The sequence below is a fragment of the Bacillota bacterium genome (assembly GCA_040754315.1).
Taxonomy (GTDB): Bacteria; Bacillota; Sulfobacillia; order DUSP01; family JBFMCS01; genus JBFMCS01.
This window is the reverse complement of record JBFMCS010000056.1, coordinates 1-49,551: the sequence shown is the minus strand read 5'-3', so window position 1 is coordinate 49,551 and position 49,551 is coordinate 1. Positions and strand designations below refer to the sequence as shown.

Sequence of the window (49,551 nt, the reverse complement as noted above, 5' to 3'; positions counted from 1 at the left end):
TTAAGGACCTGGTGGTAGCGGACGGGACCTTGATCAGACTTCATAAGAACCTGGCACAGCAGTTTCCAGGCACCCGTGGGGCCCAGTTGAAAATCCACAGTGTTATCAGCGTGACCGCCAATGGGCCGCGTTCGTAACCTTGTGCGGGCGTGAAACTTTTACCGTGTTTATTGGGCTGTTACGGTTTGTTAATTCTGCACAAGAATGCGGTTTCTGGCACACTAAGGCACCAATCGGGCACCAATGCAGGCGACTCTCGTGTACACTGGCGGTGACATCTTCACCGTCAATGTGCGTTCCTGGTACGCCCGGCATGGGCGATTATCTGCAAGGCGTAACCAGCCTTCCGTCAATACTCCCGATATTCCTCTGCCGCCCTCGCCTGAGCTTCCGTCCGGCTGGCATTAATCTTAGCAAAGTTAATTTTCAGCAAATACACAATATCGTGATCCAAGGCTTGCTTGTCTGCCATCCGATGCAAAACCTGCATCGCCTTTTCCTCAGGCATCCCTTTTCTGTACGGACGGTCCTCTGTTATAGCGGTGAAAACATCCGCCACCGCCATGATGCGAGAGCCCAAGGGCAAATCTCGACCTTTATGATGGAAAGGATAGCCGCTGCCGTCCAGGCGTTCGTGGTGGAATGACGCCCAGTTGTTTATGTCATAAAGCTCTTCGATTGGGGCCAGGATGCGATAAGTGTAGTAGGTATGCCCGCGGATTACGTTGAATTCCGTTCCTGTCAACTCTGACGGTTTTTCCAAAATCTCCGCCGGCACAGCCAGCTTCCCCAAGTCGTGAAGGTAGCCGGCAACCTTCATCATCCCGCATTCTCTTTCGGAAAACCCGACAAACCTGGCGATCTGTTCCGCACTGGTGGCCACGCCACTGGAATGGGTGGCAGTAAACCGGCTTCTGAAATCAATGATACGCGAAAAAAGTCTGGCTAAGCCAAGCAATTCGTTAATGTCCGCCTCGATGGCCAAAGCTCCCGGTAAAGCCAGGTCCGGCGGAGAAGCGGCATCAAGCCAAAAGCTCTCCTTTTCGGCCAGGCTTCCGAAGGCTTCTACCAGATCCGGCACAAACATTTTCCCGGACTGTTCTCGGATCTTTTCAGAGATTTCCCTGGCTTCTCCCAGCACTTCCCGCTGTTCGCCCACCAGCACTGCCACCCGATCCGCCAGATGTACTATATGACTGCCGAGGGCCACTTTATTGCCGTTGAACCAGTCCCCGTGGGAGCTAGGGACATGATGAAAACGCACGATGTCAGCCGCCTGGGAAAAAGGGCTGTAACTCTTAAGCAGCCGATATCCTGTTTCCGCGTGCTGATGAGGGTTTTCCAGTTCAAACTGCAAAGCGGCCGTTTTTTCTGCTAGGGAGAAGGCGCCTACATCGTGCAATGCCGCCGCCAGCACTGTATCGTTAATCTGCGCCGCCGACAGGTTCAGCTCTCTCCCTATACTGTAAGCGATGACGGCCACCCGCAGATGGTGGCTGGCCAGCGCCGGGCTGACCAGATCCGCCGCCCTGGACAGCGATACGATTAAATCAGAAGTCTGGATTACTGGCTCCTTTATTGAACTGTTCATAATCCCCCTCATAATTCAGGATTGCTCCTTCAGAAACGCTCCCAGTGTCTGTATTGCTTGTGTGTGTCACAAGTCAATCGACCACCGTCCTGTTGGTTAGAACTACGTTCTGGAGGCTCGGCCTTTCGGATTCGAAACGGTCTTTCAGTTGTCCGAAGGTAACTATTCAGCCGTCTTTTTGACTTTACAAAAAATGCAATTCGCCCCCCCCTCGATTCCTCCTCCTTCCTCCAGAGATTCTTGTTGGTGACAACCCACGAAATCGGGTCAAAGAGGGCTTCGATTCAGATACGGCAATCTAGGTTCGGATGGCGCCAGGGTCGGTGAGGAGGCTGAAGGGGTTGCCGGAAGCGGTGTGGGCTTGATGGCGGTATGGGCTTCAAGCCGTCACGCTTGGGTTTACAGGACCTCACGAGGTTAGCATATGTTGGAGGCTTTGCAGCAAGCGCCTTCGAGTAGGCGATAGAACAGTAGGCCGCGGCTTCGTGATGTGCGCCGGTTGAAGCGAAAGGTGAACTCATCCAGGTAGGCTTGGAGGTGTTCCGGAGCGACTGAGCCCTGGTGAGTTCCGAGCAGCCAACGCTTCAACAGTGCGGCAACCCGGTGGACGGCAGGGAGTTCCTCGTGAGCCTTCCGTTTGGACCTCGAGATGTTGATCGATTTGTGCTTGTACTCGCGGTTTTCACCAAGACCATGTATCTTGGCCAGCCGTCGGTGATAATCACCGACCCTCGCTCCACGTTGGCACGTACGAATCCTTGCAGCAATGCAGCACTGGCATCCGCCACGGTCGCGAGCCGACGACGCCCGTAACTATGGGGTGCTTTGAGCTCGACCGCGACCAGGGTCTTGCCCAGTGCTCGACGACCCCCAGGCCCCTCCTCATCACCCCTCGGGGAAGTGCCCTCGCGGATCGCCTGGCGCCAGTAGAGGATGCGACCAGGGAGCAGATCCGCCAGGCCCCCGTGGTCCACTGCGACGAGACCGGTATCCGTATCGGCGACCGGCTCTATCGGCTGCATGCCGCCAGCACTGCTACAGAGACCATCTACACCCCGCATCCCAGACGCGGCCGCCCCGCCCTGGATGAGATGGGCATCCTATCCGGTTCCATCGGCACAGCTGTCCACGATGCCTGGTCCCCTTACTTCTCCTACCCCAAAGTCCACCACGCCCTCTCGGGCGCCCACCACCTCAGGGAACTCACCGCCCTCGCCGAACAGGGCCAGAGCTGGGCCCAGGAGATGATCCATCTCCTCATTGAGATCAAGTCAATGGTGGAGCAAACCCGTAACCGTACCAGTCACCTGGAACCCGCACAATGCCAGGTGCTCAGCCGCGGATGGGCCCAGAACCCTTCAACGCCTGACCGCCAGAAAGGTCAGCGCGGGCGACCCAAGAAGACCAAGGCCCAAAACCTCCTTGAGCGACTGGAAAAACACCGCCCTGCGGTTTTGGCCTTCATGTACGACTTCCGCATCCCCTTCGACAACAAATGGTGGAACGCGACCTGCGCATGGTTAAGGTGCAGCAGAAGATCCCCGGTACCTTCCGGAGCCTGGCTGGTGCGCGGCATTCTGCCGCATTCGCGGTTACATCTCGACCGTGCGCAAGCGGGGCTACCCACTCCTGGCGGCGCGGGAAGCCGGGTTCCGGGGCCAGCCGTTCCTCCAACCCCGCGGCACCCGAACCAGCGGGACGCGAGCGCCGCAAGTCTCCACCCACCGCACCAGGGGATACCTCCCTGCGGGCCGCCGTCAAACACTGGACCCGCCCGCTCACCCCGTCCCCGAAATGAGGAAATCTGCATGCCCCCCTGGTTCTTGCCCGGATGGGCTGAATAGTTACCAGAATTGTACGAAGTCGGTCAAGACAACGGCCAGGTACCCTCCCACCGATGTATAGACTATGACTACGATGGCTGCTACCCAGAAGCTGGTGATCACGTCCCAGCCCATTATACCGCTATGATTGTTCCCGCGGCGGCCATCTAGCCCGTGGTGTAAGCGATGTAGGCAAGGAAAGTAGTAATGGCGGCAACCACTCGCGACCGTGTGTCGTAGCGATCCTCCACTACGTCCGGGAAGGCCATTTGCTTCAGGCGGTCACCTACCCGGAACACGTGCCGGGAGACGTGAAACCAAAGAGGGGAAACGGCAATGGCAAGAGGATACAAGAAGGCGGAAAGCCCGATGTTGTAGGCGTTGTTGACGGTGGCCAGGGTGGATCCGCCACCCACCCAGGAGGCAAGCCAGCTGGTCATCACTACGAACCAGCCCACATTCCTTCCTCCGATGAGATAGTCCTCCAGGTTCTTCTGGCGCCGGGTCGCAACGAACCCTATTGCCATGAGTATTGCAGGATAAGCGAGGACAAAAAGCAGGTCAATGGTGTCCCTCACAGTATCAGCCCCATTGGTCAGGCAGTAAGTTGAGGTGGCAGGCAATCCGGCCGGACCGTTGCCCTTCACTACCTCACCCTAGTCATTATTCCCTCCCTTGTGTTGAACCTCCCCGGATGGCGAGGGCACTCTGCAAAAGCCATGCAGTTGCACTACTATTCCACCAACATCAAGTCCATGCCCGTGCGCACCCTTCTGGCGATGCGTCTTTGCATTCAACCCTGGGGTGCGAATGCAGTGAGGCATCCTTTGCGAGGGTTGCCTGGTATCTCTTGATCCCAGGAGGACCCTGGTCCCGGGGCAACCCGGCCTCACTTCGCTGGGAAGGATCGGCGTCGAGGCTGGAGAAGTATGAGGGGCAGGCGCCGGGCGCAGGCGCGATACCTCACGCGGGAGCTGGCCACCGGATCCACAGGGACTTGCCTAGAAGGCCTGGGGTATGATCGTTGCAGCGCGGCTTGGGCGCTGTGGGCCTCATCATTAGGGGAAAATAAGGCAGTAAGGAGTGACACTCGTGGACAAGGCAGCGTTGCTTAAGAAGATCCAGGAGGGCGTTATCGAAGGCGAGGCTTCCGAGGTAACCCAATGGGTGGAAGAGGGACTGAAGTCCGGCATCGATCCCCTGGAGATAATCGACTGGGGCCTGACCCCAGGCGTCGAGGCAGTGGGTGCCAAGTTCGAGAAGGGCGAGTACTTCCTTCCTGACATGATCCTTGGCGCGGAGGCCATGGAGGCGGGGATCCAGATCCTTGAGCCGCTCCTCCTGGAGAAGAAGCAGAAGCGTGAACCCCTGGGCACGATTATCCTGGGAACAGTGGCCGGCGACATTCACGAAATAGGCAAGAATATAGTTAGGATGATGCTGAAGGCTGCGGGCTTCGACGTCATAGATCTGGGAGTAGACGTGAAGACGGAAAGGTTCATAGACGCCATCAAGGGATCCGGTGCCGGCATAGTTGGTATGTCGGCATTGCTTACCACCACTGTGGGCCGCCAGAAGGAGGTCATGGACACCCTGGAGGAGGAAGGATTGAGAAAGGGCATTAAGGTGATGGTTGGTGGCGCCCCCATTACTCAAGGCTGGGCAGACAAGATCGGGGCCGACTCCTACGCGCCCGATGCGACGGCGGCGGTGAGAGAGGCCAGGAGACTGGTTGGCAAGGCATAGGGCTCTAGAGCAGATCATCCGGGGAGCTAAAGTCCCTGGCACGGTTACCGCCGGAGGCGAGGCCCCAGGCCTGCCTCCATATCACAGGGGGCTTGATATGTGAATCTAGGCTTGGGGATTGACACTGGGGGCACCTATACCGATGGTGTGCTCTTTGACTTTGCCGGTAAGACCATTCTGTCCAAGGCCAAATCCTTCACCACTCATGGCAACCTGCTCAACGGCATACTCGACTGCATCCGCTGCCTTCAGATTCCTGCCCCATCTTCGGTGCGGATGGTATCTCTGTCCACCACCCTGGCCACAAACAGTGTGGTGGAGGGGAAGGGTGGCAAGGTTGGCCTTCTTCTCCTGGGTAAGCCACTTCGAAACGATCTCCCCACTGACGTTGTCAGGGTCATCCCTGGTGCCCATGATGTCCACGGGGAAGAGGTCGAGCCCCTTGACCGCGATGCCGCCGCCAGCGAGGTGCTAGAGATGGCAAGCGTGGTTGAGGCCTTCGCGGTGTCCGGGTACATGAGTGTGAGAAACCCCTCTCACGAAAAAGAGATCAAGTCCATAATTGCCTCTATCTGCCCCCGTCCAGTGGTGTGCGGGTGTGACCTCACCATACGGCTGGGCTTCCAGGACGGTCCATCACCGCTTGCTTGAACGCAGCGCTGATTCCCGTGCTAGACCGGCTAGTCCAGGCCGTTGAGGCTGCTCTTGGGGAGATGGGGATCCGCGCGCCCTTGATGATAGTACGTGGGGACGGAAGCCCCATGAACGCGGCAACGGCCAGGGAGAAACCCATCGAGACAGTACTCTCGGGGCCTGCCGCCAGCATGGTGGGGGGCGTACACCTTACCGGTCAGGGGGATGCCATTGTAGTAGACATAGGCGGTACTACCTCAGACCTGGGTGTGGTCAAGAAGGGAAAGCCTAAGGTAAACCCAGATGGAGCTGTCATAGGCGGCTGGCGCACCCGGGTGAGGGCAGCTGATATCCATACCATAGGTCTTGGCGGGGACAGCGAGATCTGGCTTAGCAGGAAGGGAGCCCTGGAGATAGGGCCTCGCAGGGCGATGCCGCTTTCCTTTATGGGCTGCCAGGACTCCGGGGTAGAGGAGGAACTCAGGATTATAGCCCAGGACCCTGGCTAAAGCCCCGCCCTGCACCAGCCCACCGAGTTCCTGTGGAAACTGGCAAAGCCCGGTATTGCGCTTACCCCCGAAGAGGAGGAACTCCTGTCTGTCCTGGGTGAAGGGCCCAAGTCAATGTACAGGCTCAGCCGGGCCTTTTTCAAGGATGCTGATCTTTTGCCCTTTGACCGGCTGGTGCGCCTGGGCTACCTTGCCAGGGCATCGCTAACCCCCACGGATGTGCTCCACGTGACAAACAAATACTGCCCATGGTCAGTAGAGGCGGCCCGGCTCGGGGTATCCCTGCAGGCCAAGCGGTTCCGTGTCAGCCCGGAGGACCTGTGCGAAGTAATCCTGGATGAGGTTGCCCGGAAGATGGCGTCCCACCACTGCTATAAGCTGCTTTCCGATGAGCTTGGCCAGGAGGCTTCCGACCTCCAGGCGTGTCCTTCCACGGCACTGCTACTGTCCAGGGCTCTCAAGGATGATGGCAGGGGGGATCTGGCCTTCGAGATAGCCCCCAGGTTACCCCTTGTGGCCATAGGGGCCCCAGTATCCGCCTACTTCCCCCGGATTGCCCAGAAACTCCACGCCCACTTGGAAATCCCCAGTGACGCTTCAGTGGCAGGGGCAGCTGGCGCAGTCTTTGCCAACGTAATCGAGAGGGTCCAGGTCTTGGTGCAGCAGGGGACATGGGAGGGGGACTTCTGGGTGCACGGTCCCTGGGGTAGGAATGCTGTGCAGGGACTGGCAGAGGCCAAGGCCTACGCCCATCGAGCAGGGACGCCGCTACGTGAAGGACCTGGCCATCGCCGCGGGGGCCCCAGAACCCGCCGTGGAGATGGAAGATGAGGACGAGTGCGTGTTCAGGACAGGCACTGGGGGCAGCGTATTCGTGCAGTGGTCCATTACCTTGACGGCCATGGGAAGACCCCCCTTCTGAAGCGCTCCGCTCAGTGTCTTATGGCCAGAGGCTTGATATACTTGTGCATCTTCCTGACGATGGTAGACTGGTTCACCCCGAGGACTTCCGCCATCTTGTAGGTGTTCCCAAACCGCGAGTAGGCCTTCTCGATGAGCTGGCACTCCACCTCTTCAATGGCCTCCTTCAGGGGCATCATAGCAGATACAGTTACCGGCCGCCCTCTGGCGGAACCCTTCAGGATGCCTTTAGGCACGTGGCCAGGGGTTATGATGGATGCCTCCACCGTGACCACCAGTCTCTCCACCATGTTCTCCAGCTCCCGGACATTGCCGTGCCAATCATATTCTACCAGCAAGTTCAGGGTATCAGGCGATATGCGCTTGTCCAAACCGTACCTCTCGTTATAGCGGGAGAGGAAGTGAGACACCAGTATGGGTATGTCCTCCCTCCTGTCACGAAGGGGGGGAATGGTGATTGGCACAACGTTCAGGCGGTAGTAGAGGTCCTCCCGGAACTCTCTCTTATCCACCATTGACCGCAGGTCCAGGTTGGTGGCGGCCAGGACGCGTGTGTCCACATTGCGGGTCTTGGTGCCCCCGACCCTGACGATCTGCTTGTTCTGGAGGAAGTGCAGGATTTTGACTTGGAGGCTGAGGGGCAGGTCCCCTATCTCATCCAGGAACAGCGTGCCGCCGTGGGATACCTCAATTGTCCCAGGTTTTCCCTCGCGTAATGCCCCGGTGAATGCACCCGCCTCGTACCCGAAGAGCTCCGATTCCAGAAGGTTCTCAGGGATGGCGCCGCAGCAAACCGTTACAAACGGGCCCTCGCTTCGCTTGCTCATCCGGTGGATTGTCTCCGCTACCACTTGCTTCCCTACGCCTGACTCCCCGGTCACTAGCACCGTGGAGTCCACCTGAGCGACCCTGGCTGCCAGCTGGTACACCCTCTCCATGGCGCTGCTCCTAAACACCAGGTGGCGTGACATCCGCTCCATTCTCAGCGCCTCTATCTCCGTGGCGTAACGGCGCATCTGTTCCTCTCGTTCCTCCAGGAGCGTCTTGAGCCGGTTGAGCTCGGTTATGTCCTGGGAGTTGCACACCACCCGGAATATCTTGCCCTCAGGGTCCAGAACGGGAGTGGACGTGGCCAGTACCTTCTTTCCCCCCTTGACTGTCTGGAGGACTGTCACGGGACGTTTCTCCTTGATAGCCAGCATCACGCTGCTAGGGTGGAATATGCCGCTCCTCTCCAGGTCGGTGACTCTCTTGCCCACCAGGTCCTCCGGGTTTACACCGCACATCGTTGCCGAGGCGGAGTTCGCCCTCAGGCACACACCGTCTCCATCGGTGACGAAGATCTCATCTCTCACCGACTCGAAAATGGCTTCCATCTCACGGTTCATTTCCCTTGCGGTCCGGATTTCCTCTGAGAGCGCCTCGGTATCAACCTCCTGGAGCACAGCCACGGCGCCCTCCTTCCTTCCCAGCGGCTGGCTACTCGCCATAATGGTCTTCGGCCCTATGCTCAGTTTACGGTTGCGCTGTGGTGCCCCTGTCTTCGCCACCACCTGGATGTTGGATTCTCCCAAAATGCCATCGGGAGGGCAGCCAAGGAGGCATCTCTTCCGGCCTGCGAGCCTTCGGGCAGCGGGATTCGCCAGGGTGATGCGCCCCTCGGCATCCACGGCCACAATGGCGGCAGGGGTTGCGTCCATGACGGAGGTCAAGTGCTCAGCGCGGGAACGCTCCTCCTGGAAAAGTGCCGTGAGCACCTCCCGGACTACCAGGTATCCGAGGGGCTGGCCACCAGCCAATACCACTGCCATGTCAGAGCCGAGAGCGGCAACGCTCGCGGGGTCTGCCTCAAGATCCACGGTGCCACACCACTCTACCTGATCGGACAATGCACCCCTAGAGACTTCCAGCGCAGACGGGAAAACCACGCCGTACACGCCGCCATGCTCTACGAGGACCGCGCTCTGTCCCTGAGAGAGGCTCCTGGCCTGTGCTGTGGGAATAGAACCCGGGAGAATGGTAGCGCTGTGAACGAAGCCCTCCAACCTGAGCATCATTATCCCCCTTGCGCCATCTGCATCACCTGAACCTTCGTCCTTGACAGGGGTTCTCCTGCCTCCCTCAGTTGGGGAATGCAAGGATGCATTCTTCCAGCAGGTGGCGCGGCCTAGCGAGGATGAGGAGGATTCCGCCCTGCGGGCTCGAAGCCAGGATCTAGGGTGCCGCACAGTGCCAATCGCCCCTGGTACGGTTCTTGCATGCGACGGTTGATAACGCTCCTTCAAGGGTCCTGTATTGACGGGCTCTATCCAGGCTACACAAACCCAGCATCGTTATAGCAGTGATCGAATAAAGAAGGGAGGTCGCGTGGGAACGGATGGGAATGATAACCATAAGGATGGGCGACGGGTACCTTGGGGAAATGACCGCAGAGGAAATTGCCAGTGATATCCGGGCAGGTACCGAGGATGCCGCCGTCAAGGGCCGGATCCCTCCGCTAACAGAGGATGACATGGCCAGGCTCTACGAGATTTGCACTATGCCGGCCAAGTTCGTTTGCGTGGAGCGGGGCAAGGAGGTTGTGCTCACCTATGACGGGGGCACCAACAAGATAATGCGCCTGGGGATTCCCTCGGGCAGGGTTTCATCCCTGCAGATCTACGAGAGACTCATGGGTGCCGATACGGGAGAACTCTCACACTTGGACTACAGCTATAAGCCTGTGAAACCGATAGTCCACGAAGAACAGCACGACATGGAGGATGCGCTGCGCTGCACAGTCCTGCCCCTGTTCTACGGAGCCATGCCCAACCTGGGCCTTTACACTCAGCCTGACGGCCCAGTGTCTAACCCGGCGGAACTCCTCCCGCAGGGTAGGATAGCCGAGGCCAGGCAATGCACGGAGGAAACCGTGGAACTGGCGATTAAGGACATGGTGTACGTGGCCTTGCGCATGTATGAGGCTGGGGCTGACGGGGTGAACTTCGATACCACGGGGGCCGCCGGGGACGGTGACTTCCTGGCAACCCTAAGGGCCGTGGAAACCCTGAAGAAGACATACCCGGGCATGTGCATCGAGGTGGGGATGGCTGGAGAGACGGTCCTGGGCATGCACGGGGAACTCTTTTACGAGGGTGTGCGCCTGGCAGGGCTCCGCCCCCACGAGCAGGTGAAGCTGGTGGAGAAGGCAGGTGGCACCATCTTCGGCCCGGCCATCAACACCAACACCTCCAAGTCCCTGGCATGGAACCTCTCCAGGGCAGTCACCTACACCAAGGCCTGTATTTCGGCGGCTAGCATCCCAGTCCACGCCAACGTGGGGATGGGTGTCGGAGGGATCCCCATGCACGAAGTTCCCTGCCCTGACGCTGTCTCCAGGGTGTCGGTGGCCCTGGCTGAAATCGGAGGCATGGATGGGCTGTAGGTAGGCATGGGGGATCCCTTGGGAATGGCGATAACTCACTCAATGGCTGCGGGTATGGGCGGAGTCCGGGCCGCTGGAGATCTGGTAGCCCGGATGCAGATGGCTCGCGGCGTGAAGCTGGGGGAGGCCAAGGAGTACGTGGCCAGCAGGCTCAAGGTGAGTATCAGGGACCTCACCGACGAGGCCGTCATGAACGACGTGAGAAGGGAACTGAACCTGGGGCTGGTGAGCTCGGTGCACGGGTACGCCAGGGGCCTGGAGGCTAAGTTCCAGATATCAAAGCTACTGGGAATTGAGATCAATTGCGTTAACCGGAGCCGTCTTCTCCTGGGCTAAGGTGGGCCCGGGCACGTTCTTCCGGTTGAGGGTTCCCTAGGAGACCCTCAACCGTTGTCTGCCCGTGGACTTGATGTCAAGGTAGGGAAATCCCCGGAACCTGTTGAATCCACCGGTTCGGGAGCATCTGCGGGAGGTGCGTTACTGTGCCCAAGTCTTGGTTCCTTGGATTTGAGCCAGCCCAAGTGGGCTCTTGCGTGAAGGCCACTTTTGGGTCTGGCAAGATCGGGGGAAAGGCCAAGGGCCTGGTCTTTGCCAGGGAGATCCTTGAGGATGTCCCGCCCCGCGCCGGGCTCCCCGTCATCATCCCGGAGTCGTGGTACCTGTCCACTGAGGTGTACCAGGACTTCATTGAGGCCAACCGCCTCCTACCCTTCGTGGAGGGCGGCGTTCCCTACGATGGGGTAGAGAGGGCCTTCTTGGGGGGCCACCTTTCCGATTCCCTTCTGCGTGACCTGAGGGCCCTGCTGGAAACCGTGGACTACCCTCTGGCCATTCGCTCATCGTCACTCCTTGAGGACAGTGTCAGGTACTCCTTTGCCGGGAAGTATCTCACCGAGTTCATCCCCAATTCCGGAGACATTGACCAGCGGCTGTACGCCTTGGAGGCCTCCATCAAGAGGGTGTTCGCCAGCACCTTCAACCCTAGCGCCTCCCAGTACAGAAAGAGGCACGGGCTCCATGGGGAAATGATGGCGGTAATCATCCAGAGTCTCCAGGGCCGGCGAAGGTGGAATGCCTTCTACCCTGAGATTTCCGGCGTTGGTTTCTCCAGGAACTACCGGAGGTGGACTCCCAGGGTGCGGGTGGAGGACGGGGTGGTCCGGCTGGTGTTTGGAATGGGTACCCGCTGCACGGGCCGGGGTTACGCCAGGAACCTGTCTTTGAGCAACCTGAAACTCAGGCCAGAAGGGCAAAACCCCCAGGAGATAGCCAAGTATTCCCAGGAGACCTTCGATATCCTATCCTTGGCCTCGGGCCAGCTTGAGTCATACAACATCAACTCAGCGCCAGAGGTTGCCGGTTACCATGGAGCCTTTCGCGCGTTTGCCCAGATCTACAATGCCGCGGAGAATGCACTTCAGGACATCCCAGGTTTGGACCTGCCACGCCCCAGGCCCAACTACCGGTTTGTGTTCACCTTCCACCGCCTTCCTCACTTTCAGCCCGCCCTCTTCTCAACGGTGAGGTTCCTCTTCGAAACCCTGGAGAAGAAGATGGGTACCCCCGTGGATATCAAGTTCACATTCGAGACCGATGATGGGTCCTTCTCCCTGGTGCAGGCCCGTCCCCTCAGCAGCTACGAGGAGTACCGGCGGGTACAGACACCGGACATCACAGGAAAGACACTGATCCTCCGGGGGGACACGATGGTGACCAACGGGGTGCTGGAAGGGATTAGGAACCTTGTCTACGTAGACCACGACGCATACAGGACCACAATGGATCGCTACGCGGTCTCTCGCGAGATTGGGCGCCTGAACGCAGAGCTCTTTCCGCAGAAGTACATACTGGTGGGTCCCGGGCGGTGGGGATCTAGCGATCCGTCACGAGGGGTACCTGTCCAGTACGCTGAGATTTCCGGCGCGGCGCTCCTGGTGGAGATGGGCATAAGTCACCACGGCTTCACACCGGAGCTCTCATACGGTACGCACTTCTTCGCAGATCTGGAGCTGGACGGGACCCTTTACATGCCAGTCTTCGACAACAGGCCGAGCAATGTATTCAACGTCGATTGGTTCCAAAAGCACCCTCATGACGCCACCAGGCACAAGGCTGTCCGTCTGTACAGGGGCGATTTCTCGGCTTACCTGGACGGCCAGGATGTAACAGGCAGTGTCGTGGAGGGTTGAGAGATAAGGGAAATGATTAGCAAAGGAGTGAATTATTAAAAAGGATTCCAGGGCTTGATGGAGAATTCTTAATAAAGAGCGGTTCCTGTCCCGGTGACCGAGCGGAGCGCTGGGATATGACAATGGGCGGGATGCTCATGGATGAGGGTACTCTCGAGAGGCATGGTCTCTGCCCTAGTTGCCGGCAGGCGTCCCTGGAATGGTGTGGCATAAGGGTACCTTCCGAGACAAAGAAGGCCGTATCCCGCCGGGAGATACAGTGCGACTATATCCTCCGGTGTCCATGGTGTGAGATCAGGGTATTCGTTCCAGAACTAGGACGGCCTCCGGAGGGCCGCGAAATCGTGTCCCAGAGAGGGCTATAGTACGGGCAGGAGATTTGGACCCTATGGCGAAAGGGTGAAACCAAACCGAATAACGTCCGGATGATTGGCACGAGAGAGACCCTCCAAGCGAGGGCGCCGAAGGAGCAAGGCCATCCACCCGAAACTCTCAGGCAAAGGTATCGTGCCGGGACGGAACTCTGGAGAGAGCCCGTTATCGGGCCACCAAAGGGGAAATTGCCCTCCGGGGCATCAATCTCTCAGGTATCCGGACAGGGGTGCTGGATGATTTCAGGCTCCTGTCCGTTGTTTTTCCCCTGAGGGACACGGTGTCAAAGACAAAACTGGAGGTGAGTACATGATAGGATTAAAGCGAACCCCTCTATACGAGACCCACTTGAAGTACGGGGGGAAGATCATCGACTTCGAGGGGTGGGCGTTGCCGGTTCAGTTTAGCAGCATCATCCAGGAGCACCATGCAGTGAGGCAGAGGGGTGGCCTGTTCGACGTATCCGATATGGGCGAGTTGGACATTAGGGGCCGGGACGCCACCGGACTCCTGGAGAAGGCGCTGACTAACCGGATCGCCACGATGGGTGACGGGCAGGTGCGGTACTCCCCCATGTGCAATGAGCGTGGCGGGGTAGTGGACGACCTCCTTGTCTACCGCCTGTCAGCGGACCACTATATGCTGGTGATCAACGCGGGCAACATTGAGAAGGACTACCAGTGGATCAGCGAGCTTGCCAGGGGCTTCTCCGATGTGAAGGTCGCCAACATCTCCAAGGAAACCGCGGAGCTGTGCATACAGGGTCCTGTGTCCGTGGCTACGATGCAGAAACTTACCTCGGAGGACCTGGGCTCCATAGGGTACTACTACTTCAAGGACAATGTGGAGGTGGCCAGAAAAAGGGCACTGGTTTCCAGGACCGGTTACACGGGGGAGGACGGCTTTGAGATCTACTGCGAACCCAAGGACGCACCCGTGCTGTGGGACAGCATAATCGAGGCGGGCAAACCGCTGGGAGTAGTGCCTGCAGGGCTCGGGTGCAGGGATACCCTGAGGTTCGAGGCGGCCATGCCCTTGTACGGGCAGGAGATGACCGATGAGATTGGCCCGCTGGAGGCAGGCCTAAAACGCTTCGTAGACCTGACCAAGGAATTCGTTGGCCGGGATGCCCTGGCGAAGACGGCCGCTGAGGGCCCCAAGAGGCGCCTGGTGGGCTTCGTCATGGTGGACCGGGGTATCCCCAGGACAGGCTACCCAATAGTAAAAGACGGCAAGGAAGTGGGCCATGTGTCAACGGGCTCCTTCTCCCCAACCCTTGGCAAGAATCTAGGTCTTGGTTTCGTGCCGGTGGAAGTGTCTCAGGTTGGGCAGCAAATAATGGTACGGGTAAGGGACAAGGATCTCCGCGCCGAGATTACCAAACTCCCGTTCTACAGAAGACCAAAGGAGGCGTGATGAATGTATCCAAAGGACCTCAAGTACACAAAGACCCATGAATGGATCCGTGTGGAGGGACACGAGGGAGTCGTAGGGCTGACCTTCTACGCCCAGGACCACCTGGGAGACATCGTCTTTGTGGAACTCCCCGAGGTTGGCCGCGAGGTGACTCAGGGCGAGGCCTTCTGTGTGGTGGAGTCGGTGAAGGCTGTCTCTGACTGTTACTCCCCGGTCAGCGGTGAGGTAGTCAGGGTCAACGAGAACCTAGCATCCCAGCCTGACCTCATCAACACTGATGGGTATGGCGAGGGCTGGATCATGGCGGTGAAGATCAAGGACATGGCGGAGCTGGATAACCTCCTAGATGTGGAGGCCTACGAAAAACACGCGAGCGAGGAAGAACACTGATGGGCGGGTTTATTCCTAACACCGACAGGGACCGGAAGATCATGCTGGAGACCATCGGGGTCCGGTCTATAGATGAACTCTTCGCGGATATTCCTGATGAAGTCCGGTTCAAGGGCAACATGAACCTGCCCGAGCCCCTCTCGGAACTGGACGCCCTGAACCTTCTTCATGAAATGTCGGGCCGGAACCTCCACGACTTGGTATGTTTTGCTGGAGCGGGGGCCTACGACCACTTCATTCCAAGTGTCGTAGGGCACGTTACCTCCCGCTCGGAGTTCTACACTGCCTATACCCCCTACCAGCCGGAAGTGAGCCAGGCGGTGCTCCAGTCCATCTACGAGTACCAGAGCCTAATCTGCCAGCTTACGGGCATGGATGTATCCAACGCCTCGATGTACGACGGGGCGACCAGCCTGGCGGAGGCCGCCCTAATGGCAGTATCCAGTACCCGCCGTCGCAAGGTCCTGGTGTCCCGGGCAGTAAACCCTGAGTATCGTGAGGTGCTGGCCACCTATGCCAAGGCCGTGGAGATCCCTGTGCAAGAGGTGCCCATGTCGGATGGCGCCACGGACCTTGAGGCCCTCTCACGCATGGTGGATGGCGAGACCGCCTGTGTCATGGCGCAACAGCCTAACTTCCTAGGGGTTGTGGAAAGCGTTGATGACATCTCCAAGATCGCCCACGACGCGGGGGCGCTCTTCGTGGTAGCGGTAGACCCCATCTCCCTTGGGGTCCTCAAAGCCCCGGGCGACTATGACGCTGACATCGTAATGGGTGAAGGCCAAGCCCTGGGTAACCCGTTGAGCTATGGTGGACCGTACCTTGGCTTCTTTGCCTCCAAGGAGAAGTTTGTCCGGAGGATGCCAGGAAGGATCGTTGGCACCACCCTGGATGTGCGGGGCCAGCGAGGCTTCGTGCTGACCCTGCAAACCCGGGAGCAACACATAAGGCGCGAGAGGGCCACATCTAACATCTGCTCCAACGAGGCCTTGAACGCGCTGGCAGCCACGGTCTACCTGGCCACCATGGGCCGCCAGGGCATTCAGGAGGTTTCAAACCTGTGCCTGCAGAAGGCCCACTTCGCCATGGATTCCCTAGGTTCAGTGAAGGGCTTTGAGCCGCTCATCCCTGGGAAGCCCTTCTTCAAGGAGTTCGCTGTGAAGTGCCCAGTATCTCCGTCCTCCATCATCAAGGACCTGGTCAAGAAGGGCATTCTCCCCGGCGTGGACCTGGGACGCTGGTATCCGGAGTACTCTGAGGGGCTTCTGGTGGCCGTCACCGAGAAGCGCTCTCGCCAGGAAATTGAGCGCCTTGTGGCGGCATTGGAGGGATTGGCATGAAAACGAGACCCCTCATCTTCGAGATGAGTTCTCCGGGGCGGTCCGCTTACACCCTGCCCAAGTGCGATGTGCCGATGAAGTCGAAGGATGAGTTGCTTCCCCGGGGTGCACTCAGGGCGAGCCCGCCCGAGTTACCTGAAGTGAGCGAGGTTGATGTGGTCCGGCACTACACGAAGATGTCCCAGCTGAACCATGGCGTGGACGTGGGGTTCTACCCCCTGGGGTCATGTACAATGAAGTACAATCCCAAGGTGAACGAGAAGGCGGCCACCCTTCCAGGGTTTGCCGACCTTCACCCCTACGCCCCTGAGGAGGCTTCCCAGGGGGCCCTCGAGATGCTGTACGAGCTCCAGGTGTACCTCGCGGAGATTGCCGGGGTGGACGCGGTATCGCTGCAGCCCTCCGCGGGAGCACATGGTGAGCTCACAGGGCTTCTCATATTCAGGGCCTATCATGAAAAGAACGGGAAGAAGAAGAGCAAGATCATCATCCCTGATTCCGCTCACGGCACGAACCCGGCCTCAGCGGTGATGTGTGGCTATAAGACCGTTGAGGTGAAGTCCAATGAGCGGGGAGGAGTGGACCTCCAGGAACTCCAGAAGGTACTGGACGACGACGTGGCGGGGCTCATGCTCACGAACCCCAACACCCTGGGCTTGTTCGACGAGAACATCCATGAGATAGCCCGGATGATCCACGAGGCTGGCGGCTTGCTGTACTACGACGGTGCCAACGCCAATGCCATTATGGGCCTGGCTAGGCCCGGGGACGCTGGTTTTGATGTGGTCCACTTCAACCTCCACAAGACCTTCTCGACGCCCCACGGCGGTGGGGGTCCCGGTTCGGGCCCTGTGGGAGTCACCAAGGAGCTGGCGCCGTTCTTGCCGGTGCCCATCGTGGGGATGAAGGATGGCCGTTACTACCTGGATTACGACATGCCCGAAAGCATAGGCAGGGTAAGGTCCTTCTATGGGAACTTTGGCGTCATGGTGAAGGCATACACCTACATCCGGATGCTGGGGGCTCAGGGCCTCAAGGAAGTCAGCGAGAATGCCGTGCTCAACGCGAACTATGTGATGCGGAAGCTCCTGAGCGCCTATGACCTGCCCTATGACCGCCACTGCAAGCACGAGTTCGTGGTGATGCCCAAGAGGATCAAGGAGAATACAGGTATAAAGACCCTGGATATCGCCAAGCGGCTCCTGGACTATGGGGTTCACCCACCCACCGTGTACTTCCCCCTCATAGTTGATGAGGCGCTCATGGTGGAGCCCACGGAGACCGAATCCAGGGAGACAATGGACTACTTCATCCAGGCCATGCTGGATATCGCCAGTGAGGCCCTGGAGAACCCCGATATGGTCAAGGCGGCACCCCATGCCACCGTTGTGGGCCGCCTGGATGAGGCAAGAGCTGCCCGGCAGCCGGACCTTCGCTGGAACGGCTAGGGTCGATTCGCTGGGCAAGCCTCCAAGTGGGGACAGGGAGCGGGGCAAGCCTGCTCCCTTCCCCCCGGGGCGACGAACAAGGAACGGGGGAAGAGACGTGACCGGCTCCAGTCGACAAGTGGCCTTTGTGTACCCCCAGCGCACGTTGCCAGCGAGCCTTACCGGGTCAGAGTGTCGCATGGGCTGCGCTCACTGTGCTGGGCACTACCTTAGGCACATGAGCTCCCCGGGACAGGCAGTCAGGGCGCTTCAGGAGGGTAGGGCATCCAGCGTGCTGGTGAGCGGCGGGTGCGACCCGCCAGGGACGGTGCCCTTTATGGAACACCTCCCTCTCCTGGAGCAGTTGCGCGAACTGGGGAGGGTAAACCTTCATTCAGGGCTCGCCGGGCCTCGGGAGGCCCAGGCCATAGCAGGCCGGGTCGATGTGGTCTCCCTGGACATGGTAGGGGACGATGATACGGTGCGTGAGGTATACGGTCACCAGAGGGGCGCCCGGGCCTACCAGGATGCCTACCTGGCCCTGAGGCAACACGTGAGGGTTGTGCCCCACCTCTGCATCGGCCTCCGGGGGGGCGACCTGGGCCACGAGTACCGGGTGCTGGACTTCCTCAAGCGAGAGGGTGTGGAGCACCTGGTGCTCCTGGTGTTCATTCCCACCAGGGGAACGCGATACGGGGACGCTGAGCCGCCCCCGCTGAAAGAGGTGCAGAGGGTGGTGTTACGGGCGAGAACAGGGCTTCCCAGTGCTACTCTGTCCTTGGGGTGCATGCGACCGGGTACCAGGTACCGGTCAGATCTGGACACCATGGCCTTGCGCGAGGGCATCGACGAGATCGTGAATCCGAGCCCGCCCGCGCTGAGATTGGCTATGGAGAACGGGTTTGAAGTCAGCGAGAAGTGGGAGTGTTGCTGCCTGTGACCAGGATAGGGGTTTCCGCAGGAACCGCGGAGGTACTAAGGCTGGACGGGGCTCAGAGCCAGTGCAAGCCTACTACGGCCTACCTTCTGGTGGGTGAGGGCTGCTCCCAGTCCTGTGCCTTCTGTCCCCAGGCAAGGGTGTCGGCGTCCAAGGCAGATCTCCTGTCAAGGGTTACCTGGCCAGCATTCGAAAGGGAGCGGGTCGTCGCCGAGGCTAGAAACGCCTACCAGCGGGGCACTATAGGGCGGGTGTGCCTGCAGTCTGTGTTCTCCCCGGGGTCTTGGGACGTGCTCCTTGAGACTGTGGCGGCGATCAGGAAGACCTCAAGCGTGCCCATTTCGGTATCCGCCCTTCCCAAGGCCCGCCTGGCACGGGAGGCCCTAGAGGCTGGTGCAGACCGGGTGGGGCTCCCCTTGGACGCGGCAACACCCACCCTTTACAGGAGGGTTAAGGCCCAGGACCCGGCCATGGCCCTGGAGGAGCTAGCCCGGGTCGCCAAGGAGTTCCCTGGCCGGATAAGCACCCATCTCATCGCGGGAATGGGCGAGACTGAGGAGGAAATGCTCCGGCAGTTCCAGGCCCTGGCGGACCAGGGGATAACTGTGGCCCTCTTTGCCTTCACTCCGGTAAAGGGGACACCCATGGAATCCTGGGAAAGGCCAGATCTGGCCAGCTACCGCATCATACAGGCGGCAACACATCTTCTGAGGTCTGGCTCGGTTAGGGTGGAGAACATGAGTTTCCAAGAGGGGCGCCTGGCAAGCCTCGGGCTTTCGCCGGGTGGCACCCGGCTGGCGCTGGGCAAAGGCGATGCCTTCAGGACCACGGGGTGTGACTCATGCAACAGGCCCTACTACAACGAGAGCCCTCGCGGGCCATTATTCAACTACCCAAGACCGCTCACCGCTCTTGAGCGTGACGAGGCTGTGCGGCTGGTTCTGGAAAGGCTGGGTACCGGGTGCCATGCGTTGGAGACTGATTAGCCACGGTGCCTCTACTGGCAGGCGCAACATGGCCGTGGATGAGGCTGTCGCAAGGATTGTGGGAAGGGGAGAAGCACCTCCCACCCTCAGGGTCTACAAATGGGATCCCCCTTGTGTATCACTGGGATACTTCCAGCGATATGAGGAGGTGAATCTCAAAGAGTGCCAGAGGAGGGGCCTGGACGTTGTCAGGAGGCCCACGGGCGGCAGGGCTGTAGTGCACCACCATGAGGTGACCTACAGCGTGTGCTTGGCCACAACCCACGTCCCCGAGAGCGTCATCCAGTCCTACGTCTATCTCAGCCGGGGCTTGCTTGAGGCCTACAGGTACCTAGGGGCGGATGCGACCTTAGCCCCAGGCCGGCGCCATAGCGGCTTGTCCGCTGCCTGCTTTGACCTTTCTTCGGTCCAGGAGATCCTCGTCAATGGCAGAAAGGCGATAGGAAGCGCTCAGGTGAGGAAGTGGGAGGCCCTCTTGCAGCATGGTTCACTACCCCTGAGGCTTGATTCCCAAGTGGTCTCATCTGTACTCACCCATGATGCTGAGGCAGCCATGAGGTTAGGGCGAGTGCTCAGCGCAAGGGCTATTGATCTGGAGGAGGCCCTGGGGCGAGTGCCGGAACCCCAGGAGGTAGAAGAGGCCCTCCGGGTGGGTTTTGAAAAGGGGTTGGGGATAGAGCTGGTTTATGGCGAGTTGACAAGGGAAGAAGAAGAACTGAGCCTCCGTCTTGAAGCGAAAAAGTACGGGAACCTGGCTTGGAACGAGGCCCGGCAAGCCGAGGAGGGAGTCAATTGTTCGATCTAGCCGTAATAGGCAGTGGTCCCGGCGGGTATGTGGCCGCGGTCAGGGCTGCGCAGCTGGGAGCCAAGGTGGCTGTAGTGGAGGCCAGGGACCTTGGAGGGACCTGCCTCAACCGGGGATGCATCCCCACCAAGGCCATGGTGAAGAGCGCTGAGGCATACAAGACTATTGTGAACGGCGAGGGTTATGGGGTAAGGGTGAAGGAGTACCAGCTAGACTTCCCCAGTGTCATCCAGAGGAAGCAAGAGGTAGTGAACCGCCTAGTTACTGGCGTGGAGAAGCTGTTCTCCTCGAACGGTATCACCTGCTATCGGGGGAAGGCTTCCATACCGAAGCCTGGCATGGTAGAGGTGAGCGGCCCCGATGCTGCCCGGCTGGAGACACGGTTCACGTTGATTGCCACAGGCTCGGGACACGCACTTCCACCGGTGCCCGAGGCTGCCATTCGGCGGGCCATCACCAGCGATGAAGCCCTCTGCCTCCCAAAACCACCCGAGAGCATGCTGGTGATTGGCGGCGGAGTACTGGGCGTGGAGTTTGCCTGCATCTACGCGGCGTTTGGTACCAAGATAGACATCATCAAGCGGTCCCCGTTGGTGTTGCCACCCGTGGACGAGGAACTCTCCAAGCGGATAATGCCCCTCTTGGCGCGCCAGGGGATCAAGGTCAACGCCGGTATCTTCATCAAGGACATCCAGGTCTCCGGCGACGGGGCAAAGAGGGTCATCGCCAACACCAAGGAGGGCAAGGAAGTCACCTTTGAGGCCGAAGAGGTCCTCATCGCTATGGGCCGGGTACCGGACTTCGGCGGCCTGGACCTGGCTGCCCTGGGAATAGAGCATGACTCCAAGGGTATCAAGGTTGACAACAGGATGCGGACCAGCCTTGCTGGGGTGTATGCCATCGGTGACGTTGTGGGCAAGTACTACCTGGCCCCAGTGGCCTCTCGCGAGGGTATCATCGCCGTTGAGGACATGTTCTCTACAGGTTCCGACATGGACTACAAGGTTGTGCCCCAGTGCGTGTTCTCCAGTCCTGAGGCGGCCAGCGTCGGCTTCACCGAGCGCGCCGCCCGGGATGCCGGGTACTCTGTGAAGGTGTCCCGTTTCCCCTTTTCTGCCAACGGCAAGGCCGTGGCACTGGGTGAGGCTGAGGGCATGGTGAAGGTGGTGGCGGACGGGGAGACTGGACTCCTCCTGGGCATGCACATCCTGGGCCCCCATGCCACAGAGATCATCCATGAGGCCGCTATTGCGATAGTCCTGGGCGGTACCGCGGAGGCGATCGCCACGATGATCCACGCCCATCCCACCCTTCCTGAGGCTATCATGGAGGCCTGTCACGGGATCATGGGCCATCCCATTCACTTGGCGAAGGTCCGCTAAGGGACTGGGAAAAAGGGAGGATTTGGCAATCCGGGTGTCGAATTCCCTCGATACCAAGCGAGTGGAGGGATACCTGTGATTGGCCGCATAGTCAGGGGAAAGCGAATCGAGATGGGCCTCAGCCTGAGGCACTTGGCGGAGAAGACCCATCTGACGCCGAGTTTCTTGAGCCAGGTAGAGAGGGACCTTGCGGAGCCCTCCGTGGCCTCACTGAGGCGGATCGCGGAGGCACTGAAGGTCCCGATCTTCTACTTCTTCCTGGAAACAGAGGGTGATGACCCCATAGTCAGGGGATCTGACTGCCGGAGCATCGTGTTTCCCTCGTCTCCCGCTGACTGCCGGATCCTCACCCCTAACCTGCGCCGCAAGATAGGCATGCTCAAGGTCCGCCTGGCCCCGGGTCGCGCCTTCTCCCAGGAGCCCCTGAGCTACCCTGGGGAGGAGTGCACACACGTGCTTTCGGGCACCATGAGATTCATCCTGGGGAAGCGAGAGTACCACATGGAAACAGGGGACTCGATCTACTACTTCTCCTTGGTTCCCCACAGCATAGTGAACGGCGGTCATGAGGACCTGGAATTCATATCCGCAGTCACCCCCCCAGGTTTCTGACCGTGGCAGGCCCTCTCTTCCCTCACATGATAGGGAGGACTGCAGGACATACCTGTTATGCCTAGAACTCCTGTTGTGGCTCGACCGGAGATAGGAGGTATGCCCCGTGAACCATGTTGTTGACTTCCACGTTCACGTCTTGTCCCAGGAGATGATCGATGGCTCTGACCGCCTGTGCCGCCGGGATGCCTACTTCGCCATGCTGTGCCAGGGTCCCGAAAAGGCGCTGGCCACGGCGGACGAGGTCCTGGGTGAGATGGACCTTGCGGGGATCGGCACCTCGGTGGTGTTCGGTTACGCCTTCAAGGACCTGGGCCTGTGCCGGGAGGCTAACGACTACGTGATAGAAGCCGTGAAGCAGCACCCGGACCGTCTCGTGGGTTTTTGTTGCGTGCCTCCCAGGGATCCCGGGATGGAGAAGGAGGTGTTTCGCTGCAAGGATGCGGGACTGCTGGGCATCGGTGAGCTCTTCCCTGATGGGCAGGACTTCGACCTGGGTGACGCAAGCCATACCAGGGACCTGGCAGGGGTGGCCCGGGAGTCGGGCCTGTGCCTGTTTCTCCACTCCAACGAGCTGGTGGGGCATCACTATCCCGGAAAGGGAAGCACAGGGCCGGAGCGTGCCTGGGCCTTCTGCTCCAAGTACCCTGACATCCCCGTGATATTGGCCCACTGGGGAGGGGGGTTGGCCTTCTACGAGCTCATGCCTGAGGTTAGGCGGGCCCTCGGGAACGTCTACTATGACACCGCGGCGGACCCCTTCCTGTATGAGGCGGGGGTGTACAGGGTCGCCAGGGAAGCAGGGGTGCTGCACAAGGTGCTCCTTGGGACGGACTACCCGCTGCTCAAGCCAGGTAGGTACCTCCGGCGGCTCGAGGAGGCAGGGCTGACCCCGGGCGAGCAGCGGATGGTCGGAGGGGAAAACGCCCGGGGGCTCCTTGCGAAATTGGCACCCTAGTCTTCAGGGAGCGACAGATTTCGCGCCTCACGGGGGTTATGATTACCTTACCCCAAGGGCTCCCCGGGCACTACTCTTTTCGGGAAAGCCAAACCCCCAGAGGAGGAGACTTCATTCATGGGCTGCTTGTGCCAGAGGTTTCTAATCGATCTAGATGAGGCTGGCTCCATCTCAATTCCCCGTGATTGCCTGGATAAGGCCGGGCTGAGCTGCGGGGGTGACGTTCTTATGTATGTTGAGGGTGGGGCACTGGTAATCATGAGGGCCACTGGGAGTGTGCCCGGAGTATCCGAAGCCAAGGGCTGAAGCCACGGTCCCCATTCATTCTTCCCGGTTGCCTGAGGTCCTGGGGTTTTCGCGACCCGGTGCTTAGACGTGCCGGGTCGCTTGCTGTTAGGGCTCTTGCCCTCTTGGGGGGGATAGCCACCCGGACCCGTTGACACCCCTCGGCCTGGCCTTGTTGACAGGGGGGGCTTTGTGGGATATACACTTAGAGTGGACAAGAGACTGGAGAGCCTGGATAGGTCTGGGAAAGGGTGGAGCAGCAGGTGGATAGGGGACGAAGGAGCATCATGAGAGAACTCATGGCTAAGGACGCCAGCGTGTGGGATATTGCCGGTTCCTACCCGTCCATGCTATCCAGGCTTGTCTCTGACTTGAAGGATATGGCTCGCCAGGGATTGACCGTGCCTACCCAGAAGGGGTTATCTCTGACTCGCCAGGGCATGGCAGAGGCCGCCAGGGAGGGTCTGGTGCCAAGGAGACCTACGACCTGCCGGGCCTGTTCCGGCCGGGGCCTTGAGGCAGGCCAATTCCGGGAGGTCCTTCGGGAATTCCGGTCCATTGCCGCCAAACGGCCTCGGGCTGTTCCCGAGTTCGACCAGGGCTACGTGGATGAGGAGAACGCGCTGGCCCGCTGCCTCCTCCTTTATGAACGCGGGGACCTGGAGGGTAGCCGCGTGTTTCTCCTTGGCGACGACGACCTCACCGGCATCTGCCTGGCCCTCACCGGACTGCCCCGTGCGGTGACTGTCGTGGAGATCGACAGGCGTCTCATAGACTTCACCGGTGATGTTGCGGCCCAGCGCGGTCTCCCTATAGAGGTCTCCCTATATGACGCCAGGCAGGCGCTTCCCTCTCGCATGGACGGCACCCACCAGGTGTTCATTACGGACCCCGTGGAGACCCTACCAGGGATCGGCCTCTTTCTCTCCAGGTGCGTCCAAGCACTGGAGGGACCAGGCACCGCAGGATACTTTGGCCTGACTCATCTTGAGGCCTCGAGGGTGAAATGGGCTGCCATTCAGCGAATGCTACTGGAGATGAACCTGGTTGTCACGGACGCGCTGCCCTTCTTCAACCGGTATCTCCTGGAGGATGACGAGTACTTCACAGGGCTGCTCCTTAAGGGAATCGGCGAAGGGAAGGACAGGCCGGACAGCCCCTGGTACAACTCCACGTTCTTCAGAGTGGAGGCCTACGGTCCCCCTAGGCCCCTTCACCGGGGGGACTCGGATATGGGGGAGGAACTCTACATGGACGACGACCTGCGGCAGTTTGGCCAAATAGAACCCGGGCTTCCTGGTAAGGGGGATGGGCAGGCTTGACCGAGGCCCATCGCCTGTCACAGTGCCGGGAAATCCTCACGGAAGCCCAGGCGGACGCCTTTCTGGTGACGGACCCCAACAACAGGTTCTACCTGAGTGGCTTCCGGGGGAGCCTAGGAGCGCTCCTGGTCACAGCGGGGGAGCAATTCCTCATCACGGACTTTCGTTATACGGACCAAGCCCAGGAGGAGGCGCCCTGTTACAAGGTAGTCCGTTGCGAAGAGGACTTCTTCCAGGAGCTGGCGGGCCTCTGCCGGGAATCCGGCGTTTCAGTGCTGGCCTTTGAAGAGGACCATATCACCTACGGCCAGTACAGGAAGCTTGGGCAGGCAATGGCGGGGGTCTCCCTGGAACCCCTCAGTGGGGCGGTGGAGCGGCTGCGGGCTGTCAAGGACCCGGGGGAGGTCTCCAAGATCAGGAGGGCCGCGGAGATCGCCATAAGCGCCCTTGCCAGCGCGGTGCAGGGCTTGAGTGTGGGTGTTACCGAGGAGGAGGTTGCCAGGAACCTGGACAGGATGGTGAAGGACCTAGGAGCCTCCGGTAGCGCGTTTGAGACGATTGTAGCCTCGGGACCCAGGTCTGCTTTGCCTCACGCGAAGCCCACCGCCAGGAGGATAGAGGACGGGGACATTGTCCTGGTAGACCTGGGGAGCCGTTACGAAGGCTACTGCTCGGATCTGACCCGGTGCTTCATGGTAGGGAACGGGTCCAGCCGGTACCGGGAGATCTATGGGATTGTCCTGGAGGCGCAGCTGGCTGGCATAGGTGCTGTGATGCCAGGGAAGACCGGCCGGGAGGTGGACGTGGCAGGCCGCAGTATCATAGAGGAGCGGGGCTACAAGGACCAATTCGGGCATGGCTTGGGTCATGGCGTGGGACTGGCCGTTCACGAGGCCCCGAGGCTGAACCCCAAGGCCGAACAGGTTCTCACACCAGGGATGGTGGTAACGGTGGAACCGGGAATCTACCTGCCCGGCTGGGGCGGTATCAGGATTGAGGACCTGCTGTTGGTGAGGGAAGAAGGATGCGAGGTGCTTACGGAGGCTTGTCCTAAGGTGTTGGAGGTCTAGACGGTCCGAGAGACTACTCTCCGGAAGGGGATGGCAAGGGGCGGGTGCTATGATTTCCACTAACGATTTCCGGACAGGGGTAACCATCGAGCTGGACGGCGAGGTCTACTCCGTCATCGAGTTCCAGCATGTGAAACCCGGCAAGGGGTCGGCCTTCGTAAGGACGAAGATCCGCAATATGAGGACGGGGAACGTGCTGGAGAAGACATTCCCAGCAGGGGAGAAGATTACCAGGGCACGCCTGGAGCGCAGGGAGATGCAGTACCTTTACTCGTCAGGCGAAGACTATGTGTTGATGGATGTGGAGAACTACGAGCAGATGAACCTCCAAAAAGGCCTCCTGGGTGATGGGGCGTGGTTCCTCAAGGAGAACATGAACATCTGGGTATTGATGTACCGGGGCTCACCCCTGGGGGTGGACCTCCCCAACTCCGTGGACCTTGAGGTTATCCAGACCGATCCAGGCGTAAAGGGCGACACCGCATCCGGAGGCACGAAGCCCGCCAAGCTGGAAACAGGGGCAGTGGTAAAGGTGCCCCTGTTCGTTCAGGTGGGGGATATAATAAGGGTGGACACCAGAAGCGGGGAATACATAGAAAGGGCAACCCAAAACTAGGGAGGTGTGGGCATGGGTAGCGACCTGAAGGCTAAGGTAGCATATCTCAAGGGTCTCGCCGAGGGAGCGGGGGTCGGGCCTGAGAGCAAGGAAGGAAAGGTCCTGATGGGGATCCTGGATGTCCTGGAGGAAATGGCCGAGAGTTTCGAGGACTTGTGGGATAACCAAGAGAGCATGGAAGAGTACCTTGACAGCATGGATGCGGACCTTTCAGAATTGGAGGACGACTACTACAGCGAGGAAGAGGACGACGAGATAGACGGGATAGAGGTGGAGTGCCCGCATTGCGGCGAGCTCATATGCATGGAGCAAGACCTCCTCGACGATGACGAGGGGCTGGAACTTGTGTGCCCTGGCTGTGGGGACCTTATTGACCTTGAGGATGAAGATGATGAAGAAGACGATGATGATGATGAAGAAGAAGACGATGATGATGACGAGGATGAGGAAGAGGAGGACGACTAAGAAGGGGATCTAGTCCTTGTGGCCGGTGGGTAAGGGGCTTGAAGGAGCCCCTTTCCCTTTGATCCCCTGGTGGAGTGGGTAGTGACAGCCTCGAGCAAGAGGAAGCGGGAGGTTAAGCCACGGCCCAAGGGATCTGAGCCCCATAGATGGCATGGGCGCCCGGGCGAGATGCCCAAACGTCTCCGGGAATTCAACACCCCTCAGGCGAGTAGAACTCGTATCCGCGAACTACCCAGCCTAGGCTGGCTGCCTCGGCAGTCTGTCCCCTTGGCCAACAGCCAGAAAGGCTGTTGCGACGTCCTATGGGGCCTCTAGACCAAGGCCTGGGCTTGGCCTACTGGCAGGCTCAGGGTGTCACCAGCCTAATCTTTACGTACCGGGAACCTCCCCAACCTTGCTGAAATGCCCGGTGCAAACCCACACGCCGGGTGGTGTGGGGAGACGAGGCTAGATGCCCCCATACCCGATTGCGCCCACCTTGAAGCGTCTTACTCTCCCATTACGGTGTCCCGTTCTCCACTATCCTTTTGGCCTTTCCAGGACTGCGATCTATGGTCCTGGGCTCGAGTAGCTTCACCCTGGGGTTGATGGAGAGGGCAGACCGCAAACGTGCCTCAACCCTCTGTCCCAGCATCTCCAGATCCCTAAAGCTGCCGGTGAATGCCTGCTCTGTGAGCTCCACCTGCACCTCAAGGTCGTTCAGGTAGCCCCTGCGCTCCACCACCAGCTGGTAGTGGGGGGATATGCCCTCTATGTCCATGAGAACGCTCTCAACCTGGCTCGGGAAGATGTTCACACCCCTAACAATGAGCATGTCATCGGTCCGGCCGCTCACCCTCTCCATCCGGGCTGTGGTGCGGCCGCACGGGCATGGCCCAAAGTGCAGGGCGGAAATGTCCCGAGTCCTGTAGCGCACAACAGGGAGACCCTCCTTGGTGAGGGAAGTGAACACAAGTTCGCCCTTCTCTCCAGGCCCCAGGGGCTCACCGGTTTCCGGGTCTATCACCTCGGGGTAGAAGTGGTCCTCCGATATGTGAAGGCCCTGGCACTGTGGGCACTCGCCCGCCACGCCTGGCCCTATCACCTCACTGAGGCCGTAGTTGTCTGTGGCCGTGATCCCCCAGGCGCGCTGGATCTCCTGCCTCATCCCTTCCGTCCAAGGTTCCGCACCAAAAAGCCCCACCCGGAGCCTGAGCGACTCCGCGGCTATTCCCATAGACTGGGCAGTCTCCGCCATGTGGAGGGCGTAGGAGGGTGTGCTAACCAGTGCCGTGACGCCAAAGTCCCTCATCATCACCAGCTGCCGCTCAGTGTTGCCGCTGGAGGCGGGGATCACGGTGGCGCCAACCCGCTCAAGACCGTAGTGAAGCCCGAAGGCCCCGGTGAAAAGACCGTAACCAAAGGCCACCTGGGCAATATCCCGCGGGCCCACGCCAGCCTGGGTGATAATGCGGGCCATCATCTCCGCCCACGTTTCGATGTCCCTGGCAGTGTAGCCCACAACGGTAGGGCGTCCAGTAGTCCCAGAGGAGGCATGGAGGCGAACCACGCCCTCCAGGGGTACAGCCATGAGACCGAAGGGATAGTTATCCCGGAGGTGCTCCTTGGTGGTGAAGGGAAATGCCCTGAGGTCCTCCAGGCACCCAAGATCCCTAGGGATAAGCCCGTGCTGGTCAAAGAGGTTCCGGTAGAAGGGGACCCTCTCGTAAACGTACTCCAGGGTGTGCTTCAACCTCTCCACCTGTAGTATTCTCATCTCTTGCGCCGGCATGCTCTCGTGCTTGGGGTCCCAGATCATACCGTCAACTCCCTGGTCTAGTGCTAACCGTATCCTGGTTCACAAGGCTTACGCCGGATGTCTCCAGGATGCCGACCGCCCTGTCCACATCCTCCACCCGGAAGAGCACTATGGCATTCCGGGAAGGCTGGTCGACGAATGAGTACATGTACTCGATGTTCACCTCCCTGAGCAGGTCAAACACCCCCGCGAGGCCCCCGGGTTTATCCGGTATCTCCACGCCCAGGACTTCTGTCTCGCTGGCCATCAAGCCAGCCTGCTTCAAGGCCCTGAGGCCCTCGGACGGATTGTCTAGTATGAGGCGGAGCACCCCGAAGTCTGTGGTGTCCGATATCGAGGCTGCCCGGATCCTGAGGCCTGCATCCCCGAGGACCCGGCTTACCAGGGCCAGCCTGCCAGGCCTGTTCTCCAGGAACACCGATACCTGCCGTAGGGTCACGGTACTTCCTCCTTCCATGTCAGCCCAGGACATCCCTGAGGGCGTCAATAAAGCGCCTGTTCTCCTCTTCAGTCCCCACGGTCACCCTTATGTGCGTGGGCAATCCAAAGCCACCGGCAGGGCGCACGATGACCCCTCTTTTGAGGAGTTCCTGGAAAACCGCCATGGCGTCTTTGCCCGTGTCCGCCAGGATGAAGTTGGCGCATGTGGGCACGTAGGCCAGTCCCATCTCATCAAAGAACTGGTAGAGCTGGGCCTTGCCAGCCCGGACCGTTTTGCCCGAGGCCTCCAGGTGTTCCACATCATCCAGGGCCGCCAGGGCCCCCACCTGAGCCAGGGAGTTCACGTTGAACGGCTCCCGGGCCCTGTTTATGGCCTGGATAAAAGCGGGGTGAGCCAGGGCATACCCCACCCTGAGCCCTGCCAGCCCATATATCTTCGAGAACGTCCTCAGGGCTACGATGCTCCTGCCCTCCAGGATAAGCTGGCGGCAATCGGGGTAGCCTAGATGGTCCACGTACTCCGCGTAGGCCTCATCCACTATCACAATGGCATCCTGAGGGATCCGATCCAGGAAACGGCGTACCTCGTCAGCCCCGACCATCGTGCCCGTGGGGTTGTTGGGGTTACACACGACTACCAGTTTCGTCAAGGGGCCTGTGGCCTCGGCCATGGCGTCCAGGTCCAGGGTATAGTTCTTCAGGGGTATCTTCTTAACCTTGGCGGCCATGAGGTTGGCCACGAAGATGTACTCGGAGAAGGATGGCCACCCCACCACAACCTCCTCGCCCTCATGGAGAAAGGCCTCGGCAGTCAGCTTGAGGATCTCATCAGACCCATTGCCCACCAGGAAGTGGTCGGCCTGCAGCCCCCAGCGAGAGGCCAGTTTCTGCTTGAGCCGGTGGCATCCCCCGTCGGGGTAGAGGTGAGAATCACCCAGAGCGCCCGCCATGGCCTTGACAGCCTTGGGTGACGGGCCCAGGCAATTCTCGTTCGAGGCCAGTTTCACTACATCTTCAATGCCCAGTTCCCTCCTGACCTCGTCAATGGGCTTACCGGGCACATAGGGGCTGATCGCCAGGACGTTCTTCCTGGCGAGCCTCTCAACCCTCTCCAACATCGATGCCATCACTCCCGTTCCTGCAAGAGTATCGACTTAACCTTCTAGATCCCTTTTCCCTCTTCCTTCTTTGGAGGAGCCAGGAAGGACGAAGGCCAGCGCCGTTCTTTCATTCTTCCAGGGAGTTAGGGTGGCTTCACACAGGCTTGCGAGGGTCTGGCCGGCCCGGCTCAGCGTGGCGGCAACACTGGAGAAAGGAGGTGGTGTGCGTGATCTGGGGTCTGCCACCGGGGACCTTCTACACCATGTTCCTGGTGCCTGTGGCCCTGGCCCTGATCCTGGCGGTGTGGGGTCTTGGCTACAAGCCTAGGGACTAGCCGGAACCTGTGTGGAAGGGAGTGGTGAACCTGTACTGGATTACGGTGCTCGTTGTCGCAGCCTATTTCGTTGCCATGCTGTACATAGGGGCAATAACCTCGAGGTTTGTCAAGACCGCCGAGGACTACGTTGTAGCCGGCCGGAACCTGGGCTTCCTCGCATTCATGATCCTGATAGTCGGATCCGTCATGAGTGGCATGACGGTGCTGGGCGCCAGCGGACTGGCATACATTGTAGGCTGGCCCCGCATGTGGGAACCTATATTCGTGTGTTTCAGCGTCGCTGTCCTCATGGTCCTGTTCGGTGCCAAGATCTACCGGGTCTCTCGGAGGATGAGATACAACACCGTCCAGGACTACCTGGCTCACCGCTTTGAATCCCCCAAGGCCATGAGGGCGCTGGCCGCCACAGCCGGGGTCATCATCAGCTTCATCTACCTGACCGGGCAGTACCGTGCCATAAGTATCGTACTGGCCTAGCTCTTTGGGATCCCCCATATTTACGCCCTCCTGCTGTCCGCGGTCGTGATCACCGCTTATGTGGTTCTGGGAGGGCTGTATGCGGTGGCCTAGACTACACTGCTCCAAGGTATAGCGCTCCTGGCAGGGTGCATCCTCATGGTACCCTTCATTCTCAAGGCTGCTGGTGGGATGGCTTACGTGAATGCCCAGCTCGCCTCCATAGACCCCAATCTCGTGGCCGTGGTCTACCCCCAGGTGCACCCTCCCCTGGGAGGTCACGCCTTCCTGACCCCGCTGTACCTGGTGTCTTTTTTCTGTCTCCTTGCGCTGGGACTCGCCACTGCACCTCACGCCCTCAACAACGTGCTGGCGGCCAGGCGAAGCTCCTACTTCAGGTGGGCGCCGCTGGTGGCTTTCATCATCTACATAGTCGCCTTCTACCTCATCAAGATGGCGGGCCTGGCGGCCAGGGTAATGGTCTCAGACGGCGTGTTGCAGGTGCCATACCCGGACTATGCCATAGTGGCCGCCATCGAGCACTCCTTCCCGGCTTCTGTGTAGTCGCTCTTCGCCGTGATTGTGCTGTCGGCGGTGATGTCCACCACGGACCGCCTGCTCCTCACCACCGGTACCCTCTACGGCTGGGACATCCACAAGAACGTGCTTCACACTGGCGCCTCAGACACCCAGGTGAAGTCGGCCAGCCGTTGGATGGTGCTCATCGCTGCGGCGCTTTCCTTCGTGGCTGCCATCAACCCCCCGGCTCTCCTGGCGTGGCTAATCTGGATGGGCATCGGCCTGATGCTCGCCACCTACTGCGTGCCGCTCCTTGCGGGCCTTTACTGGCGAGGAGCCACCCGGGAAGGTGGCATCGCCAGCATGGTTGTGGGGATGGCTGGTGCCGTGGTATTTGGCTACATACACCGGTACGTTACCCCACTGCCAGTCCACTTCAGCTTCTTTGCCTTTATAGCCTCGGCCGTGGCCATGGTGATTGTAGGCCTGCTGACCCGGAAGACCAACCCCGAAGTGCTCGACGCTACGGAGACTGGAATGAGGTTCTAAACCTCAAGGGGGGTGCCCCTAGGGCACCCCCCGCCCCATTTCCCCGTCCTCTTGGCTCTCTGTACTCCCACAGTTGGCATAATCCGGTTTTTGCCCCCATATCTTTCTTGTGGAGAGGGGGCTGGAACCTGATGGCCGGGCTGCCAAACGCCCAGACAGCCACAATCACCAGAGAGGGATGGGACATCCTTGCCTCGTGCATCCTTCCCATCTTGCCAGAACATCTCAGGGCTCTCCTGTCGGGCCTTCCACCGCACACCTACGCTACTCTAGAGGAGATCAGGCTGTCCGTGGGCGCCCCGCTATTCCTCACGGTGGGCTCCGGGGATTACCTGGTCTCCCCGGAGGGGCGCCTCGTGAAGACCCCCGAGGAGGCCTACCACGTGACCAAGGGCGATGTGGCGCAGGCCTTTGAGCTGGTGACAGGTTCATCTGTCTATGCTTGGGAGGAAGAGATCGCCAGCGGCTTCCTCACGCTTCCCGGAGGCCACAGGGTGGGCATAGCTGGCACGGCGGTCCTTGAGAGGGGGGCCGTCAAGACCCTCAAGTACATTTCCGGCCTTAACCTCAGGCTTGGCCGGGAGGTGAAGGGGGCGGCCGACGTGGTCCTTCGCCACATACTCAATGCTGGCGCCATCAGTAACACCCTGGTGGTGTCGCCACCGCGCTGTGGCAAGACCACCCTCCTCAGGGATGTTGTCCGCCAGGTTTCCCATGGGGTGCCATCCCTGGGTCTCCGCGGCCTCAGGGTGGGATTGGTGGATGAGCGCTCGGAGATAGCATCCAGCTACCAGGGCCAGCCCCAGAAGGATGTAGGCCCCAGGACAGACGTGCTGGACCGGTGCCCCAAGGCGGCGGGCATCATGATGCTCATCCGGTCCATGTCACCGGAGGTGGTGGCCACGGACGAGATCGGGAGCCCACGGGACGCCGAGGCCATCGAGGAGGCCCTCTCGGCAGGGGTGCGGATCCTGGCCAGCGCCCATGCGTCCGGCGTGGAGGACATAGCTGCCAGGCCCGGGCTCAAACCCGTTGTGGCGACTGGCGCCTTTGATAGGTTCCTGGTACTCTCCCGGAACACGGGGCCAGGTACCCTGGAGGAGGTCATCGACGGGAACCTGAGGTGCCTCTGGAGGCGAAGGCCAGAGAGGGTGATGTCCCGGTGATCCTACGCATCTTGGGGAGTCTCCTGGTGGTGGCAGCCCTGTCGGTACTGGGGGAGGTGGGGGCGGCAAGCCTGCGGGAACGCACAGCTACGCTGCGGAGGCTCCAGTCCGCCTTGGAGATCCTCCAGACAGAGATCAGTTTCCTCAAGACCCCCCTCCCGGAAGCCCTGCGCCGTGTGGGACAGCTAACCGGGGGGGCCGTGGCGGAGTTCTTCATCGCTGCCGGGCGCCGCATTCAGGACTCCGGCTTACCTGCGGAGAGGGGCTGGCGGGAAGCCCTTGAAGAGTTCAGCGCCTCTACCTCCTTGACCGCCGAGGATTCCGAAGTCCTCCGGGGCCTAGGGAAGACCCTGGGGATCTCCGACCGTCTAGACCAGTCAAGGCACCTCGACCTTGCCCGGGAACGGCTGGCAGCCCTGGAGGCCCAGGCCCGAGAGGACGAGGCACGGAACTCGCGCATCTACCGTTACCTGGGGATCCTCTCCGGTCTTGCCCTGGTCCTGCTCCTCCTATGAAAGTAGCAGGGGGTGCTCCCTTGAACGTAGACCTCATATTCAAGATCGCCGGGGTCGGCATTATCGTAGCAGTGCTTCACACCGTAATGAAACAGGCCGGCAAGGAGGAGCATGGCTACCTCATAACCCTGGTGGGCGTGGTCATAGTCCTCGCCATGGTGGTGCAGGTCGTAAGCGATCTCTTCAACACGGTGAAGACCATGTTCAACCTCTACTAGGGGGACTGGAATTGGACCTAGGCCAGATCCTTGGCATCTGCCTGGTATCCCTGGTGTTTGTCGTGGTGCTGAGACACCAGAGGCCGGAGATGGCCGTAATACTCAGCGTGGCCACGGGCGTTATGGTCATCCTCCTCCTGGTGGGGAGGATCGGGTTCCTGTACAGGTTCATGGCAGACCTGGGTGTAAAAGCGGGCATAGACCTGGGCTACCTGAGCACCATCCTGAGGATTATCGGCATCGCCTACATCGCGGAATTCGCTGCCCAGATCTGCCGGGATGCCAAGGAAGAGGCCATGGCAGCCAAGGTGGAACTAGCGGGGAAGATTCTCATCCTGGTGCTGGCTGTGCCCATTGTCGGGGCGGTCCTGGAGGTAATCACCGGGCTCCTGTTCTGAGGGGATGGTCGTGTGAGACTGAGAAGCCTGTGGCTGGTGCTCATTCTCCTGCTCTTGCTGCATGGCCCGGCCTCGGCCGGGGATGTGGGGGAAGACCTCATACAGCGGCAGCTGGCTGACGTGGAGGTCGAAGAGCTGGAGAAGGTCTTCAAAGAGATGAGCCGCGACCTGGGGGAATACGTGCCGGAGAACCTGGGTCAGGTGGTCAGGGACGTGGTGGGGGGAAGGCCGCTAGTCAACCCCAAGGCCCTCCTGGAGGGACTCGGCCGCTACTTCTTCGGGGAGGTCAGCCATAACCTGAACCTCCTGGGGAAGCTGGTGATCCTGGCGGTGGTGTGCACCCTCCTGTCCACGATACAGTCGGCATTCGAGAGTGAGGCCGTGGCCAGTCTCGCCCACGCCATTTCCTTCATGGCCATCGCCCTGCTGGCCCTGGGAAGTCTCACCCAGGCGGTCTCCGTGGTCAGGGGAGCCGTGAAGGAGCTTACCAGCCTCATGCTGGCGCTCCTTCCCACCCTGGCAGTTCTGGTGGCGGGCATGGGGGCACCGGTGTCCGCGGGGCTACTGCACCCGGCCCTGATCTTTGTGGTCAATACCGTGGGGGTCATCGTGGCGGACTACGTGATCCCGGTGCTCTACGTGGCGGCCATCCTGGATGTGGCCAGCTATTTCTGCGGCAGTTTCAAGGTGTCGGGTCTGGTGGGGCTTCTGAGACAGGCTGCGGTAGTGGTCATGGGGCTGTCCTTCTCCGCCTTCCTGGGTTTCGTCATGGTGAACAAGGTAGCAGGCGAGGTCACCGACAGCATGGTGCTGAGGTCCACGAAGTTCCTATCCACGTCCTTTATACCCGTGGTGGGGAAGATGTTCTCTGATGCAGTGGAGGTCGTCTTCTCCTCCAGTCAGCTCCTGAGAAACGCCGTGGGCCTGGCGGGTGCCCTGGGGGTGTTCTTCGTGGTGGCCCTTCCCCTCCTGAAGGTACTCTCCTTCATCGCCATCTACCGGCTGGCGGCCGCCGCCGTCCAGCCCATAGGTGCAGAAAGGGTTGCCTCGTGTCTCCAGAGTATCGCGGCGTCCCTCACCATATTCTGGGTAGCCCTGGCTGTGGTGTCCCTCATGTGCTTCATCGGCCTGACGTTCCTAATAGGGGTTGCCAGGCCCTTCTAGGAGGGGGTTTTCTTGCCGGGTGTCATAGAAGGCCTCAAAGAATGGGCCCGGGATATAGTGTTCATCCTGGTCCTGGCGGGCATCCTCGAGCTCCTCTTGCCTAGCGGTTCCACCAGGAAGTACGTGAAGGTGGTGATGGGCCTTATCGTGGTCCTGGTGGTCCTGAACCCGGTACTGTCTTTGGTGAAGGGTTCCTTGCCGGTGTGGGAGGATCTGGCAGTCTCCGGCCTCCAGGAGCCAGGAGCCCCCGCTACTATGCCGGCGGGAACGGAAGAGGCGGTGGCTGCCGCCTTCGCCCAGGAGCTCCAGAAAGAGATCGAGGAGACCGCCGTTTCCCTGGGGGCCTCCAGTGCTTCCGCCCGTGTGGAGGTGGGCAGGGACAGCCAGGGCCGCTGGGAACTATCCTCGGTGCACCTTGAGGTCAGGGGGACTTTCGGGTGGGGTGCCAAACCGGTGGAGCCAGGCGAGCTCAGGGTCTACGAGGAGCAGGCAGAGGAGGCGCTACGGAGGGTCCTAGAGGAGAGGTATGGGTTTTTTCCCGAGAGGATAGGTGTAACCTTCATCAGTGAGTGAAGGGGAGGGAGGTCCTTGATCAACCTGGGCCATAACCGGCTGAAGATATCCCGAAACCTCTTGGCCCTAGCGGTCTTGGGGGTGGCCCTGCTGATCGCTGGTAGCTACATGGGGCCCAAGGCCAAAGAGCCACCCAAGGTGCCTGAGGCCCCGGTGGTCTCCGAGGGCCTGGAGGGCTACGAGGCTCGCCTCGCACGGGATCTGGAAGGGGTGCTTTCCCAGGTGGAGGGGGCGGGCCAGGTGGTGGTCACCGTGTCACTGAAGGCCGGGCCAGAAGCCCAGATGGCAGGGAACGAGACGCGCACCGAGCGCAAGACCGAGGAGCGAGACGCGTCAGGGGGGGTGAGGGTGACCACGGAGACCAACGAGCAACTCCAGCTGGCCATGGCCCGGCCGGGAGGGGCAGGTGAAAGCCCCATCGAGGTGCGGACCCTCAGGCCGGAGGTCGGGGGTGTGCTGGTGGTGTGTGACGGGGCCCGAGATCCCCAGGTAAGAGTGAGCATCGGCCAGGCGGTCCAAACACTCCTGGACATCCCGGCCCACAGGGTTATGGTTCTTCCGAGAAAGGGGGGTAAGAGCAGTGTTAAGTAGCATAGTTCTGAGAAGGCAGGCCCTGTTGCGCTTTGGGCTATTTGTCCTCCTGGCGGCGGCGCTCACTGTGTATGTGGGCCTGAAGAGAGCAAAGATGGAGGAGGGAAGTGCCCTCGAGCCACCCCAGGCTGAGGAGGAGTCCCTGGAAGACGCGGCCGAGACCATGCTCCTAGCACCCAAGGCAGACTTCTTCAGCGACTCCCGCCTAGAGAGGGAGAGGGCTGCCAGCCGCGAGACCGAGGTGCTCCAGGCCATCGCTGCGGATCCGGGCAGCGATACCCAGGTGCGGGAGGAAGCCGAGAGGCGGCTGATGAAGATCACCCGGGACCTCCGGCTGGAGACTCAGATCGAGGGCCTCCTACGCTCCAAGGGGTTTGAGGATGCCCTGGCCTTCATAACCGCTGAGGGGGTCATCATCACAGTGATGGCTGAGAGTCTCGAACCCAAGCAGGTAGCCCAGGTGGCCGATATCGCCATGAACTGCCTTGGGATTGGGGCGGAGCAGGTAAACATAATAGCAAGGCCCGAGTGATGCCCATTGCTGCCAGGGAGCTCGGGGGGCCTGGGCCCCGGGGGGGCTGCCGTGCCCCTGTGGAAGGGGCCTGGGCGCGGTAGGTTTGTGTTCCCAACGGGTATTCGCTATAATAAGAGGCGGATGAGGAGGAGGTGAGCACCTTGACGGAACAGACAGGGCGCGAGGGGGTCCATCTGGACACTGCCACCAGCGTCAAGATCTCCGATGATGTGGTATCCGTCATCGCAGGCATTGCCGCGACAGAGGTAGAGGGAATAGTGGGCATGGCCGGCGGCATAGTGGGGGACATATCCGAGATCCTCGGCAAGAAGAACCTGTCCAAGGGCGTCAAGGTGGATGTGGGCAAGCGTGAGGCGGCCCTGGACCTCTTCGTGATAACCCGGTATGGGGTGCGGATACCAGAAGTGGCCTACCGAGTCCAGGAAAAAGTCAAGCAAGCTGTGGAGAGCATGACCGGCCTCAGGGTAGTTGAGGTGAACATTCATGTCCACGGCGTAGCCTTCCAAGAGGGGAGAGACGTGGAGTGATGGGCATCCCTGACAGGATACTCCTAGCCCTTTACGCGATGGTGCTGGCGGCAGTCTCCCTGGCCCTTTTCATTGTGAGTCTCGGTTGGACAACCCCTCTCGAACGACTCCTTTTGCTACTAAGAAACCCTGGCGGCAGGATGGCCCTGGGCCTGAGTTCCCTGGTCTTCCTGGCGGTGAGCCTGAGGTTCCTCTACTTCGGCTTCAGGAGGAAGTACCCCTCGAGAGCAATCATCCACGAGACCCCCCTGGGCGAGATCAGGGTTTCCCTGGGGGCCGTGGAGAACCTGGTGAAGAAGGTGGCCCGGCAGATCCACGGCGTTAGGGACGTCAGGGCCTCTGTGGCCAGCACCTCCGAGGGGATTGCTGCCGACATCCGGGCATGGGTTAGCCCGGACGTGAGCGTCCCCGAGGTGTCCGAGGACATCCAGAAATCCGTTGGGGAGTACGTGAAGAACGTGGTGGGAGTTGGGGTTCGAGAGGTAAGGGTTCTTGTGGAGAACATTACTACGGAGGCCCGCCGGGCCCGAGTGGAATAGGGAGCGAGGTCAGGTGGTCTGGGTTTCAAGGGAAGCGATGAGGGAGATATGGGAGAACCATCGCTACAAGCTCCTGGGGGCCTCGATAGGACTGGTGTTCTCGGTCCTGGTCATGACCATCGGACTCCTCTGGACCTTCTTCGTGGCAGTGTGTGTGTTCATCGGCTATCAGGTGGGAAAACGCATGGACGAGGAAAAGGAAAACCTCGCTGACATCCTGGAGCGCTACCTGCCCCATGGCCGCGGGTGACTTGGAGTGACGACTAGCGGGGCCATGCAGGGTCCCTTACGGGGTAGGTCTAGTGAGCAGAAGAGCAGGCCGCGACTGGGCGGTGAGAGCCCTTTATCAAGTGGATATGGTCAAGGAGGATCCCTCTAAGGCCCTGGCCTGGGGCCGGGAGGAATTGTCCGAAACCGCCATGGAATTTGCGGAAACCCTCCTATTGGGGGTAGTTGCCCACCTGAAGGAGATAGACGACGCCTTGGCAGAGGCGTCCCGGGACTGGGACCTGGGACGGATGCCTGCCATGGACCGGAACGTTCTACGGGTAGCCGCCTACGAGGTGCTTTTTTCCAAGGACACCCCGGAGGCCGCAGCCATCAATGAGGCGGTGGACCTAGCCAAGGCCTACGGCACCGAAGACTCCGGGCGCTTTGTCAACGGTGTACTGGCTAGTCTGGTTTCGAAAAAGGGAAAGCCCGGTCCAGTGTCGAAGTGAAGCCTGTCGAAGCTGATATGGCTTCCTTAATTTGTGTTATGGTTCAAGGGTTTGCCAAGGCAAGATGTAGACAAGAAGATCACCATGGCGAGGAGAGGAAGAAGAAGTGTTCGAGATCTCGATTAAGAGGACACTGACACCAGTGACCAAACTCTTCGTGGTAAGGGCGCCACTGGTGGCACGAAAGGCGGAGGCAGGCCAGTTCGTCATCGTTCGAATGGGTGAGAGGGGTGAGCGGGTTCCCCTGACCATTGCTGACTTCGACCGCGAGGCCGGCACCCTGACCATAGTGTTCCAGGAGGTGGGGAAGACCACCAAGATGCTGGGGGCCTTGCAACAGGGTGACTGCCTGACGGACCTGGTTGGACCCCTGGGTGTTCCCGCGGAGCTGCCTGAGAAGGGCAGGGTCTTGGTGGCGGGCGGCGGCGTGGGCGTGGCACCCCTGCTGCCGAAGGTCAAGGCCATGCACCAGCGGGGTGTAGATGTGGTGTCGATAATAGGCGCGAGGTCCGCTGACCTCATCATCCTGGAGGATGAAATGACCGCGGTCTCCAGCAAGGTCTACATTGCCACGGATGACGGCTCCCGGGGTCTCCATGGCTTTGTTAGCGACCTTATCAAGAAGCTCCTGGACGAAGATGAGAAGTTCGACGAGATTGTCGCTGTGGGGCCGCTCCCCATGATGAGAGCCTGCGTGGAGACAACCCGCCCCTACGGGCTAAAGACATGGGTGAGCCTGAACCCCATCATGGTGGACGGCACCGGCATGTGCGGTGCCTGCCGTGTTACCGTGGGTGGCGAGACCAGGTTTTGCTGTGTGGATGGGCCTATGTTTGATGGGCATGAGGTGGACTTCAAAGAGGCTATGACTAGATCCCTGATGTACCAGGAGGAAGAGCGCCAGGCGATGAACACATGCTGCTGTTCGGGAGGGGGTGACTGCCGGTGAGCAAGACGCCTAGGCAAGAGATGCCCCGGCAGCGGCCTGAGGACCGGGTTCAGAACTTCAACGAGGTTGCGCTGGGTTTTGACGAGGAGATGGCCAAGAAGGAGGCTTCCCGGTGCATCCAGTGCAAGAAACCCCTGTGCGTGCCGGGTTGCCCTGTGAACGTACAGATTCCCCAGTTTATCGAGATGATACACGAAGGCGACTATGCCGGCGCAGGAGAGAAGATCAAGGAGACCAACAGCCTGCCCGCGGTGTGCGGCAGGGTGTGCCCACAGGAGGAGCAGTGTGAGAAGACCTGTGTCCTGGGGAAGAAGGGCGAGCCCGTCGCCATCGGCCGCCTGGAGCGCTTTGCCGTGGACTACCAGCGAAAGGCTGGACTCAAGCCCCCTTTGAAGCCAGAACCTGTGGGGCAGAAGGTTGCCATCGTGGGCTCCGGCCCCGCCGGGCTGACCTGTGCGGGTGACCTAGCAAAGCTGGGTTACCAGGTCACCATGTTTGAGGCCCTTCACGCCCCCGGTGGCGTGCTGGTTTATGGGATTCCCGAGTTCCGCCTGCCCAAACAGATCGTGGCAGAAGAGGTGGAGTACGTAAAAAGCCTTGGTGTAGAGCTGGTACTCAATGCCATAGTGGGAAGGACTCTCACCGTAGACGACCTTTTCGCTGGCGGTTATGAGGCGGTCTTCCTGGGTACCGGTGCAGGCCTTCCCAAGTTCATGGACATCCCTGGTGAGAACCTCATGGGGGTCTACTCCGCCAACGAGTGGCTCACCAGGACCAACCTTATGAAGGCATACCTGTTCCCGGTGTATGATACCCCCATCAAGTGCGGGAAGCGCGTGGCGGTGATAGGGGGAGGCAACGTGGCCATGGACTCCGTGCGCTGTGCCCTGAGGCTGGGCGCGGAGGAAGCCCACATTGTCTACAGGCGCTCCGAGGTGGAGATGCCGGCAAGGCTCGAAGAGGTGGAGAATGCCAAAGAGGAAGGGGTCATCTTCGAGATGCTCACCCTTCCCGTAAGGATACTAGGGGATGAGAAGGGCTGGGTCAAGGGGCTCGAGTGCGTCCGGATGGAGCTGGGCGAGCCTGATGCCTCCGGTCGCCGCCGTCCCGTTCCCCGCAAGGGCTCGGAGTTCATCATGGAGGTGGACACCATGGTCATGGCCTTGGGAACAAGCCCGAACCCCATTTGCGCCAGGACCACCCAGGGACTCCAGGTCCACAGCTGGGGTGGCCTCATCGTGGATGAGTCAACAGGGCTCACCACCCGGCAGGGGGTCTACGCCGGGGGTGACGCGGTTACGGGCTCGGCAACAGTGATCCTGGCCATGGGGGCCGGTAAGGCTGCCGCCCAGGCCATGGACGAGTATCTCAAGACTAAGAGGTAGCGAACCGGGGCCCGGTGACCACCAGCATGGGGGCCCAAAACACCATAGATAGGGTCAAGGGCGAGGCGTGGCGAAAGAAGGGATCCCTTGGAAGGAATCCTGGAGGTCATCGAAATAACCAGGATGGTCAAGGGCAAGCTGGAGGGCGACGACGCCTTGAGGGGTGTGCGCGTGCGCGGAGAGCTCTCCAACTTCAGGGTTCACACCTCAGGCCATACCTACTTCACCCTGAAGGACCAGTTTTCCGCCCTCCGGTGCGTGATGTTCCGCTCCCGGAGGGCCTATCTTTCCCTCTTATGCAGGGACGGGGACGCCGTGGTAGCCACCGGGTCCCTGGGGGTATATGAGCGCGACGGGGCATACCAGCTGTACGTCGAGGCGCTGGAGCTGGATGGTGCGGGAGCCATCAAGGAGGAATACGAGCGGCTGAAGGCTCGCCTGGAGGCTGAAGGCCTCTTTCACTCGTCCCGTAAAAGACCCCTTCCCATGCTCCCCCGGAAGGTGGGCGTGGCTACTTCGCCGACAAGCGCTGCCCTGAGAGACATCATTTCTGTTGCCAGACGGCGCTATCCCAACTGCCACCTGGTGCTCGCGCCTGTCCAGGTCCAAGGGGACAGCGCTCCCGCCAGCATCCATAGGGCCTTGGTCTCGCTGAACCAGGTCGACGGAGTGGACGTCATCATCGTGGGCAGGGGCGGCGGTAGCCAGGAGGACCTCGGTGCCTTTGACTCGGAGGAGGTGGCCCGCGCGGTGTTTTCCTCGCGGGTCCCGGTGATATCCGCCGTCGGTCACCAGACCGACACCACCCTGGCTGACCTGGTGGCTGACGCCAGGGCTCCGACACCATCGGCAGCGGCGGAGATGGCCCTGCCGGAGAAGGCGCACCTTCTCTCAGGCCTGGGAGGCCTCAAGAGGCGGCTGGCGATGGCCCTGGAGAGACGACGCTCTCTGCTGAGGGGGCGGTGGGAGGGCCTAGCCCGGAGCCCTGCACTCTCCAGGCCCATGGATCGAATAAACCAGAGGCGGCAGCAGCTTGACGACCTGTCCACCCGAATGGAACGGGCCATGGTCAACCTGCTGGGAAGGAAGACCTCCAGGAGCTCGGAGATGGCCGCGAGGCTCCAGGCGCTTAGCCCCTTAGCGGTGCTCGCCAGGGGGTACTCCATCACCCTGCTGGAACCAGGGCGGAGACTCCTGGGCAGTGTCTCCCAGGCGTCCGCCGGGGATGGTGTTGCCGTAGTCCTGAGGGATGGCGAGGTTCACTGTGAGGTGATCGAGGTAATTCCCAAGAAGGAAAAAGGGGTGGATGGCCATTGAAGAGGGCGCTGGAAGAGAGAGGCGGCATGACCTTCGAGGAGGCCCTCTCCAGGCTAGAGGAAGTGGTGAGGCGGCTTGAGACATCCGAGATTGGCCTGGACGAATCCCTGGCGCTCTTCCAGGAGGGCATGGCCCTCTCGCGACTGTGCCATGGGAGGCTGGAGGAGGCAGAGAGAAAGATAGAGAAGGTGCTGGCTGAGGGGCAGCGCATCCTGACGGTTACCGCCCCGGAGCTTGAGGAGAAACCGTGAAGATACCTGCTTCCTCACGGGGGTGTAGGGATGGAATTCGAGACTGCGTGGGGGCGCCTCAGGCTCCTGGTAGACCAGGGCCTGGAGGGATCCCTGTCAATCCAGGGGCAGAGGGGATGTCCAGACGCGCTCCTTGCTGCCATGCGCCACGCGCTCATGGGTGGAGGTAAGAGGCTGAGGCCCGTCCTGTGCCTGGCCTCTTCTGAGGCCTGCGGGGTTAAGGCAGCGGCGGTGTTACCGGCTGCGCTGTCCCTGGAAATGGTTCACGCCTATTCCCTGGTCCACGATGACCTCCCCTGCATGGACAATGCGGAGATCCGGAGGGGCCTACCCACTGTGCACAAGGCGTACGGAGAGGCCACAGCGGTGCTGGCTGGGGATGCCCTGCTCACGCTGGCCTTCGAGGTGCTGTCTGAGAAGGCCCGGGAGGCGAAGGGGGCATGGCCTGGGATCATCTTGGAACTGGCCAGGGCGGCAGGGTGTACAGGCATCATCGCAGGCCAGGTTGCAGATGCCACCCCCTGTCCGGTTAGCAGGGAGTTTCTCCTGGAGGTCCACCGGAAGAAGACCGGTGCTCTATTCCAGGCGGCGGCTCGGATGGGGGCTATGGCTGCTGGTGCCTCGCCGGAAACCCTGTCCCTCCTGGGGCAGTACGGGATGGAGACGGGGAGGGCCTACCAGCTGCTGGATGACCTGGCGGACTTTACCGATTCCGAGGGCCTCAATGCCGTCAGGGTCATTGGCCGCAAGGAGACCCTGGCCATGGCCAGGGTCTCCCTAGACAGCGCTCGTGCCTGTCTTGAGCCGCTGGGGGAAAGAGCAAGAGTGCTATCTGGCCTCCTTGACAGCCTTATTCGGGGATCCCCAGGTCAGCCGCTGTGAAGCGAGACAGGGCTGTCGCCCCTGGCGATTGAAGGTCAGAATACCTGGGAGCAGGGGGGTGTCAAGGGTCCGTTAACGAAGCGCCAGTTGACGTTAGGACATCATGACTATCGGTCTTGTTCGAGCCATGTGCGTTGCAGAAGACCGGCAGGTTAAGCATGGGTGATAGTAGAGGGAAGAAAGGCTTTTACCCGACGGGATAGTGCATACGCGGGGTTTTTTGTCATGGATAGGGATGGTTTTATAAGACCGACCCCAGGTGAAACCAGGTGATGCTGCCCTCATTGTGTTGGGAAGTGACGTTTGGAGACAAAACCCCTGACAGGAGGGAGGACCACCCATGGCAATTATGCCGCAGGGGCGGCTGTTTGGGTGGGAGGAGATTGAGGGGCTTGGCGAGAGGAGTATTCTAGATACCGCTCTCCCGCCCAGAAGTCGGTATCGAGTGCAAGCGGCGGCTTGCATTGCTAGGTGTACCACTCACTGAACACCCCTTACCCCAATCACACCTTCATCCTCCTCCCCCAAGCCATTATTAAGGCCGCTTAGGGCTACTACCCTTAATCGTATCGGTACATCGCAAATGCCTCTCCCAGCATTGGTGTTGACACCTTCCAGGTCTTGGCCTAACCGGTTGTGTCTTTCGCCGGGAGGTGGGTCGATTCTCCTCCGGTGATCCTGAGTCATTCTATGCCAGCAACAACACCGAAACGCAGGGTTCACCGTGAAGGTGCTGGTCCCTCGGCGCTTCCACAATAGAGTCTAAGCACCCGAATTGGGAGTCTCCCTGCGAGTGGTTGGAGGTCAACCCAGGGTCGCTACCGGAGAGACTGGGCGCTTCGCTCGCAAGATGTGTAATTCCTAAGGTGAGGCAGGAGTCTAGGCCCCCGGGAGAATTCCACGGGGAGAGTAAGGGGAAAGAAGGAATAATTAGGCAATAGACGCATAGTGAAAACATTAAATAAAGAGGCGCTAGACGCAACATTGCTGATCCATTCGCCGTAGTGCGCGGCCGGTTTGGCGCTAAAGCAAGGGAACTGGAAGGCCTGCTTGGCCCGGAAGCCCTGTCGTGTATCCAACGCTGCTGCAATTCTCAAGGTGGGCATTGTTCGCCGGTGGACACAAGCGGTTGCGAAGTCTTCCCGCCGGAGGAGGTGTTGCAGGATCAGAGGAGGGAAGTGCAGCCTATGACCTTGACGCCGCCCAAGAAGGCACCCGTGATGTCGCTGTCATCTCTTGACCGGCGGCGCCTGCGCCGGGGATCTGTGCGATAGACAGAGGTCATGCTCCACCATCAGGCCAAACCTCAAGGGCCAGTATCTCCCTTTGGGACGCAGGGAGGGAACAACCGAGTGGCAAGTCCATACGTCAACGTGGCTCAGATGAGTTATTGCTGTGCTCTGGGAGCCTCGGAAGGACAGACAAGGGGAGGGTTCAAGAGACATGAAAAGGAGTATTGCGCTGGCAGTGGTGCTCTTGACGGTGTTCAGCTTATTCGCGCTGGGCGGGTGTGGGGAAAGGGCCAAGACCGAGCCGCCAGCTGAAACCAGTGATGGCGGCCCTGAGTGGCCCAGCCAGTCCGAGGTGATTGCCGCTATTGACGCGATGATCGCTGATTTCAACGAAAAGGAATATGACCTGGATCAGGCCATCGCTGAACTTCAGAAGGTCATTCCAAAGCCCGAAGGGTATCCTGCTCGCTCCATCGAGTATGTCATTCCCTGGGGTGAAGGCGGGGGCTCGGACAGCTACGCAAGGCACATCGGCCAGGACGCCGCGAAGATTATGGGCGTAAGCATAGTCTACAACAATATGCCCGGCGGCGGCGGTGAGATCGGCCTGGCCTACCTGCTTACCCAACCGGCGGACGGCTACACGATTTATGGGGCCATCGCTAACCAGACCATCAACGACGCCTTGGGTACCCAGCCTCACTCCTTCACCAATGATACGGATTTCATCATCCGAAACCAGGGCGCCACCGAGATCTACTGGGTCCGCGCGGATAGCCCCTTCAAGACCATCCAAGACGCCTTCGACTACGCCAAGGCCAACCCCGGCCGGCTAACCATCTGTGGCGCGGGAGCAGGCGGGGATGATGAGTTCCGGATCGCATCCCTTTCCAAAGAACTGGGCACTGACATCATCTACGTGCCCTATGACAAGGTCGGGGAGCGGACAACCAGTCTCCTCGGTGGACATGTGGATATCATGCACGAGACAGCGGGCACGGTAATCGATCTCTACAAGAACGGCGACATCCGCCCCCTGGCTTATGGTGGTAGCATCGTCTTCAATGAGATCGATCCCAGTATCCCCTGTATAGCCGACCTGGGTTTCAGCGTCCCTGTGGGTCGCTGGCGCGGCATGGTTACCGTTAAGGGGACTGACCCTAAGATCATTGACTACCTGCACAACTCCTTTTACGCAGCCTCCAAGCTGCCCTACTACGCTGAGTATGAGGTAGAATTCTTCCAGCATCTGCCCAAGGCGTACCTGAACTCGGAGGAGTTCGAGGAATACGCGAAGCACGAAGTGGAAGGGCTGCGTGATCTGGCCAAGGAACTGGGCTACATCTCGGACTAGGAGAGGGGAAGGCATCCCCTTCCCCCTTTTAGTCACATCCCCTTTCGTGCTGGCCAATAAGCCCAGAGGTGGTGAACGATCGTGCTGAAGATCATGGAAACCCTGGACGACCTGATGATAAAGTGGCGAAGATACGGGGAGTTGACCGTAGCGGCAGTTCTCTTGGTCTTCTTCCTGGGGGCGCGGCTGTTCATCGGTGAGTTCATAAACCTGCAGGTCAAGAAGTGGCGATTCGTGAGCCCCGCCTTTTGGCCGGGCTGGACCCTGCTGATCGGAGCCGTCCTCGCCGCTGTGCTGCTATATGGCGCTTACAGGAAGATTAAAGACAAGCAAGCCTGCGAATCGCCTGAGACTCAAGAGAACGGGCGCTACCTTGTCGAGGAGACGGAATCCAGCCTACGGGGGGGACTTCTGAAAGACGGCCGGGCACTCTCCCCGCGGGAACTCGAGGCCCCGGAGGCCGCATCGAAAGCCCAGGAGGAGCAACCTACCTCCCGGGAGCTTGTGCGTTTTGTTCTCATCGTGGGACTGTCTTTTATCTACCTGTATCTCATTCAAATAATGGGGTTTATCACCAGTACCGCCTTGTTCGGTTTCGCCTACCTCTTCCTGCTGAGAGAGCGGCGAGCCTTAGTGCTGGTCATCACGCCGTTGGCCATGGTCGCGGTTATTCTGGTGGTCTTCACCAAAGTCCTGGTAGTATCCGTACCGCGCGGAATCGGATTCTTTCGGGATGTGAGTAACCTATTCTACTAGCAGGCTGCCAGGCCACCCTGTTCCCTGGCATCATGTGAACTGGCGGTGCCGTTCCGGTCGTAGTCTGGGGAAACCCGGCTTCTAAGGGCATCAAGCGCAAGGCAGGAGGGATCTTCATGTTAGAGTTCTTCTACATTGGCCTGCAGACCACCGTTATGTGGGTGAACCTTCTGGCCATCGCTCTAGGGGTGGTCATCGGGCTCATCTTCGGCGCTATTCCAGGTTTGAGCGGGGTGACCGCTGTCGGCCTCCTGGTTCCCTTTACCTATGGCATGTCCCCTGTAACTGGACTATTGCTGATGATAGGAGTCTACTGTGCCGCTACCTACGGAGGCTCCATCAGCGCCATCCTCTTCAATATGCCTGGAGACGTCATGGCGGCGGCCACGGTTATCGACGGCTACCCAATGACCCTGAAGGGAGAAGCCCAACGTGCCCTGGCTATGGCCATCTTCGCCTCTTTTGTGGGCGGCATCATTGGCACCGTGATTCTGAGCCTGGTAGCACCCCAGTTCGTAAAGGTGGCCCTGACCTTTGGCTCGCCAGAGTATTTCGCCCTTGCCATGCTTGGATTGGCCATAGTAGGCAGCATTGGGGCTAAGTCCCAGGTAAAGGCACTCCTCGGGGTAACCTTCGGACTATGGCTTTCTACCATCGGCCTGGACCCGGTCTCTGGGATCTCCCGCTTCACCTTGGGCAATGCAATGCTGCAGGCCGGGATCGGGTTCATTCCGGCCATTATCGGCTTCTTCGCTTTTTCGGAGATCTTTGCCCGCCTGTATGACAAGCACATTAACAAGGACTTTGACCCCAAGGTGATCAAGGATGCAAGGATCCTGAACTTCCCACCAAGGCGAGATATCACGGAGAACGCCGGAACCATACTGCGTTCCTCCCTGCTGGGCAATTTCGTCGGGATTCTGCCCGGAGCGGGCGCGACCATCGCCGCTTTCCTCGGCTACGGCATGGCGGCCCGTTTCTCTAAGCGGCGCCAGGATTTCGGCACAGGCATCGTCGAGGGGATAGCCGCCCCCGAGTCCGCCAATAATGCAGCTGTGGGTGGGGCCATGGTGCCCCTGCTGACTCTGGGCATTCCAGGGAGCGCCACAACCGCGGTGATGCTTAGTGTCATGATCCTCCATGGCCTGCGGCCGGGTCCCCTCCTCTTCCAGCGAATGCCCGACCTCACCTACTCCGTCTTCGTGGGCATGTTTCTAGCGAACGTCGTAATGCTTGTCTTTGGCATGTTCTTCGTGCGCTTCCTGATACGGCTCCTCCTTGTGCGCTTCGAGGTGCTGAGCCTTTTCATTTTCGTATTCTGCGTCTTTGGGGCCTTTTCCATCTACAATCGGTTTGTGGATGTGTGGGTGATGTTTGCCTGTGGCATCCTTGGCTTCTTCGCCAAGAAATTCGACTTTTCCATCGCTGCCATTATCCTGGGCCTAGTCCTCGGGAGCATCGCGGAAAACGGTTTTGTCAACGGCATATCCGTGACCCGGGGGGATTTCGGGGCCTTTTTCATCCGTCCCATCACCTTGATCATCCTAGTGTTCTCTGTTCTCTTCCTGATCACGCCCTTCCTGCTTGACTTCATTCGATGCCGGAAGGAGATAGCCGCTCGGAAAGTCGCCGTTTAACACATCTGGGTGTGAGCGGGTGACTAATCACCGCCCGCTCAACTAAACTTTGGTGACAGTGACGCCCCCCTGCCCACCCGGTGCCCACCCGGTGTGCTGGGGTGGGTGGGGGAGTGGCTGCTGCTTGCCCATTTCAGCCCCCTTGCTCACCCAGTACGCCCCCAAGATAAGGAGTGGCGCTGGGTCAAGTTGGGCCAAAGCATTCATTCCTACCGTTTATTGCCTCACAGACTTGTCGTGTACCCAAGTGACGCGGAGACCCCGTTGCATCAAGCAAAAAAGTACTTGAAAGTTTGGGGTGCACGACAATCTTATGAGTAAATAATTGGCAATTCCACTTTAGAGAACCTACCGGAGGCTATTCGGCCGATAGCGAGCCCAGAATTCGTCAAATCTGCCGCTGAGCAGGCAGCAGCGCAAGGC

47 protein-coding genes, 3 pseudogenes and 1 riboswitch are annotated in these 49,551 nt (G+C 60.0%); of the genes and pseudogenes, 43 read left to right on the top strand and 7 right to left on the bottom strand.

Annotated elements, in window-relative coordinates; genetic code table 11:
* Positions 1-349: 349 nt before the first annotated feature.
* Complete coding sequence (locus AB1576_13010; protein MEW6082655.1) at positions 350-1,591, bottom strand: HD domain-containing phosphohydrolase; 1,242 nt, start codon at positions 1,589-1,591, stop codon at positions 350-352.
* Positions 1,592-2,041: 450 nt separating this feature from the next.
* A pseudogene (locus AB1576_13005) lies at positions 2,042-2,436 on the bottom strand (IS1595 family transposase).
* Here AB1576_13005 and AB1576_13000 point away from each other — a divergent pair.
* Positions 2,407-3,435, top strand: a complete 1,029-nt coding sequence (locus AB1576_13000) for a transposase (protein MEW6082654.1) — start codon at positions 2,407-2,409, stop codon at positions 3,433-3,435. The pseudogene AB1576_13005 and the gene AB1576_13000 sit on opposite strands and share 30 nt — an antisense overlap.
* A 146-nt stretch (positions 3,436-3,581) precedes the next feature.
* Here the strand turns inward: AB1576_13000 and AB1576_12995 are convergent, their stop codons facing one another.
* Positions 3,582-3,992 (bottom strand): hypothetical protein, encoded by a 411-nt coding sequence (locus AB1576_12995; GenBank protein ID MEW6082653.1) that lies wholly within the window; start codon positions 3,990-3,992, stop codon positions 3,582-3,584.
* A gap of 514 nt (positions 3,993-4,506) precedes the next feature.
* Here AB1576_12995 and AB1576_12990 point away from each other — a divergent pair.
* From AB1576_12990 to AB1576_12975, 4 genes are all read left to right on the top strand, one after another.
* Positions 4,507-5,160 (top strand): corrinoid protein, encoded by a 654-nt coding sequence (locus tag AB1576_12990; protein ID MEW6082652.1) that lies wholly within the window; start codon positions 4,507-4,509, stop codon positions 5,158-5,160.
* A 99-nt stretch (positions 5,161-5,259) separates the two neighbouring features.
* On the top strand, positions 5,260-5,811 hold the full coding sequence (locus AB1576_12985) for a hydantoinase/oxoprolinase N-terminal domain-containing protein (GenBank protein MEW6082651.1): 552 nt from the start codon (positions 5,260-5,262) through the stop codon (positions 5,809-5,811).
* A 17-nt stretch (positions 5,812-5,828) separates the two neighbouring features.
* The gene (locus AB1576_12980; protein ID MEW6082650.1) at positions 5,829-6,302 is read left to right on the top strand and encodes a hydantoinase/oxoprolinase family protein; all 474 of its coding nucleotides are present in this window, start codon (positions 5,829-5,831) and stop codon (positions 6,300-6,302) included.
* Positions 6,303-6,416: 114 nt separating this feature from the next.
* Positions 6,417-7,133: a hypothetical protein gene (locus tag AB1576_12975; GenBank protein MEW6082649.1), complete on the top strand. Its 717-nt coding sequence runs from the start codon at positions 6,417-6,419 to the stop codon at positions 7,131-7,133.
* 101 nt (positions 7,134-7,234) lie between these two features.
* Here AB1576_12975 and AB1576_12970 read toward each other — a convergent pair whose 3' ends face one another.
* Positions 7,235-9,277, bottom strand: coding sequence for a sigma 54-interacting transcriptional regulator (locus AB1576_12970; protein MEW6082648.1), 2,043 nt, complete (start codon positions 9,275-9,277; stop codon positions 7,235-7,237).
* 323 nt (positions 9,278-9,600) lie between these two features.
* Between AB1576_12970 and mtbB the strand changes: the two are divergent.
* The 17 genes and pseudogenes from mtbB (at position 9,601) to AB1576_12885 (ending at position 27,219) form a co-directional block, all read left to right on the top strand.
* Positions 9,601-10,983: pseudogene (gene mtbB, locus AB1576_12965) on the top strand ([dimethylamine--corrinoid protein] Co-methyltransferase).
* Positions 10,984-11,129: 146 nt separating this feature from the next.
* On the top strand, positions 11,130-12,836 hold the full coding sequence (locus AB1576_12960) for a PEP/pyruvate-binding domain-containing protein (GenBank protein ID MEW6082647.1): 1,707 nt from the start codon (positions 11,130-11,132) through the stop codon (positions 12,834-12,836).
* 425 nt (positions 12,837-13,261) lie between these two features.
* A riboswitch (glycine riboswitch) is annotated at positions 13,262-13,354 on the top strand.
* Between the two features lie 163 nt (positions 13,355-13,517).
* Complete coding sequence (gcvT, locus tag AB1576_12955; protein ID MEW6082646.1) at positions 13,518-14,624, top strand: glycine cleavage system aminomethyltransferase GcvT; 1,107 nt, start codon at positions 13,518-13,520, stop codon at positions 14,622-14,624.
* 3 nt (positions 14,625-14,627) lie between these two features.
* The gene (gcvH, locus tag AB1576_12950; GenBank protein MEW6082645.1) at positions 14,628-15,014 is read left to right on the top strand and encodes a glycine cleavage system protein GcvH; all 387 of its coding nucleotides are present in this window, start codon (positions 14,628-14,630) and stop codon (positions 15,012-15,014) included.
* The gene (gcvPA, locus tag AB1576_12945; GenBank protein ID MEW6082644.1) at positions 15,014-16,354 is read left to right on the top strand and encodes an aminomethyl-transferring glycine dehydrogenase subunit GcvPA; all 1,341 of its coding nucleotides are present in this window, start codon (positions 15,014-15,016) and stop codon (positions 16,352-16,354) included. Before gcvH ends, gcvPA begins: the two co-directional genes overlap by 1 nt.
* Positions 16,351-17,802 carry an aminomethyl-transferring glycine dehydrogenase subunit GcvPB gene (gene gcvPB / locus AB1576_12940; GenBank protein MEW6082643.1) on the top strand — a complete coding sequence of 484 codons (1,452 nt, stop codon included), beginning with the start codon at positions 16,351-16,353 and terminating at the stop codon, positions 17,800-17,802. Before gcvPA ends, gcvPB begins: the two co-directional genes overlap by 4 nt.
* 97 nt (positions 17,803-17,899) lie before the next feature.
* The gene (locus tag AB1576_12935; GenBank protein ID MEW6082642.1) at positions 17,900-18,721 is read left to right on the top strand and encodes a radical SAM protein; all 822 of its coding nucleotides are present in this window, start codon (positions 17,900-17,902) and stop codon (positions 18,719-18,721) included.
* Complete coding sequence (locus tag AB1576_12930) at positions 18,718-19,704, top strand: radical SAM protein (protein ID MEW6082641.1); 987 nt, start codon at positions 18,718-18,720, stop codon at positions 19,702-19,704. Before AB1576_12935 ends, AB1576_12930 begins: the two co-directional genes overlap by 4 nt.
* Before the next feature lie 28 nt (positions 19,705-19,732).
* Positions 19,733-20,509: a biotin/lipoate A/B protein ligase family protein gene (locus AB1576_12925; GenBank protein MEW6082640.1), complete on the top strand. Its 777-nt coding sequence runs from the start codon at positions 19,733-19,735 to the stop codon at positions 20,507-20,509.
* Positions 20,497-21,891 carry a dihydrolipoyl dehydrogenase gene (gene lpdA, locus AB1576_12920; protein ID MEW6082639.1) on the top strand — a complete coding sequence of 465 codons (1,395 nt, stop codon included), beginning with the start codon at positions 20,497-20,499 and terminating at the stop codon, positions 21,889-21,891. Before AB1576_12925 ends, lpdA begins: the two co-directional genes overlap by 13 nt.
* 75 nt (positions 21,892-21,966) lie before the next feature.
* Positions 21,967-22,503: a cupin domain-containing protein gene (locus AB1576_12915; GenBank protein MEW6082638.1), complete on the top strand. Its 537-nt coding sequence runs from the start codon at positions 21,967-21,969 to the stop codon at positions 22,501-22,503.
* Positions 22,504-22,609: 106 nt separating this feature from the next.
* Positions 22,610-23,461, top strand: coding sequence for an amidohydrolase family protein (locus AB1576_12910; GenBank protein ID MEW6082637.1), 852 nt, complete (start codon positions 22,610-22,612; stop codon positions 23,459-23,461).
* A 117-nt stretch (positions 23,462-23,578) separates the two neighbouring features.
* Positions 23,579-23,767: a hypothetical protein gene (locus AB1576_12905; protein ID MEW6082636.1), complete on the top strand. Its 189-nt coding sequence runs from the start codon at positions 23,579-23,581 to the stop codon at positions 23,765-23,767.
* 242 nt (positions 23,768-24,009) lie between these two features.
* A complete protein-coding gene (locus tag AB1576_12900; GenBank protein MEW6082635.1) occupies positions 24,010-25,068 on the top strand; it encodes a bis-aminopropyl spermidine synthase family protein in 1,059 nt (352 codons plus the stop codon).
* Entirely contained in the window at positions 25,065-26,138 is a 1,074-nt protein-coding gene (locus AB1576_12895; GenBank protein MEW6082634.1) for a Xaa-Pro peptidase family protein, read from the top strand. Before AB1576_12900 ends, AB1576_12895 begins: the two co-directional genes overlap by 4 nt.
* 49 nt (positions 26,139-26,187) lie before the next feature.
* Positions 26,188-26,754 (top strand): elongation factor P, encoded by a 567-nt coding sequence (efp, locus tag AB1576_12890; GenBank protein ID MEW6082633.1) that lies wholly within the window; start codon positions 26,188-26,190, stop codon positions 26,752-26,754.
* A 12-nt stretch (positions 26,755-26,766) separates the two neighbouring features.
* Positions 26,767-27,219: a CD1247 N-terminal domain-containing protein gene (locus AB1576_12885; GenBank protein ID MEW6082632.1), complete on the top strand. Its 453-nt coding sequence runs from the start codon at positions 26,767-26,769 to the stop codon at positions 27,217-27,219.
* Between the two features lie 499 nt (positions 27,220-27,718).
* Here AB1576_12885 and AB1576_12880 read toward each other — a convergent pair whose 3' ends face one another.
* From AB1576_12880 to hisC, 3 genes are read right to left on the bottom strand one after another with little or no spacing between them, the layout of a single operon-like run.
* Positions 27,719-29,017: a phenylacetate--CoA ligase gene (locus AB1576_12880; GenBank protein MEW6082631.1), complete on the bottom strand. Its 1,299-nt coding sequence runs from the start codon at positions 29,015-29,017 to the stop codon at positions 27,719-27,721.
* Positions 29,018-29,021: 4 nt separating this feature from the next.
* Positions 29,022-29,456, bottom strand: a complete 435-nt coding sequence (locus tag AB1576_12875) for an ACT domain-containing protein (protein ID MEW6082630.1) — start codon at positions 29,454-29,456, stop codon at positions 29,022-29,024.
* Positions 29,457-29,475: 19 nt separating this feature from the next.
* Positions 29,476-30,576 (bottom strand): histidinol-phosphate transaminase, encoded by a 1,101-nt coding sequence (gene hisC, locus AB1576_12870; GenBank protein ID MEW6082629.1) that lies wholly within the window; start codon positions 30,574-30,576, stop codon positions 29,476-29,478.
* A gap of 392 nt (positions 30,577-30,968) precedes the next feature.
* Between hisC and AB1576_12865 the strand changes: the two are divergent.
* The 21 genes and pseudogenes from AB1576_12865 (at position 30,969) to AB1576_12765 (ending at position 49,128) form a co-directional block, all read left to right on the top strand.
* Positions 30,969-32,420 (top strand): annotated as a pseudogene (locus AB1576_12865) (sodium:solute symporter family protein).
* Between the two features lie 131 nt (positions 32,421-32,551).
* Entirely contained in the window at positions 32,552-33,586 is a 1,035-nt protein-coding gene (gene spoIIIAA / locus AB1576_12860) for a stage III sporulation protein AA (GenBank protein MEW6082628.1), read from the top strand.
* Entirely contained in the window at positions 33,583-34,101 is a 519-nt protein-coding gene (locus AB1576_12855; GenBank protein MEW6082627.1) for a stage III sporulation protein AB, read from the top strand. The genes spoIIIAA and AB1576_12855 overlap by 4 nt, the downstream gene beginning before the upstream one ends.
* 20 nt (positions 34,102-34,121) lie before the next feature.
* Positions 34,122-34,319, top strand: coding sequence for a stage III sporulation protein AC (gene spoIIIAC / locus AB1576_12850; GenBank protein MEW6082626.1), 198 nt, complete (start codon positions 34,122-34,124; stop codon positions 34,317-34,319).
* An 11-nt stretch (positions 34,320-34,330) separates the two neighbouring features.
* Positions 34,331-34,717: a stage III sporulation protein AD gene (spoIIIAD, locus tag AB1576_12845; protein ID MEW6082625.1), complete on the top strand. Its 387-nt coding sequence runs from the start codon at positions 34,331-34,333 to the stop codon at positions 34,715-34,717.
* Positions 34,718-34,729: 12 nt separating this feature from the next.
* A complete protein-coding gene (gene spoIIIAE / locus AB1576_12840; GenBank protein ID MEW6082624.1) occupies positions 34,730-35,881 on the top strand; it encodes a stage III sporulation protein AE in 1,152 nt (383 codons plus the stop codon).
* 12 nt (positions 35,882-35,893) lie between these two features.
* A complete protein-coding gene (spoIIIAF, locus tag AB1576_12835; GenBank protein ID MEW6082623.1) occupies positions 35,894-36,454 on the top strand; it encodes a stage III sporulation protein AF in 561 nt (186 codons plus the stop codon).
* 15 nt (positions 36,455-36,469) lie between these two features.
* Positions 36,470-37,045 carry a stage III sporulation protein AG gene (locus AB1576_12830; GenBank protein ID MEW6082622.1) on the top strand — a complete coding sequence of 192 codons (576 nt, stop codon included), beginning with the start codon at positions 36,470-36,472 and terminating at the stop codon, positions 37,043-37,045.
* On the top strand, positions 37,035-37,577 hold the full coding sequence (locus AB1576_12825) for a SpoIIIAH-like family protein (protein ID MEW6082621.1): 543 nt from the start codon (positions 37,035-37,037) through the stop codon (positions 37,575-37,577). Before AB1576_12830 ends, AB1576_12825 begins: the two co-directional genes overlap by 11 nt.
* 143 nt (positions 37,578-37,720) lie before the next feature.
* On the top strand, positions 37,721-38,107 hold the full coding sequence (locus tag AB1576_12820; GenBank protein ID MEW6082620.1) for an Asp23/Gls24 family envelope stress response protein: 387 nt from the start codon (positions 37,721-37,723) through the stop codon (positions 38,105-38,107).
* Complete coding sequence (amaP, locus tag AB1576_12815; GenBank protein MEW6082619.1) at positions 38,107-38,646, top strand: alkaline shock response membrane anchor protein AmaP; 540 nt, start codon at positions 38,107-38,109, stop codon at positions 38,644-38,646. The genes AB1576_12820 and amaP overlap by 1 nt, the downstream gene beginning before the upstream one ends.
* Positions 38,647-38,659: 13 nt before the next feature.
* Positions 38,660-38,896: a DUF2273 domain-containing protein gene (locus AB1576_12810; GenBank protein ID MEW6082618.1), complete on the top strand. Its 237-nt coding sequence runs from the start codon at positions 38,660-38,662 to the stop codon at positions 38,894-38,896.
* A 52-nt stretch (positions 38,897-38,948) separates the two neighbouring features.
* Positions 38,949-39,365, top strand: a complete 417-nt coding sequence (gene nusB, locus AB1576_12805; protein ID MEW6082617.1) for a transcription antitermination factor NusB — start codon at positions 38,949-38,951, stop codon at positions 39,363-39,365.
* A 106-nt stretch (positions 39,366-39,471) separates the two neighbouring features.
* Entirely contained in the window at positions 39,472-40,314 is an 843-nt protein-coding gene (locus AB1576_12800; protein MEW6082616.1) for a sulfide/dihydroorotate dehydrogenase-like FAD/NAD-binding protein, read from the top strand.
* Positions 40,305-41,699, top strand: coding sequence for an NADPH-dependent glutamate synthase (gltA, locus tag AB1576_12795; protein MEW6082615.1), 1,395 nt, complete (start codon positions 40,305-40,307; stop codon positions 41,697-41,699). Before AB1576_12800 ends, gltA begins: the two co-directional genes overlap by 10 nt.
* A gap of 87 nt (positions 41,700-41,786) precedes the next feature.
* Positions 41,787-43,016, top strand: a complete 1,230-nt coding sequence (gene xseA, locus AB1576_12790) for an exodeoxyribonuclease VII large subunit (protein MEW6082614.1) — start codon at positions 41,787-41,789, stop codon at positions 43,014-43,016.
* Positions 43,013-43,267, top strand: a complete 255-nt coding sequence (gene xseB, locus AB1576_12785; GenBank protein ID MEW6082613.1) for an exodeoxyribonuclease VII small subunit — start codon at positions 43,013-43,015, stop codon at positions 43,265-43,267. The genes xseA and xseB overlap by 4 nt, the downstream gene beginning before the upstream one ends.
* Before the next feature lie 30 nt (positions 43,268-43,297).
* Complete coding sequence (locus tag AB1576_12780) at positions 43,298-44,149, top strand: polyprenyl synthetase family protein (protein ID MEW6082612.1); 852 nt, start codon at positions 43,298-43,300, stop codon at positions 44,147-44,149.
* 1,443 nt (positions 44,150-45,592) lie between these two features.
* Positions 45,593-46,735 (top strand): tripartite tricarboxylate transporter substrate binding protein, encoded by a 1,143-nt coding sequence (locus tag AB1576_12775; GenBank protein ID MEW6082611.1) that lies wholly within the window; start codon positions 45,593-45,595, stop codon positions 46,733-46,735.
* Positions 46,736-46,816: 81 nt separating this feature from the next.
* Complete coding sequence (locus AB1576_12770; protein MEW6082610.1) at positions 46,817-47,491, top strand: tripartite tricarboxylate transporter TctB family protein; 675 nt, start codon at positions 46,817-46,819, stop codon at positions 47,489-47,491.
* Between the two features lie 116 nt (positions 47,492-47,607).
* Positions 47,608-49,128, top strand: a complete 1,521-nt coding sequence (locus tag AB1576_12765; GenBank protein MEW6082609.1) for a tripartite tricarboxylate transporter permease — start codon at positions 47,608-47,610, stop codon at positions 49,126-49,128.
* Positions 49,129-49,551: the final 423 nt, after the last annotated feature.

Excerpts from the sequence above, each read along its gene's own strand:
- AB1576_13010 (MEW6082655.1), bottom strand. The coding sequence starts at position 1,591 with ATGAACAGTTCAATAAAGGAGCCAGTAATCCAGACTTCTGATTTAATC.
- AB1576_13000 (MEW6082654.1), top strand. The coding sequence starts at position 2,407 with ATGGGGTGCTTTGAGCTCGACCGCGACCAGGGTCTTGCCCAGTGCTCG.
- AB1576_12975 (MEW6082649.1), top strand. The coding sequence starts at position 6,417 with ATGTACAGGCTCAGCCGGGCCTTTTTCAAGGATGCTGATCTTTTGCCC.
- AB1576_12970 (MEW6082648.1), bottom strand. The coding sequence starts at position 9,277 with ATGCTCAGGTTGGAGGGCTTCGTTCACAGCGCTACCATTCTCCCGGGT.
- gcvT (MEW6082646.1), top strand. The coding sequence starts at position 13,518 with ATGATAGGATTAAAGCGAACCCCTCTATACGAGACCCACTTGAAGTAC.
- gcvH (MEW6082645.1), top strand. The coding sequence starts at position 14,628 with ATGTATCCAAAGGACCTCAAGTACACAAAGACCCATGAATGGATCCGT.
- gcvPA (MEW6082644.1), top strand. The coding sequence starts at position 15,014 with ATGGGCGGGTTTATTCCTAACACCGACAGGGACCGGAAGATCATGCTG.
- gcvPB (MEW6082643.1), top strand. The coding sequence starts at position 16,351 with ATGAAAACGAGACCCCTCATCTTCGAGATGAGTTCTCCGGGGCGGTCC.
- AB1576_12925 (MEW6082640.1), top strand. The coding sequence starts at position 19,733 with ATGGCCGTGGATGAGGCTGTCGCAAGGATTGTGGGAAGGGGAGAAGCA.
- AB1576_12905 (MEW6082636.1), top strand. The coding sequence starts at position 23,579 with ATGGGCTGCTTGTGCCAGAGGTTTCTAATCGATCTAGATGAGGCTGGC.
- efp (MEW6082633.1), top strand. The coding sequence starts at position 26,188 with ATGATTTCCACTAACGATTTCCGGACAGGGGTAACCATCGAGCTGGAC.
- AB1576_12885 (MEW6082632.1), top strand. The coding sequence starts at position 26,767 with ATGGGTAGCGACCTGAAGGCTAAGGTAGCATATCTCAAGGGTCTCGCC.
- AB1576_12880 (MEW6082631.1), bottom strand. The coding sequence starts at position 29,017 with ATGATCTGGGACCCCAAGCACGAGAGCATGCCGGCGCAAGAGATGAGA.
- hisC (MEW6082629.1), bottom strand. The coding sequence starts at position 30,576 with ATGTTGGAGAGGGTTGAGAGGCTCGCCAGGAAGAACGTCCTGGCGATC.
- spoIIIAA (MEW6082628.1), top strand. The coding sequence starts at position 32,552 with ATGGCCGGGCTGCCAAACGCCCAGACAGCCACAATCACCAGAGAGGGA.
- amaP (MEW6082619.1), top strand. The coding sequence starts at position 38,107 with ATGGGCATCCCTGACAGGATACTCCTAGCCCTTTACGCGATGGTGCTG.
- AB1576_12780 (MEW6082612.1), top strand. The coding sequence starts at position 43,298 with ATGGAATTCGAGACTGCGTGGGGGCGCCTCAGGCTCCTGGTAGACCAG.
- AB1576_12775 (MEW6082611.1), top strand. The coding sequence starts at position 45,593 with ATGAAAAGGAGTATTGCGCTGGCAGTGGTGCTCTTGACGGTGTTCAGC.
- AB1576_12765 (MEW6082609.1), top strand. The coding sequence starts at position 47,608 with ATGTTAGAGTTCTTCTACATTGGCCTGCAGACCACCGTTATGTGGGTG.